General features: G+C 62.4%; 35 protein-coding genes and 3 tRNA genes. 22 read left to right on the forward strand and 16 right to left on the reverse strand.

Annotated features, from left to right (window positions below; all coding sequences use genetic code 11):
• Positions 1-155: 155 nt before the first annotated feature.
• Both QP305_RS07225 and QP305_RS07230 read right to left on the reverse strand, forming a co-directional pair.
• On the reverse strand, positions 156-2,075 hold the full coding sequence (locus QP305_RS07225; RefSeq protein ID WP_284904725.1) for a hypothetical protein: 1,920 nt from the start codon (positions 2,073-2,075) through the stop codon (positions 156-158).
• 4 nt (positions 2,076-2,079) lie between these two features.
• Positions 2,080-2,919: a Sir2 family NAD-dependent protein deacetylase gene (locus QP305_RS07230; RefSeq protein ID WP_284904726.1), complete on the reverse strand. Its 840-nt coding sequence runs from the start codon at positions 2,917-2,919 to the stop codon at positions 2,080-2,082.
• Between the two features lie 319 nt (positions 2,920-3,238).
• Here QP305_RS07230 and fbaA point away from each other — a divergent pair, with 319 nt between their 5' ends.
• The 9 genes from fbaA to QP305_RS07275 all read left to right on the forward strand — a co-directional run bounded on the left by fbaA (position 3,239) and on the right by QP305_RS07275 (position 18,072).
• Positions 3,239-4,267, forward strand: coding sequence for a class II fructose-bisphosphate aldolase (fbaA, locus tag QP305_RS07235; protein ID WP_257960156.1), 1,029 nt, complete (start codon positions 3,239-3,241; stop codon positions 4,265-4,267).
• 900 nt (positions 4,268-5,167) lie between these two features.
• Positions 5,168-9,691 carry an SdrD B-like domain-containing protein gene (locus QP305_RS07240; RefSeq protein WP_284904727.1) on the forward strand — a complete coding sequence of 1,508 codons (4,524 nt, stop codon included), beginning with the start codon at positions 5,168-5,170 and terminating at the stop codon, positions 9,689-9,691.
• Between the two features lie 329 nt (positions 9,692-10,020).
• The gene (locus QP305_RS07245) at positions 10,021-10,503 is read left to right on the forward strand and encodes a tetratricopeptide repeat protein (RefSeq protein WP_284904728.1); all 483 of its coding nucleotides are present in this window, start codon (positions 10,021-10,023) and stop codon (positions 10,501-10,503) included.
• 20 nt (positions 10,504-10,523) lie between these two features.
• A complete protein-coding gene (locus tag QP305_RS07250) occupies positions 10,524-11,717 on the forward strand; it encodes a hypothetical protein (RefSeq protein WP_284904729.1) in 1,194 nt (397 codons plus the stop codon).
• A gap of 83 nt (positions 11,718-11,800) precedes the next feature.
• Entirely contained in the window at positions 11,801-13,567 is a 1,767-nt protein-coding gene (locus QP305_RS07255) for a glycoside hydrolase family 13 protein (protein ID WP_284904730.1), read from the forward strand.
• 249 nt (positions 13,568-13,816) lie between these two features.
• Positions 13,817-15,166 (forward strand): ABC transporter substrate-binding protein, encoded by a 1,350-nt coding sequence (locus QP305_RS07260; protein WP_274736490.1) that lies wholly within the window; start codon positions 13,817-13,819, stop codon positions 15,164-15,166.
• A gap of 184 nt (positions 15,167-15,350) precedes the next feature.
• Entirely contained in the window at positions 15,351-16,193 is an 843-nt protein-coding gene (locus tag QP305_RS07265) for a carbohydrate ABC transporter permease (RefSeq protein ID WP_126135161.1), read from the forward strand.
• A 146-nt stretch (positions 16,194-16,339) separates the two neighbouring features.
• Complete coding sequence (locus QP305_RS07270) at positions 16,340-17,170, forward strand: carbohydrate ABC transporter permease (RefSeq protein WP_241227368.1); 831 nt, start codon at positions 16,340-16,342, stop codon at positions 17,168-17,170.
• Between the two features lie 245 nt (positions 17,171-17,415).
• Positions 17,416-18,072 carry a hypothetical protein gene (locus QP305_RS07275; RefSeq protein ID WP_274778575.1) on the forward strand — a complete coding sequence of 219 codons (657 nt, stop codon included), beginning with the start codon at positions 17,416-17,418 and terminating at the stop codon, positions 18,070-18,072.
• 855 nt (positions 18,073-18,927) lie between these two features.
• Here the strand turns inward: QP305_RS07275 and QP305_RS07280 are convergent.
• The gene (locus tag QP305_RS07280) at positions 18,928-21,291 is read right to left on the reverse strand and encodes a glycogen/starch/alpha-glucan phosphorylase (RefSeq protein ID WP_274734137.1); all 2,364 of its coding nucleotides are present in this window, start codon (positions 21,289-21,291) and stop codon (positions 18,928-18,930) included.
• A 233-nt stretch (positions 21,292-21,524) separates the two neighbouring features.
• Here QP305_RS07280 and QP305_RS07285 point away from each other — a divergent pair, with 233 nt between their 5' ends.
• From QP305_RS07285 to QP305_RS07300, 4 genes are all read left to right on the forward strand, one after another.
• Positions 21,525-22,808, forward strand: coding sequence for an adenylosuccinate synthase (locus tag QP305_RS07285; RefSeq protein ID WP_274734136.1), 1,284 nt, complete (start codon positions 21,525-21,527; stop codon positions 22,806-22,808).
• A 257-nt stretch (positions 22,809-23,065) separates the two neighbouring features.
• Positions 23,066-24,016, forward strand: coding sequence for a phosphoribosylaminoimidazolesuccinocarboxamide synthase (locus QP305_RS07290; protein ID WP_274734134.1), 951 nt, complete (start codon positions 23,066-23,068; stop codon positions 24,014-24,016).
• 207 nt (positions 24,017-24,223) lie between these two features.
• Positions 24,224-25,573: an NADP-specific glutamate dehydrogenase gene (gene gdhA, locus QP305_RS07295; protein WP_284904731.1), complete on the forward strand. Its 1,350-nt coding sequence runs from the start codon at positions 24,224-24,226 to the stop codon at positions 25,571-25,573.
• A 129-nt stretch (positions 25,574-25,702) separates the two neighbouring features.
• Positions 25,703-26,077 carry a sterol carrier family protein gene (locus tag QP305_RS07300; protein WP_284904732.1) on the forward strand — a complete coding sequence of 125 codons (375 nt, stop codon included), beginning with the start codon at positions 25,703-25,705 and terminating at the stop codon, positions 26,075-26,077.
• A gap of 1,159 nt (positions 26,078-27,236) precedes the next feature.
• Here QP305_RS07300 and QP305_RS07305 read toward each other — a convergent pair.
• The 5 genes from QP305_RS07305 to QP305_RS07325 all read right to left on the reverse strand — a co-directional run bounded on the left by QP305_RS07305 (position 27,237) and on the right by QP305_RS07325 (position 31,589).
• A complete protein-coding gene (locus QP305_RS07305; RefSeq protein WP_236624486.1) occupies positions 27,237-27,512 on the reverse strand; it encodes a DUF3073 domain-containing protein in 276 nt (91 codons plus the stop codon).
• A 172-nt stretch (positions 27,513-27,684) separates the two neighbouring features.
• Positions 27,685-28,539: a DUF3618 domain-containing protein gene (locus QP305_RS07310; protein WP_284904733.1), complete on the reverse strand. Its 855-nt coding sequence runs from the start codon at positions 28,537-28,539 to the stop codon at positions 27,685-27,687.
• Positions 28,536-29,036 (reverse strand): phage holin family protein, encoded by a 501-nt coding sequence (locus tag QP305_RS07315; protein ID WP_284897222.1) that lies wholly within the window; start codon positions 29,034-29,036, stop codon positions 28,536-28,538. Before QP305_RS07315 ends, QP305_RS07310 begins: the two co-directional genes overlap by 4 nt.
• Before the next feature lie 236 nt (positions 29,037-29,272).
• Positions 29,273-30,013 (reverse strand): CBS domain-containing protein, encoded by a 741-nt coding sequence (locus tag QP305_RS07320; RefSeq protein ID WP_284904734.1) that lies wholly within the window; start codon positions 30,011-30,013, stop codon positions 29,273-29,275.
• Between the two features lie 142 nt (positions 30,014-30,155).
• A complete protein-coding gene (locus QP305_RS07325) occupies positions 30,156-31,589 on the reverse strand; it encodes a sodium/glutamate symporter (protein ID WP_087069769.1) in 1,434 nt (477 codons plus the stop codon).
• A gap of 411 nt (positions 31,590-32,000) precedes the next feature.
• Between QP305_RS07325 and QP305_RS07330 the strand changes: the two genes are divergently transcribed.
• Positions 32,001-32,939 (forward strand): sugar kinase, encoded by a 939-nt coding sequence (locus QP305_RS07330; protein ID WP_284897221.1) that lies wholly within the window; start codon positions 32,001-32,003, stop codon positions 32,937-32,939.
• A gap of 52 nt (positions 32,940-32,991) precedes the next feature.
• The gene (locus QP305_RS07335; RefSeq protein WP_284904735.1) at positions 32,992-34,095 is read left to right on the forward strand and encodes an LppP/LprE family lipoprotein; all 1,104 of its coding nucleotides are present in this window, start codon (positions 32,992-32,994) and stop codon (positions 34,093-34,095) included.
• 132 nt (positions 34,096-34,227) lie between these two features.
• On the opposite strand, the gene QP305_RS07340 is transcribed toward QP305_RS07335, so the two are convergent.
• The 5 genes from QP305_RS07340 to QP305_RS07360 form a co-directional block, all read right to left on the reverse strand.
• Positions 34,228-36,486: a CAP domain-containing protein gene (locus QP305_RS07340; protein WP_284904736.1), complete on the reverse strand. Its 2,259-nt coding sequence runs from the start codon at positions 36,484-36,486 to the stop codon at positions 34,228-34,230.
• A 264-nt stretch (positions 36,487-36,750) separates the two neighbouring features.
• On the reverse strand, positions 36,751-37,941 hold the full coding sequence (locus QP305_RS07345; protein ID WP_026428718.1) for an NAD-dependent formate dehydrogenase: 1,191 nt from the start codon (positions 37,939-37,941) through the stop codon (positions 36,751-36,753).
• A 1,518-nt stretch (positions 37,942-39,459) separates the two neighbouring features.
• Positions 39,460-39,535, reverse strand: a tRNA-Phe gene (locus QP305_RS07350).
• 39 nt (positions 39,536-39,574) lie between these two features.
• Positions 39,575-39,648, reverse strand: a tRNA-Asp gene (locus tag QP305_RS07355).
• A gap of 25 nt (positions 39,649-39,673) precedes the next feature.
• A tRNA-Glu gene (locus tag QP305_RS07360) sits at positions 39,674-39,746 on the reverse strand.
• A 271-nt stretch (positions 39,747-40,017) separates the two neighbouring features.
• On the opposite strand from QP305_RS07360, the gene QP305_RS07365 reads away from it, so the two are divergent.
• The 4 genes from QP305_RS07365 (at position 40,018) to QP305_RS07380 (ending at position 44,275) form a co-directional block, all read left to right on the forward strand.
• Positions 40,018-42,009, forward strand: coding sequence for a mechanosensitive ion channel family protein (locus tag QP305_RS07365; protein ID WP_284904737.1), 1,992 nt, complete (start codon positions 40,018-40,020; stop codon positions 42,007-42,009).
• The gene (msrB, locus tag QP305_RS07370) at positions 41,981-42,397 is read left to right on the forward strand and encodes a peptide-methionine (R)-S-oxide reductase MsrB (RefSeq protein WP_284904738.1); all 417 of its coding nucleotides are present in this window, start codon (positions 41,981-41,983) and stop codon (positions 42,395-42,397) included. Before QP305_RS07365 ends, msrB begins: the two co-directional genes overlap by 29 nt.
• 88 nt (positions 42,398-42,485) lie before the next feature.
• Positions 42,486-43,283 (forward strand): endonuclease/exonuclease/phosphatase family protein, encoded by a 798-nt coding sequence (locus tag QP305_RS07375; RefSeq protein WP_284904739.1) that lies wholly within the window; start codon positions 42,486-42,488, stop codon positions 43,281-43,283.
• Between the two features lie 65 nt (positions 43,284-43,348).
• Positions 43,349-44,275, forward strand: a complete 927-nt coding sequence (locus tag QP305_RS07380; protein WP_284904740.1) for an AEC family transporter — start codon at positions 43,349-43,351, stop codon at positions 44,273-44,275.
• 168 nt (positions 44,276-44,443) lie between these two features.
• On the opposite strand, the gene QP305_RS07385 is transcribed toward QP305_RS07380, so the two are convergent.
• The 3 genes from QP305_RS07385 to QP305_RS07395 all read right to left on the reverse strand — a co-directional run bounded on the left by QP305_RS07385 (position 44,444) and on the right by QP305_RS07395 (position 48,365).
• Positions 44,444-45,955 (reverse strand): AI-2E family transporter, encoded by a 1,512-nt coding sequence (locus tag QP305_RS07385; protein ID WP_284904741.1) that lies wholly within the window; start codon positions 45,953-45,955, stop codon positions 44,444-44,446.
• Positions 45,956-46,222: 267 nt separating this feature from the next.
• Positions 46,223-46,864, reverse strand: a complete 642-nt coding sequence (locus QP305_RS07390; protein WP_284904742.1) for a hypothetical protein — start codon at positions 46,862-46,864, stop codon at positions 46,223-46,225.
• Positions 46,865-47,657: 793 nt separating this feature from the next.
• A complete protein-coding gene (locus QP305_RS07395) occupies positions 47,658-48,365 on the reverse strand; it encodes a hypothetical protein (protein ID WP_284904743.1) in 708 nt (235 codons plus the stop codon).
• Positions 48,366-48,471: 106 nt separating this feature from the next.
• Here QP305_RS07395 and QP305_RS07400 point away from each other — a divergent pair, with 106 nt between their 5' ends.
• From QP305_RS07400 to QP305_RS07410, 3 genes are read left to right on the forward strand one after another with little or no spacing between them, the layout of a single operon-like run.
• A complete protein-coding gene (locus tag QP305_RS07400) occupies positions 48,472-48,786 on the forward strand; it encodes a DMT family transporter (protein ID WP_284904744.1) in 315 nt (104 codons plus the stop codon).
• On the forward strand, positions 48,786-49,148 hold the full coding sequence (locus QP305_RS07405; RefSeq protein ID WP_284904745.1) for a DMT family transporter: 363 nt from the start codon (positions 48,786-48,788) through the stop codon (positions 49,146-49,148). Before QP305_RS07400 ends, QP305_RS07405 begins: the two co-directional genes overlap by 1 nt.
• Positions 49,149-49,196: 48 nt before the next feature.
• On the forward strand, positions 49,197-50,018 hold the full coding sequence (locus QP305_RS07410) for a hypothetical protein (RefSeq protein ID WP_284904746.1): 822 nt from the start codon (positions 49,197-49,199) through the stop codon (positions 50,016-50,018).
• Positions 50,019-50,126 lie beyond the last annotated feature (108 nt).

Below are 50,126 nucleotides of genomic sequence, written 5' to 3' on the forward strand. Positions count from 1 at the left end.
TCGCACCCCGCTGCCGGCGGATGTGGCCGTGCTTATCGAGTCACTGCCAAAGTCGCACTAAATGAGCCAAGTCAGGCTAAACTCTAGCAATGCTGCGGCAAAGGCTCAAGAGCGCGGCTGCTGCTCAAGAGCGCCAGATCCCAGAACCCTGGATGCTACTTCACCCGGAAAGCGTAGTAGGCCGGTTTGGGATCGGAGGTGGAATAGTCGGTGCCGACGAAGCCGTAGCCGGGCACGGCGTCGGTTATGGTGGCGGGCACTGACCAGACCGGGGCTTCGCCCTGGTTCCAGTCGAAAGCAAAGGTGGCATCACGGGAATCCTCACGGTAACCCGTCAGCACAATCCCGTTACCGAGCGCCGCAAAATCCAAGCTAGCGCTCGCGAGCGGAACCTCCCGCAGCTGACCCGCCGCCACTACCGTGGTGGTAGATCCGGTCAAGCTAGAAAGATACGCCACCCCGCCCGGCACGCAGGAGGATATTCCCACCTGATACCGCGCGGCAGAACCCGCCGGCTGCTGCCCGAGCAGCTTCTCCAGATTCTCCCGCAGCTGCGCGTTACTCGCTTGCGGAGCTGGGCAGCTAGCCTCCCGCACCGACACTTCTCCGGGCAACGGCGCCCCGGTGCTCGACTTCCCCTCCAACGTGATAGCCAGATTGGCCTCCGGGATGAACCAGCCATCCGTGGTTGGCATGACCGAGGAGCTTTCCACATCCTCGGCCTTCACTGAACCAGAACCACGCGTGCGGCCTCCGGAATCGAAAACAGTCCAGTTGACCGTGGTGCTCTCCCGATCAAAAAGCAGCAGCTCCCCGCTCGGCGCCACGTGAAAATTCCCGAGCGAGGCAGGGACGGTCACCTCCGCCAACACCGCGCCATCCGTGGGGGAAAGCCAGGAGAAACGTTCCTCGCGAATATCAGCCCGGGAGAGCAGCACCCCGGGCGCGAAGCCCTGCGCGTCCTCTCCGCTTTGCCAGATCGCGGCACCATCCACGGCCGCGCGCAAGGTGGCGGGTACGTCCGAAATATACGAGCTGGCGTAATGGTTCCCCCAGGAATTCGGCTTGCACCACATATTCGCGGTGTCGCCAGCGGGGGCACAGCTGAGCTCCCCGGGCAAGCTATAGCGCAGCTGCCCGGTTTCCGTGTCATAAAAGCTAGTGGAATCCGCCTTAGCGTTGTAGCCGCCGAAAACGTGCCCGGCGGGGATAACGAAAGGCCGATCCAGGAAGGCAGGAATGTGTGATTCCGTGCGAACCGCCTGCGTTTCGGCAAGATTCTGCGGAACGGGTGCGTAAGTAGCCAGCGGCTGCGCGCCGGCCTCGGGAACCGCGGCGTTCGCAGCGCCCCCGGCGCCGCCGGAATCTACGCCGCCGGAATCTTCAGCGTTCTGCGCGCTCCCCACCTCGGCCGGCGGATCGCTTACCTCATCTTCCATATCGGCAAGGAAAAACCCGGCCGGGAAGCACACAAAAACAATGATGAGCCACCAGAAGAGGCCGCGGTCCTTCTTTTTCTTCGGCGCCTCGGGCGGCGGCGCGGTATTGACCCGCGCGCCGGTGGTATGCGCCGCGCCGTAGGATCCGGTTGCGCCGGTGGTATGCGCCGCGCCGTAGGATCCGGTTGCGCCGGTGGTATGCGCCGCGCCGTAGGGTCCGGTTGCGCCGCCGGCCTGCTGCGCACCCGCGCTCGCGGGATAGGGGACCGGCGGAACGGTGGGCAGCAGTTGCGCGCTACTCGCATACGCCTGGCGCATCGCCCGCTCATCGCGCGGATGCGGTTTCGTGCGGGAGCTTTGGCGAGTGCGCGAGCGCTCTTTGCCCCGCGAACCCGCGTTAACTCGCCCACCCGCGCCACCCCGCGCGCCTTCCTTCGCCCGCGCCACCACCGGCCGGCGCTCGCCTTCCGGCTCCGAGAAAGCCGAGCCGGCACCGGCGCGCGGCGGGCTTTCCGAAAACGCCGAACGGTGCGCGCGGGTCTGCCATTCGGCCAGATCCTGGGCGCGTTTGCGTTGGCGGCGGCGTTTGAACCAGCCGCGTGCGCCGTCGTCGTCGCTAAAAGCTGAACCACGCATGGACTCACGCTCCTAAAAGATTCGCGGCGCCCGCGAGCACCGTCCCCACGTCCCCCTCCACGCGCAGATCGGCGTAATGATCCGCGGTGGTCGGGCCGATATTAATAATTGCGCACGCCGCGCCGTGCTGGAGCGCCTCGCCCAGCACCCACGAACCGGTCAGCACCGCGAGCGACGTGCCCACCACCAGCGCCACATCGGCCTCGCGCGCCCACGCAAAAGACTGCTCCATCGCATCGCGCGGCAACGCCTCGCCGAAAAACACCACCGCGGGTTTGAGCAGACCGCCGCAGCGCGGGCACGGCGCCACCCGGAACGTGGAGGCCTCCGCCCCGGCGCGGTCCGCGGAAGCCAAAATCGCCACGTGCGCCGGATCGGGATCCTCGGGCCAGCCCGGGTTGAGCGCGTCGAGCTGCGCCGCAATCTCCGCGCGCGGAAACTCCGCCCCGCACTCCACGCATACGACCCGCAAAAAATTCCCGTGCAGTTCCGCGAGCCTGGTGGAACCGGCCTTCTGGTGGAGATTATCGACATTTTGAGTAGCGACGCCATTAATAAGGCCCGCTTTTTCGAAACGCGCCAGTGCCGTGTGGGCGTTATTGGCGACGACGCCGCTCAGCGCGCGCCACGTTTCCTGATTACGTTGCCACACCCAGCGCTGCCATACCGGATCCGAAACGAAGGCGTCGTAATCAATGGAGGGGGCATCGGAGGAGCCGGTGCCGCGGTAATCGGGAATGCCGGATGCCGTGGAGACGCCCGCACCCGCGATAACTACGGTGGTGCGCCCGGCCATGAGCTCGGCTAGTTCGCGAGCGGCCTCGGTGGTGTCGCTGGTGATCATGGTGACTCCCTCGTGCTGGCGGTTGGCGGCGCGGCGGCCGGCGCGGATCGGTCCCATGCGGGCACGCGTGCGTGCACTGGGCCGGCATGCCGCTTCCTCGCTCATCGTATCCCGAATGCGCGGCGGGGTGAATCTTTCGCCTCAGGGCAAAGGTCCGGCCACGGCGGGGCCAAACGTGGGATAATAAAATCTGTTTGAGGAACCCTCAAAGAGTGCCGGTCGCGGCACTCGCACGGAGCCTTCGCCACATCGCGGTGGTTCGCGTGCTCACACAGAAAACCTCTCGGACAGATGGTTCGAGGAACGCCGAATAAAGGAGATCTCAGTGGCTGTTGCAACCCGCGAACAGTACGACGAAATGCTCAACCGCGCCAAGGCAAATAAGTTTGCCTACCCGGCCATCAATGTCACCTCGTCCCAGACGGCCACCGCTGCCCTGCGCGGTTTCGCGGAAGCCGAATCGGATGGCATCATCCAGGTGTCCGTGGGCGGCGCCGAATACCTCTCCGGCTCCACCGTCAAGGACCGCGTGGCCGGTTCCATCGCCCTGGTGGAGTACGTGCGCGCCGTCGCCAAGAACTACGATGTGACCATCGCCCTGCACACCGATCACTGCGCCAAGCAGAACATCGATTCCTGGATCCGCCCGCTTATGGAGCTCGAAGCTGAGCAGCATAAGGCCGGCAAGCAGACCTACTTCAACTCCCACATGTGGGACGGCTCGGCCGTGCCGCTGGATGAGAACCTGGAAATCGCCAAGGAGCTGCTGGCGCTCTCCCAGAAGGCCAATACCATTCTCGAAATTGAGATCGGTGTTGTGGGCGGCGAAGAAGATGGCGTCGTCGGCGAAATCAACGAGAAGCTGTACACCACCGCTGAGGACGGCCTCAAGACGGTTGAAGCGCTTGGCCTGGGTGAAAACGGCCGCTACATCACCGCGCTGACCTTCGGGAACGTGCACGGCGTGTACAAGCCCGGCCACGTCAAGCTGCGCCCCGAAATCCTCGGTGAGATCCAGAAGGAAGTCGGTGCCAAGGTTGGCAAGGAATCGCCCTTCGACCTGGTCATGCACGGTGGCTCCGGTTCCACCGCCGAAGAAATCCGCACCGCGGTGGAAAACGGCGTCATCAAGATGAACGTGGACACGGACACCCAGTACGCCTACACCCGCCCGGTGGCCGACTGGATGCTGACCAACTACTCCGGCGTTCTCAAGATCGACGGCGAAGTGGGCAACAAGAAGCAGTACGACCCGCGCTCGTGGGGCAAGGCCGCCGAAGCTGGCATGGCCGCCCGCGTTGTCGAAGCGTGCGAGCGCCTCGGCTCCACCGGCACCCGCATGAAGTAAGGGTGGTGCCCGCGGAGCGGGCATGTTGGTGCGCCGTTCGCGGCTCCGTGTATGAACCGTAACAGCGGTAACAAGGGCCGGTAGCTCATTTTGGGCTGCCGGCCCTTTGTGCTGCACTTCGTGCGTCTTTTCCGATGCTTTCTTTGCTCGCTTGCCCTCTTTCGCGTTGGAAAGCTTCAGCTTGCGGAGCTGATGGCGATGCGGGTTGCCCGTCATCATGTCGGATCGCAAAGTGGTACTGGAACTACAGCCAACCCCCGATTTTCTGTCGTGCAGTACCACTTTGCTGGGCAGTAATAGGTGGATAGTGGCTAGTTCCGGTTGCCCCCTATTGCCCGAAAACAAAGTGCGCGGGAGAGCACTGTTTCAGAGCGAATTCATGTTCCTTACGCGCACTTGACGGGCACCACGGTTCGAAATGCGCACTTCGCGGGGGCCAATGTCCAGAACGCGCACTTGGCAGCCTTGAAGCTGAAAATGACCCACTCCACCTACCCCGCCCGGCGGGAGGCGGGTGTGTTTTTCCGAGATGTACTTCGCATGTACAACATCTGCACTACAGCTCGGAAAACACCTACCACCCCCGCAGAGGCTCGTGTGACTATTGAAATCCGTGAGACTTGTGTGAGTTGTGGGATTCCCGCCGTCAACGCCCCCAGCACCGCCACCACCAGCGCATATGGTCATACTCTGAGACAGTTACCTCGGAAGATAAGATTTACCACATAGTTATTTAAGTCGTGCTTGAACACCTTCCAAACGATTTATAATCGCGGGGCGCCAGGAGTGCCTCGAGTCATCAAGGTGTTTCCGCAGCTGAGCCACGTGTTTGGGGGCGTCTCACCGCGCCGCCGGGGCGTGGAATCCGGTAAAAACGGGTAACTAATAAGGGATCTAAGAATGCAAAAATTAAGAACGGGAGCGGCGCGTTCGCGAGTCGCGGCGCACCGGTTGATCACGGGTGCGGTGGCGGCGCTTATTGCCGCCGTCGTCGCGGTGGGCGGGGCGATCCCGCTGACCGCGCCGGCCATGGCCGCGAACGTGCGAGTCACAACGAGTGGTGATAACGCCGCAAACACCACCGGCGACAACACCAACGCCACCGGCGACAACACTGAAAACTCCGAAAACGCCGAGCGTGCCGCGGAAGCGGCCTCGGCCCGCCTGGAAGTCGCGGTGGCCGAACCTGCCGACCAGAAAACCAACGGCGTGAAATCCGGTGCCCTGGCCAGCTATGACGTGCAGTGGTCCTGCGCCGGCGTGCAAGGTCAATGCGAGAACACCACTCTCAGCGTGACCATCCCCGGCCTGGTCGATTCCATTTCCAGTGCCGATCAGCTCCCCCTCACCCACGTGAGCGCCACCAATTCTTCCCATGACCAATCCGCAGTCCCGGTGCGCGAAGGCGATACCTACACCTGGAACCTGGGCACCGTGCCGGTGGGAACCACCGGCGCCATGCGCGTGCAGGTACGCCCGGAGAACCTGCGCTGGCCCGAAGGTGAAGCGATCCACCCGAAGGTGGCCGGCGAAACGAACGGCCTGGTAGCCGACCCGGTGGAACTGGCCACCCCGGTCCACGCCACCCCCACCATCGCGGTCCGTAAATTCGCTCCCGAATCCCAGCCGGCCATCGGCGGCCAGTACACCTACACCATTACCGCCGGTTACGAAGGCGCCTTCAATACCAACGAAAACAAATTCCAGGACCCGGGCACCGGCACCCCCGGCCTCATGGGCCTCACCGAGATCCGCCTGGTCGATACCCTGCCCGAAGGTGCGGAATTCGTACGTGCTACCAATGGCGGCACTTACGATCCGGCCACCCGCACCGTCACCTGGGTGGTTCCCGGCTCACCCGTCGTGCGCGCCATCGCAGATTACCGCGTCACGGTAGCCTTCCCCGCCGGTACTTTCGCTGAAGGTGCCAGCGCCACCAACAATGTGCAAGCCACCGGCACCCCGCTCGATCCCAAGCACGCGGCCGTCACCGCCACCGATTCCGTGACCCGCCAGCTGCAAAACCTGCGTGCCGAAGGCAATTTCCGCAAAACCGCCAATAAGGCCGTGACCCAGCGCGACGGGGAAGCCAGCTGGGATATTTCCTGGTCGAATACCGGAAATGTGCCGCTGCGTATGCACGTGGCCGATAACCTGCCCTGCCGCTACGTCTCCCCGGAAACTCCCGGCGCCTGCGCCACCCCGGCCCTGCGCAATGTCAAGGCCGGCTTGGTCCGCCCGCTCCGTAAGAATGTCCCGGCAACAGTCACCTACACCACCACGAGTGGGAAGCAGCTGAGCGTCGTCGTCGATCCAACTACCACACGCGATTTCCCGCTCACCGTTCCCGCGGGAGAAGAGATCACCTCCATCGCCCTGGACGTGGACGTGGTCAACGGTGAACGTAGTGATATCACGCTGGAAATCCGCGGAACCGTGGTGGCGGATTTCCCGGCCGATGTGCACAACGGCACCACCGCGCCCGACGGCGCCACCTACAGCTACGCCCCGCGCTACGAGGTCCCCACGCTGGAGAATCGCGCCGTCGTAACCGCGCAATCCCTCGATTTCGAAGGCAACCCGACCCCGGACCTGCCCGCGAAGATCACCACGCGGGAATCCGCGGCGCAGGTCGCGATTGTGGACGGCTACCCCACCTACGGGGTGTCGAAAACCTCGCACCTGGACGGCCAGATGGTCGGCAACCTCGATACCAAGCCCGGTGAGCTCTTCCAAACCGGCCAGACCTACACCTTCGGGCTGGGCTTCTACACCGGCAAGGGCGCCAAGCTCTACCCGGTGATTATGGATCTGCTCGCCCCCGGCATGGAATACGATCCCAAGCAGCAGATCACCACCTCCGCGAACTGGCCGGCCACCCTCCCGCTCGACAAAATGCGGGTGGAAACCGAAATGAAAACCGTGGACGGCAAGCAGCGCCAACTGGTGCGCTTTACCTGGCCGGAGGATGGTACGGGTGATTACTTCGCCCCGCCCAGCACCGGCGATCAAAGCCGCTCCAACTCCTCGGAAATGGTGCTCTACTTCGGTGCGAAAATCACCGCGGCCACCGAGCCCGGCGAAAACACCAACGACATGATCCTCGCGGACGCCAAGCGCCCCAACCTGGGCACCGCCGTCGCTCCGAACCAGTGCATCCGCAATTGGTGGGCGCGCACGGACAGCCGCAAACTTGCCGATAACCTCGACGGCCTCAACCGCCCCGAAGCGCGCGGCTGCACCACCTCCACGAAGTTCAACGTGGCGGGCTTGCCGGCGCTCGCGGGTAAGAATTACGTGAAGGGCGACGTCGATACCGAGTTCCAGGCCAACCCGAATTACGGGACCGTTTCGCCGGCCTCCAATGCCGAACTCAAGCTGGACCTGGTCAATAAAGGTAATGCGGGGGTCTCCGGGGTGGTGGCCTACGATGTGCTGCCCTACCCGGGTGACCACGGCGTGAGCGGGGCCAATACCCCGGAAAACGAGCGCGGCTCCACGTGGCGCCCGCGCCTCAACGGCCCGCTGACCTTCGGGGAAGGCACCCCGCAGCCCACCTCGGTGCTCTACTCCACGTCGATCAACCCGTGCCGCGGCGAAGTTATGGAGCTGGGCGCCGCCCAGGATTCCAGCCCGCAGAATTGCGAGCCGGGCACCTGGAAGACCGCCGAGGAACTGGGCGGGGACTTCTCCCAGGTGCGTGCTTTCCGGGTGGAGTTCCCGCAGGATGCCAAGCTCACCCGCGCCGATACCTGGACGATCAACGCCAATGTGACGGCTCCGGCCGCCGCCCGCGGTATCGCCTGGAATAGCTACGCGGTGACCGGTAAGAACGCTGAAACTGGCGCGCCGGTCATGCCGACCGAGCCGGCCAAGGTGGGGCTGACCATGCCCTTCGACCTGGACCTCACCAAGGAAAATATTCACGCGAAATCCGCTGATCTCGGCGTGCTGAGCGAGAAGGTGACCGCTGATCCCGCGCACGCCGGCCTGGCCGAGGGCGTGCAGCTCGCCGATATCGAGAAGCAAAACGAAACCGAGCGGTGGGCCACCGGCTCCGTGGTGGAGTACGTGGTGCGCGCCAAGAACGCCGGCCCCGGCTTCGCCACCGGCGTGGAAATCACCGATATGCTCCCCAAGGGCGTCACCTACGTGGGCTACTGGAGCACCAACGGCGGATACGATGCCGCCACCGGCACCTGGCGCATCAATGACACGGTGACCGAAGTGGTGGATCCCCACACCGGCGACCCGGTGGAGGGCGCGGACCCGAATGCCACCGATGATGCCTACCTGCGCTTCACCCACGAACGCGGGATCGTCCCGGGCAGCGAAGAGGTGCTGCACCTGTACGCGGTGGTTGATGAAACCGCGCGCTCCCAGCAGGTGTGCAACGAGGCCCTCACTCCGGCCAAGGATCGCCTCGATTCGAAGGGCCAGAAGTTCGCGGGCACGAAGGCGAATGCTTGCCTGACCGTGGGCGTGAACCTGGGCGACCGCATTTTTGAGGATACGAATAACAACGGCACGGAGGATCCGGGCGAGCCGGGCCTGGCGGGCGTCACCGTGAAGGTGTTCCGCCCCGGCGATACGGAACCATTTATTACGACGACGACGGACGCCAGCGGCAAGTACCTTGTGCGGGGCCTGGAACCTGGCACGTACTCGGTTGTGGTTGATCGCGCTACCCTCCCGAAGCGCGAGGGGACCTGGGAAACAACCCATGTCCGGGAAGGCTCGGGCGATAAGGAAAAGGCCAGCTCCGGGGAGATCACCCTGAGCACCGCCGATGTGCTGGATGCCGATTTCGGCTTCCACTACGCGCCGCCGGTCCCGCCCGTCCCGCCGCAGCCCCCGGTCCCGCCGGAGCCTCCGGTTCCGCCGGCGCCCGAGCCGACAACTCCGGAACCGACCACGCCCGCGCCGGCTCCTTCGCCGACGACCACGGCACCCGCGTCGCAGCCGACGACGGATCGCGCGCAGCCCGATCCGGAGCCCACGCCGAGCGCAACGACGACGGAGCCGGCCCCGCCCGCGCCCGAGCCGCAGCCCACCACGCCGGAACCTGTGCCAACAACCACGGCGCCGGCACCCGGGCCGCAACCGACAACGCCCGAGCCGAGCGCTCCGGAACCCACGGTGCCCGCTCCGAGCTCGCCGGAGCCGAGCGCTCCGGAACCGACAACCCCGGCTCCGAGCACCCCGGTGCCCACGGCGAGCACCACGGCGCCCGCGCCGCAGGGGAGCCCGAGCACGGACGGGCCGGCGGCGTCGTCGACCCCGAGCGCGAACCCAACTCCGCCCGCGCAGGCCGGCTCCGGCCCGCGCCTGCCGCACACCGGTGCGGGAGTGCTGGGAGCCGCAGGAGCGGTCCTTGCGCTGCTGGCCGGCGGGGTGCTGGTGCTGCGCCGTCGTGGAGAATAGTGGTGGCGTGGCGGATAGTTCCGCAGGTGAATAACCGCGGCGGTACATCCGCAGCCGCGTAGCGATCAGGCGGGAGAGTCGAGCGTGAAAGCGCCCGGCCTCCCGCCTTTCGCGTGCCTGCCCGAGCGTTGGCGCGGCACGGTGCGCGGCACGGTGCGCGGTGCGCGGCGCGCGGGAACCGCGGCGACGCTTCGCGTGCCCACGTCAGGCACACCTTCCCCGAGTTTGTGTTTCCGCTCACAAGTTATAGAATGGTGAGTGGTCCAGGCCACGGCCTCGCGCCGGCGGCCGCTCTCACGTAACCGAACAAGTCAGAAAGAAGCCCGCACATGACGCAAACACCAGTCACTCCCGCGCATCCGGAGCCTGCCTCCCGCGATCCGCACGAGGGCAAGCGTGCGGGCCTTGCCTATTTCAACGATGCCCAGCAGGCTTTCAGCGCCGGCAATATTAAGGACGCCATCGAGCTTTACCGCGCCGCCGCGGATGCTTTCGAGCGCGACCCGGAGCTCTACCTCGAGCGCGCCGTCACCAACGGCCAGCTGGGGATTTCCCTCAAAGCCGTGGGGGAGATGGATGAGGCTGCGGATCGGCTCGGCCGCGCGATCTCGCTTTTCCAGCAATTCCCGGAAAACGGGGATGCCGCCGTGAGTATGGGTAATTGCTTCTGGCATATCGGCGAGATCAACGAGGAAGCCGGCGATTTCGACGCCGCCCGCATCTCCTACAACCAGGCGTATTCGGCCTACCGCACCGCGCCGAATACCCAGGAGCTCCAGATCGAAGTCCTCCAAAAACTGCGGTCTATCTAGGCCGGCTCATCCGTCTCGACATGTCTATGCACGCCACCGTTACCGAGCTGCTGCGCGCCGGGCTCGCCGCCCTCGAGCGCCATAATGAAGATGAGGCCCGCGCCCGTTTCGTGGAGGCGCGGGAAACCGAGCGCCGCGCCGCGGGTGGCCGGAGCGCCGGCGGCATTCTCGCGGGCGGCACCCTTCCCGGCACGGACCTTCCCGGCGGTTCCGCGCCGGAGCTTTTTGCCCAGGTGAGCGACCCGGACGCGCTGTATTTCGCGGCGCTCGCCACCGGGCAGCTGGGGGAGAACCCCCTCGGCCTCGCGCGCCGTGCCGTGGAGGCGTATCGCGTGGCGCCGCCGTCTTTACGGGCCGCGCGCGCCTGGGAAACGTACGGATATTTTTTGCACGACGCCGCACACGACGCCGCAGCCGCTCAGGCCATGCGGGAGGCAGCCGGCGTGTACGCAGCCCTGGGTGGGCACGAAGCCCAGCAGGCCAATGCGCTGTATAACGCCGGAATCTCCTACGCAGAAGCTGGCGACTTAGCTGCTGCTATCGCGGCTTTGGAAGCGGCGCTGCTGCCCGCGGGTGCGCTGCCAGAGGTGGATCTGGGGCGGGTGGCTATTCGGGCCACCCTTGCCGCGGCGCGCTTGGATGCCGGGCAGTTCGCGGCGGCCGCGCGCGATTACCGGGCGGCGGAGGCGGCTTTCGCGGCGCTGCCCGGCCAGGAATTTAATGCGATTGATTGTGCTTTCGGGCGAGCCCGCGCGGTGCTCGGAAGTGGGGACTACCCAGCCGCGGCGGCGCAGTTTGCGGAGGTAGCGGCGCGCGCCACGGAGCTGGCCGGCGGGGAGCCGGAAGCCACCGCCACCGAAGCTGAGCGGGCCGCCTGGGAAGTAGCCGCCATGTCCTGGCATCACGTTGCGGTGGCCCAGGCCAAAAACGGTGCGCCCGCGCAGGGCGTTCCCGCCATGCGCACAGCCGCCGCGATCTACGCGGGGTTGGGCGAGGAGCTGTCCGCTGCCCACTGCCGCGGGCTGCTCGGCGATTTGCACGCTGAAGCTCGGGATATGACCGCGGCGCGCGAGGCTTGGCAGGCCGCCATCACCACGCTCGACGTTGCCGCTGCACAGGCCGCGGTACACGGTCGGGAATTGCCGGCCGGCCCGGCCCGGGATCTGGAAGAATTCCGCCGCAAACTCAGCGCCGCCGGGGGAGCGCTCGCCTAGCTGCCTGCGCCGTCGTACCTTTCACGTAAGCTTGGAAGTGCGGTGCCAACAGGCACCGGTTCCCGGCAACGAAGAGGTTGATCGTGACAGCACAACACCCCGGCACTGTTATCCACCCGCCCCAGCAGCGCGACCAGTGGTGGCGCGATGCCGTTATTTACCAGATTTATCCGCGGTCCTATGCGTCGAGCGGCGGGCCGCTCGGCACCCTGCCCGGCATCACCGAAAAATTCGATTATTTGGAGAAGCTCGGGGTGGATGCGGTGTGGCTTTCGCCTTTCTATGTGTCCCCGCAATTCGATGCCGGGTACGACGTGGCCGATTATCGCGACGTCGACCCGCGCTTCGGCACCCTCGCCGATGCCGAGCGGCTCATCGAGGCCGCCCACGCGCACGGCATGAAAGTCATTGTGGACATCGTCCCGAACCACACCTCCTGGGATCACAAGCTCTTCCGGGAAGCGGTGCTGGCCGGTGCGGGTGCCCCGCAGCGCGATAATTTCTGGTTCCGGCCCGGGCGCGGGGAAGGTGGAAGCGAGCCGCCCACGGATTGGCTGTCCTCCTTCGGCGGGCCGGCCTGGTCGCAGGTCAAGGACATTCCCTGGGTGAAAGGCACCCCGCAGGAGCACGAAGAAACCTGGTACCTGCACCTGTTTGACCGTTCGCAGCCAGATGTCAACTGGGAAAGCCCGGCTATTCATGATGAATTCGCTCACACCATTCGTTTCTGGATGGAACGCGGCGTGGACGGCCTGCGGGTGGACGTGGCCCACGGCCTGGCCAAAGACCCGGCCCTCCCGGACTGGCCCTACAAGGTGGAGGAGGTGCGCTACAACCCGGATGCGAACGTGCCGCCCGCCCCCATGGCCAACCAGCCCGCCGTCCACGATATTTACCGCGAATGGCGCGCGATCCTGGATGAATACGGGCGCGACCGCATGATGGTGGCCGAAGCCTGGGTGGATACCGAGGAAGACCTGGCCCGATACGTGCGCAGCGATGAAATGCAACAGGCTTTCAACTTCGAATACCTTTCCGCGCCCTGGCGTGCGGACCGCATTAATGCGCTGATCGAATCCTCGCTGCGTGCCACCGATGCCGTGGGTGCCCCCACTACCTGGGTGCTCTCCAATCACGACACCCTGCGCGCCACCTCGCGCCTGGGGTTGGCGGGCGTGACCACCGGCTGGTGTGGGAACGGCCCGAGCGGCATCGGCCCCGATGACCCGCAGCCCGATGCGGCGGTGGGGGCGCGCCGGGCCCGCGCCTGGCACACCCTCACGGCGGCGCTGCCCGGGTCCTACTACCTCTACCAGGGCGAAGAGCTCGAACTGCCCGAAGCCACCCAGCTGCCGCCCGAATCCCGCGAAGATCCCACTTTCGCGCGCACCGGCGGCGCGGAGCTGGGGCGCGACGGCTGCCGGGTGCCCATCCCGTGGCGCGCGGACGCCCCGGCCTTCGGATTCTCACCCGAGGGGCAAAGCTGGCTGCCCCAACCCGCGGACTGGCGCCGTTTCGCGGTGGACGCGCAGGAAGCCGATCCGGAATCCGCGCTCGCCTACTACACGGAGCTGCTGCACCTGCGCGCCCGCTACGACCTGGGCCTGGGCGGATTGCGCCGCGCTCCCGAGTACGCCGGCAGCGGCGTCGCGTTCATCAATTTTGCGGGCGACGACGCCGCCACCTCCCGCGGGGACCTCTTGATTATGACGGCCTTTGCCGAGCCCCTCCCTCTGCCCGAAGGCTGGGCGGTGCTCCTCAGCTCCGCGCCGTTGGAAGAAGGGGTGCTCCCGCCGGATACCACGGTCTACCTGGTGCCTTTCGGCACGGATACCGAGGAAGGGTGCTGATGGCGCGGCTGGCGGCGTCGTCGCCCCAATGGCGTGCCCGCAACAACGGGCACGCCCGCCGCGGGGTGTGCCCGCCGCAACCATCGGACGCACACGCGAAGATGACATTAAATTAGAACTGTAGAACGCAAGATAAGTCACACTGTGGTGTAAACTAGTATCACCACACAGGCAAGGGAGCCGGGGCGCTACGGTGCTGTCGCGGTTACGGCTTTCTTGCTGGCATTGACGATCATAGGAGACGTAACGATGCATTCAGTGAAGAAAATCGCTGCTCTCGCCGCAGCTGGGTTGGTGGCCATCGCGGGATTGGGTGGCTGTGTATCCAATTCCGATAGTGGCGGTAGTGACGGTGGGGCCGGCAAGGTCTACTACCTCAACTACAAGCCCGAATCTGACCAGGCCTTCCAAGAATTGGCCAAGAAATACCATGAGCAAACCGGGGTGGATATCAAGATCGTATCCGCGACCGGTGGCTCGTATGAACCCACCCTCGCCAATGAGCTCGGCCGCGCGGATGGCCCCACCATTTTCCGCGTGGATGGCCCCATCGGCCTGGCCAAATGGAAGCAGTACGCCAGCGATATTTCCGATGCTCCCTTCATTGAAGCCATGACGGATAAGGACATGGCCCTCAAGGGTGAAGACGGCAAGATTTACGGCGTCCCCCACGCGGTGGAAGGCTTCGGCATCATCTACAACGATGCTATTTTGCAGAAGTACTTTGCGCTGCCGGGTGCCAAGGCTAAGTCCGTGGATGAGATCAAGAACTTTGACAAGCTCAAGGAAGTCGCGGACGATATGCAGGCCAAGAAGGATGAACTTGGCATCAAGGGCGCCTTCGCGGTCACCTCGCTATCCCCGAATGAGGACTGGCGCTGGCAGACCCACCTTATGAACTGGCCGCTCTTCTACGAGCTGCGGGATAAGGGCGTGCAGGACACCGGGAGCATCGAAGGTGCCTACCTGGATAATATGAAGAAGATCTTCGATCTTTACCTCACTGATTCCACGGTGGAACCGTCGCAAACCACCGCGAAGGCGGTTACCGATTCCATGGCGGAGTTCGCGCTGGGCCAGGTGGCTTTCGTGCAGAACGGTAACTGGGCCTGGTCCCAGATTGATGGCGTGGATGGCAATACCGTCAAGTCGGAAGATATTCACTTCCTGCCTATTTACATGGGCGTTAAGGGTGAAGAAAAGGCCGGCATCTCGGTGGGGACCGAAGCCTACCTGACCATCAATAACAAGGCCTCGGATGCCGATAAGAAGGCCTCGATGGACTTCCTCAACTGGATGCTCAACGATCCGACCGGCGCCAAGCTCTGCGCGGAGGACCTCGGCTTCATTGCCCCCTTCAAGGAATACGCGAGCCTCTCGCCCACCGACCCGCTCGGTAAGGAAGTCATCAAGTACATGAAGGATACCGAACACTACAACGTGGCATGGGACTTCCAGGTGGCTCCTTCCATGGACTTCAAGAACGGGCTGGGGCAGCACCTCAGCCAGTATGCAGTCGGTAAGGAAAGTTGGGATCAGGTGAAGGACTACTTCGTCACCCAGTGGAATACTGAGAAGGCAGCTGCCGGGGTGAAGTAGCTAGGCCGCCGCGGGCGCTTATTAGCTGTGCTGCGCGTGCCACGCAGCGCGTGCCGCGCAGCGCCACGCAGCGCCACGCAGCGCCACGCAGCGCCCGCGCCTACTGCTACCACACCTGCCTTGCCTGAGGTGAGGCGCGGGGCTCACCATCGCGGTGGGCCCCGCGTGTCACAGGGGGTTTCTCATGAGAACATTGAAAAAACACGGGCTTGCCTTCGTGGGGCCCACGTACGTGGCGTTCGGGATAGCTTTCCTCGCCCCGTTCTTTATTGGTATTTATCTTTCGTTTACGAATTTCACCACGCTTGATGATGCCACCTGGGTGGGCGTGCAAAATTACGTCAATGCCTTCACAGAGCAACAAAACTACGTCGGGGCTTTGATCTTCACCGCCTCGGTGGCGATTGTGTCTATTATCAGCGTTAATATCATCGCGTTCTTCTTGGCGTATCTGCTCACGCAGAAGCTACCCGCCACGAATTTCTACCGCACGATCTTCTTCATGCCGAATCTCATCGGCGGGATCGTACTGGGCTACACCTGGCAGTCCCTCCTCAACGCGGTCCTCTCCAATTACGGAACCACGCTGGTCAACGACGCGAAATACGGATTCATCGGCCTCATCTTGCTGGTCAACTGGCAGATGATCGGCTACATGATGATCATCTATATCGCCGGATTCCAGAATGTGCCCGCCGAGCTTAACGAAGCCGCGCAGATCGACGGCGCCGGGCGGTGGCGCACCCTCCGCTCGGTCACCATCCCCATGATGATGCCCTCGATTACGATCTGCCTTTTCTTGACTCTGGCGAATACCTTCAAGATTTACGACCAAAACTTGGCGCTCACGAACGGCGCCCCCATGCGGGAAACCGAAATGGCGGCGCTCAATATCGTCAAGAGCATGTATGAGCAGGTCGGGCAGCAAGGAGTATCGCAGGCCAAAGCCGTGATTTTCTTCCTCATTGTGTCCTCGATTGCGCTTATCCAGCTGCGCGCCACCCGCACGAAGGAGGTGGACCTGTGAGTACCGAAACTGGCAAGCGCGCCGTCGCCGCTGAGTCCAAGCGCGCCGTCGTTCCCGCGGATACGCGCACGGAAACACGCACGGACGTACGCGGCGCCGATCCCGTGGCGAAACCGAAGCTCAAGGCCCCGCGCCACCGGGTGCGCATGACGCCCGGGCGCTGGGCGGCGGTGGGATTCCTCGGGATTCTTTCCCTTATTTACGTGGTGCCGCTGCTCTTCATCCTCGTCAATTCTTTCAAGGGGCGTTTCTTCATCTCGGACGACCCCTTTAGCCTCCCGGCCGGTGAAACCTTCGCCGGGATAGATAATTACCAGACCGCGCTGAACCTTTCGGGCTTTATGCGGGCCCTGGGCTGGTCCTTCTTCGTGACGGTGGCCTCGGTGCTCGTTATTGTGTTCTTCTGCGCGATGACGGCCTACTACCTGGCGCGGGTGCGGAGCTGGTGGACGTCGCTGCTGTACTACCTGCTGGTGTTCTCCATGGTGGCGCCATTCCAGATGGTCATGTTCCCGACCGTGAAAATCGCGGACAAGCTAGGGCTATCCTCGCCGTGGGGCCTGATCGTGCTGTACCTCGGTTTTGGGGCGGGGCTCTCGGTATTTATTTTCGCGGGCTTCGTGCGGTCGATTCCCGGCGAAATTGAAGAGGCGGCGTCCATTGACGGCGCCGGGCCGTTCAAGACCTACTTCCAGGTGGTTATGCCCATGCTCAAGCCCACGGCGGTCACGGTCGCGATCCTCAACACCATGTGGATCTGGAACGACTTCCTGCTGCCGAACCTCGTGATCGGGCGCGAGGAGGCCTACCGGACCGTCCCGGTGGTGATCCAATTCCTGGTGGGCTCGAACGGAAATAAGGATTTGGGGGCCCAGATGGCGGTGCTGGTGCTCGCCATTATCCCCATTATTATTTTCTACCTCTTTGCGCAGCGCTATATTGTGGAAGGCGTTGCGGCAGGTTCCGTCAAGGGGTAGGTGCCCGCCGTTCGTGCGGGGCACCATGAAGCACGACGACGACGCGGCGCCGCGCACCCGATACCGGGAGCGCGGCGCCGTAAATCGGCCACGTGGTGCTTTGGGCACGGAGTGCCGGGTGTGGGCTCCACGCGCTTCGCGCCGGGCGCCGAGTGCGTATTCCACGCACGTTGCACCGATCCGCCTTGGCCGATTCGCCCGGCACTCTTTATGCCAGCTGATGTGCCACCAACCGAAGGAGATGCATGCGCCGGATATTCGATCCTGATTCGCCCTTCCAGCGCGGACTTTCCGATGCCGTCATCCTGGTGGAGCTTAATATCATGACGCTGCTCGGGTTGCTCCCGGTGGTGAGCGGGGGAGCCAGCCTGGTGGCCTCCGCGCGAGTGAGCGCCCAGCTGCTCCGCGGCGAGGCACCCCGCCCGTGGCGCCTCTGGTGGCAGCACGTGCGCGCGGCTTTCCTGCCGTCGCTGGCCTGGTGGCTGCCCACGCTCGGCCTGCTCGGATTGGCTTGGTGGGAAAACCGCGGGCTCTCTGGCCTGGCCGGCCCGACTCTCGCCGCGGATCCGCGCTTGGCCGGCATCCTCTCCGGCCTCATTATCGTGGCGCTGCTGCTCGTGCTTGCCGTGCTGGTCTGGCTGGTGACGCTCCAGGCATTCTTCTCCAACGCCTTCCTGGAGCACCTAGGTAACGCGGTGCTCCTCGCCATCACCCGGCCGCTACGCACGGCCGCGTGCGTAGCGGCCGCGGTGGCGCTCCCGCTGGCCTGGCTTTATGCGCCGGTTTCGCGCCTGGCCATCTTCTGGGCATTGGCGCTGGCCGGGCTGAGTGTGCCGCTCTACCTCACGGCCTGGCTGCAACGCCCTGTACTCGATGATCTCCTCACCGAAGCCGAAGGCTAATCCAAACGAAAGCCTCAGGCCGCCGCCCATCATCACGCCGGGCCAGCTCACAAAGTGGTACTGGAGCTACAATCAATACCCGGTTTCCTGTTGTGTGGTACCACTTTGCGCAGCCTGGTGTTCTCCAGTACCACTTTACGCAGCCTGGTGTTCTCCAGTACCACTTTACGCAGCCTGGTGTTCTCCAGTACCACTTTGTGTGGGCCGGGGTTCCCCGATACCACTCTGCGCAGTTCATACACGTGAACGCCGCTCGCAGCTCTCCGGTACCACTCCGATGCCCACCTGCTGAGCCTTACTCGCAGCTCCGGTGGGGAGGGGCAGGGGGTAGGGGGTAGAGGGTACTTTTTCTGGGGTGTACTTCGCATGTATGACAGATGCAGTACAGCTCTGAAAACACATACTGCCCCGGCGGGGGCTCGTGTGAATGTCGAGTTTCATGCGGCTATTGAAATTTGTGAGGTCCGTGAGGTCTGGGGAGCCTCGCGAGCCGGCAGCGTGCCACCCATCATCACGTAGTGCAAGTTGAGGCACGGTTGCGGCGGTTTTTCTGTTCTGGGCTTGCACTATGCACCCTAGGGGCGGGAAAGAGGCACGGCGTCGTCGTTCTTAAACATAAGAAGTCTCCCGCGTATGAACATTGATAGCGGGCATCCTGATGTGCCCGAAGTAGATAAGTACCTACATAGGTGCGTATACACATGCGGGCGGCGGGTGTGCCAGAATCAGCACACCCGCCGCCCGTATGGGTTGCGTAGCCATTCGCGGTTCGCGCAGCGCTTGCGTACAGTCCACGCAGCCGTGCGATTCACGTGCAGCTCACGTAACCGCGCCGCAGCTCACGCAGCGCCCGCGCTACTTAATCGGCGTCGCCTCCACGTCCCAGATATCGCGGCCGTAATCCGCGATGGTGCGGTCGGAGGAGAAGCGGCCCGAGCGGCAGATATTGATCCACGCCTTGCGGCCCCACTCTTCCTGGTTGGCGTAATCCGCGGCCATCCGATCACGCGTGGCTCGGTAATCAGCGAAATCGCCAAGGACGTAGTACACGTCCGGAGTCTCCCACGAAGAACCGTCCAGCAAAGACCCGAGGAGGTCGTGGAATTCGCCGGTCCCGCCGTCGCTCACGGTGCCGTCCACCAGGGCGTCAAGCACCCGCTTGAGGCCGGGCACGGTTTCGTACTGTTCACGCGGGTTGTAGCGCGCCCGCAATTCCGGCAGCTCCTCTTCGCGAGCCCCGAAAATATAGGCGTTTTCTTCACCCACGGCGTCCACAATTTCCACCGTGGCTCCGTCCATGGTGCCCAGCGTCAGCGCGCCGTTCATCATGAACTTCATATTGCCGGTACCCGAAGCTTCCTTCCCGGCCAGGGAAATCTGCTCGGAAATATCGGTGGCCGGAATAATATGCTCGGCCGGCGAAACATTGTAGTTCTCCACGAAGAGCACGGTGATCTTCCCGCGCGTATCGGCGTCGTTATTCACGAGCTTCGCCACTTCGTTGATGAACTTGATAATCGCCTTGGCGCGCTTGTACCCCGGCGCGGCCTTCGCCCCGAAAATGAAGACCCGCGGCGGGACTTCCATGCTGGGATTGTCCTTAATCCGGAAGTACAGATCGAGGATGTACAGCGCGTTCATAAGCTGGCGCTTGTATTCGTGCAGGCGCTTAATAATCGTGTCGTAAATGGCGTCGGTGGGAATGTCGATGCCGTCGCGGCGCTTAATCCAACGCGCGAAATCACGCTTATTTTCCGCCTTGATCTCCATGAGACGGCGGTAAATATCAGCATTCCCGCGTTCCTCAATGGTGGCCAGCTTATCCAGATCCGTCACCCAGGAATCATCCCCGAGCACTTCGGTGAGCAGCGCGGCCAGGCGCGGATTGCAATTATGCAGCCAGCGGCGCGGAGTCACCCCATTCGTCTTGTTATTGAAACGTTCGGGCCAGATGTCGTACCAGTCGTGGAGAGTATCGCGCTTGAGGATCTCACTGTGGATCGCGGCCACCCCGTTAATAGAGAACGACGCGTAGCACGCGATCCAGGCCATATGAACCAGTCCGCCGGAAAGCGGAGCCATGTACTCGATCTTGCCCGGGTGGAAACCGGCCTCCGCCAGCTCCGCGCGGAAACGGCGATCCATTTCCGCCACGATGTCGTAAATACGCGGGAAAAGCTTGGTGAAAATCGAGGTTTCCCACGTCTCCAGCGCTTCGGCCAGCACCGTGTGGTTGGTGTAGGCAAACGTCTGGGAAACAATCTTCCAGGCATCCTCCCAGCCCAGGCCTTCCTCATCCATGAGCAGACGCATGAGCTCCGGAATGGCGAGCACCGGGTGGGTGTCATTGAGCTGGATAGAGTTGTATTCCCCGAAGGACCGGATATCCCCGTGGGCTTCCTTATGCTCCGCGATCAGGCACTGGAGGGAAGCCGAGCAGAAGAAGTACTGCTGGCGCACCCGCAGCACCTTGCCTTCGTAGGTGGTGTCATTCGGGTAGAGCACCCGGCACAGGTCATTCACGCGCTCGCGTTCCACAATCGCATCGGTGAAACGCTGGGAGTTGAAGGCATCGTAATCGAATTCTTCGAGGGGCTCCGCCTTCCACAGGCGCAGGGTATTGACATTCTCGGTGCCGTAGCCGGTGATCGGCATATCGTAAGGAACCGCGCGCACATCCATATCCGCGAACTTCACGTGCTTGGCTTCCGCCTCCCGGCGCACCACGAACGGAGAACCGTTTTCCATCCACGGATCCGGCTCTTCTTTCTGGAAACCATCCACGAAGCTCTGCTTGAACAGGCCGTAGCGGTAGAGAATCCCGTAGCCGACCACGGGGAAATTGAGGGTAGCGCACGAATCCATGAAACAGGCGGCCAAGCGCCCCAGCCCACCGTTACCGAGCGCGGCATCGGGTTCTTCATCGAGCACATCGGTGAGGTTGAGACCGTAATCTTCCAGGGCCTTACGGGCATCTTCCACCAGGCCAAGATTGACGAGATTATTGAGAAGTGCGCGCCCCATGAGGAATTCCGCGGAGAAGTAGCTGGCGCGCTGACCCTCCCGGTATTTCTTGGTGGTGGCTTCCCAGTTATCGGCCAGCCGGCTCATGGTGAGCTCGGACAGCCCCTCCCAGTAATCGCGTAGGGAGGATCCGGAGGTCGAGACACCGGATACCGAACGGGTAAAAGCCCCGAGTGGTTGAGTCAGTTCAGACATTTTGCTCCTCGAAATATTCGGGCACGTGCCTTCTCTACCTTAGCCGAGAAACCTTGCGAAAATGTGAACAGATGCCCAGGTTGGGCTGTGGCGGTTATTATTGTGTAGTAAAGCGGGACGTTCGCCCGAGGGTCTGGGGCCTGGGTGCCAACGGTGGCGGCACGGTAGCCGCACGATGGCACGGGTGGCGGAGCTCTTTACACCTGTTTGATATAACGAGGAGATTAGATACTATGCCCGCGGTCATTATTCTCGGCGTCCAGTGGGGCGACGAAGGAAAAGGCAAGGCAACTGACCAGCTCGGCCAGCGTGCCGATTATGTTGTGAAATTTAACGGGGGTAATAATGCCGGCCACACGGTCAGCGTGGATGGCCAGAAATTCGCTCTCCACCTCCTCCCGTCCGGCATTCTCAATTCGAATTGCATCTCGGTGATTGGCAACGGCGTCGTCGTTGATCCCGAAGCTCTTTTCGCGGAAATGGCGGAGCTGGAATCGCGCGGCGTCTCCACGAAAAACCTCCGCATCGCCGGAAATGCGCACGTCATCACCTCGTACACGAAAATGTTTGACCGCCTCAACGAGGAAGTCCTCGGCGACGGCAAAATCGGCACCACCGGGCGCGGTATCGGCCCCACCTACGCGGATAAGGCGAACCGGGTGGGGATTCGCATCGTGGACCTCGTGCACCCGCGGCGTTTGCGCGGGCAGGTAGAGACCGCGGTGGCGCAGAAAAACTTGGTGTTGCGGGCCCTGGGGCGTGAGGAGATTAATGTCGACGACGTGCTCACCGAGCTCCTCGCCTACGGGGAACGCCTCGCGCCCATGATGATTAGCGCCTCGCGTGAACTCAACCAGGCCCTTGATGACGGCAAGACGGTCGTTTTTGAAGGTGGGCAATCCACCCTCCTGGATATTGACCACGGCAACTATCCTTACGTGACCTCCTCGAATGCTACGGCCGGCGGGGCGGTCACCGGCAGCGGGGTGGGCCCGACTCGCATTGACCGGGTGGTGGGCATCGTCAAGGCCTATGCCACCCGCGTGGGCGAAGGGCCGTTCCCCACCGAGCTGCACGGAGATACCGGCGATTGGCTGCGCGAAGCGGGCGGCGAATACGGCGTGACTACCGGGCGCCCGCGCCGCTGCGGCTGGTATGACGCCCCGGTAACCCGCTACGCGGTGCGGGTCAATGGCCTGACGGATCTGGTTCTCACCAAGCTGGATGTGCTCACCGGGGTGGAACAGATCCCGGTGTGCGTGGGTTATGAGATTGACGGCCAGCGCGTCCACGAATTCCCCATCGACACCTGGGATTTCGCTAACGCTAAGCCTGTTTACGAGTACCACCCCGGCTGGACCGAGGACATCTCCACGGTGCGCGAATTCGCGGACCTGCCCGCCAATGCGCAAAGCTACGTGCGCTGGCTGGAGGAGATGGCCGGCTGCCGCTTCTCGCTCATCGGAGTGGGGCCGGATCGCGAACAGACGATCGTGCTCCACGATCTGCTTGGCTGAGCTTCGTTGAGCTTGGCTGAGCTTGGCTGAGCTTAGCGCCGTCGTACTTTACCCGGTTTGACCTGCGTAAATGTGCTATAGGTGACTTAGCTCCCAGGACAGGTGGTAAAGATTCCTTTACTATAAGGAAAGAACGTTGTGTGGGGAGGATCACCGTCGGGCTGCGATGTGCTACGCGGAGCCCGCGGTGGCCTCTCATACAGCACCGGAGCGGGAACGCGAAGGAGCCTCCCGCGTGAAGAGATTGAGGGGCGGGAATGTCTACATACACCACAGGTAGCCTTGTCCCCATTCGGGGATGGCAACGCACCTATTCCGGGAAGGTGCACGATTTATACCGGCCCGTGCCCGGGGGTGCGATGGCCGGGATGGATACCTATCTCATTGTGGCCTCGGATCGTATCGCTGCTTTCGACCACGTTGTTCCCACATTCATTCCAGACAAGGGCGAAATCCTCACCCGGATTGCCCGCTGGTGGTTCGACCGCACCGGGGACATCGCAGAAAGCCACTACCTACCCGGCGGCGTCCCGCGGGATATCGCCGCGCGCGGGATCCTGGTGCGGGCCCTGCGCATGCTCCCCTACGAAGTGATGGTGCGCGGCTATTTGACCGCGGGCGCGGTGCGCTCGCTCGGGACCCTCGGCACGCTCGATGCCATGCCGTACGACGGCGCCATCGAAGTGGGCGCCAAACTGGAACTACCGTGGGTCGGAATTGCGGAAAAGCGCCGGCCGGGCTGCCCGGATATCCCCATTCCGTGGGAGGAATTTATGCGGCGCGTGGGGGAGGGCACCGCGGAGCGGGTGCGCGTTCTGGCTCTCAACCTTTACCGACACGCCCACGCCATCGCGCTGGCCCGCGGGCTGGTGCTTGCCGATGCCAAGCTGGAATTCGGTACGGATATGGATGCCGGCTCCAGTCGGCTCATCCTGGCCGACGAAGCCTTCACGCCGGATACCGCCCACTACTGGCTGTCCACCGAATACCGCGCGGTGAAATCCGGGGAGGTACTGCCCACCCCGGAAGCGCTGCGTTCCTTCGATAAGGACGCGGCCCAGGTCTGGCTCATGTCTCCGCAATCCGGGTGGAATGCGGAGCAGGGCACCCAGCCGCCGGCTCTCCCCGCCGGCGTTGTGGCTGATATCCGCGACCGCTACCTGCGTGTTTGTGAAATGCTCACCGGGGAGCGCTGGCCCGGGCGCTAGGTGCGGCGGCGCAGTGGCGGGCGCGCGCCGTGCCGGCTTCGAGTGCCGCACTCACTTTACGCGCCGGGGTGGCGGCTGCCCGGTGGCGCCGTCGTCGTTCTGCACGAACCCCGCGCGCACCGCACCTCAATGTGACGTGCACCGCGGAGTCGTGTTCGCGGTGCGAAATCATACCGCGAAAGCACCCGGACGTTTTACCATTTTGATATGCATTACGCGAATAAAGTTTACGATCAGGTCGTCGCCGCCAATCCGGGCGAACCCGAATTCCATCAGGCCGTGCGCGAAGTTTTCGACTCCATCGCCCCGGTCCTCGCGGCTCACCCCGAGTACGCCGACCAAGCCATCCTGGAACGGCTGGTCGAACCCGAACGCATCATCGCCTTCCGCGTGCCGTGGGTTGATGACGCCGGCAAAATTCGCGTCAATAAAGGCTACCGGGTGCAATTCAACTCGGCGCTCGGGCCCTATAAAGGCGGCCTGCGCTTCCATCCCACCGTTTACCTGGGCATGCTCAAATTCCTCGGCTTCGAGCAAATCTTCAAGAACGCGCTGACCCGCCAGCACATCGGCGGCGCCAAAGGCGGCGCGAACTTCGACCCCAAAGGCAAAAGCGATAACGAAGTGATGCGCTTCTGCCAGTCCTTCATGACCGAATTGCAACGCCACATCGGCCCCGATATTGACGTTCCCGCCGGCGACATCGGCGTGGGCGGGCGTGAAATCGGCTACCTGTTCGGCCAGTACCGCCGCATCCGCGATACTTTCGACGCCGGCGTGCTCACCGGCAAGGGCCTCGGCTTCGGCGGCTCGCTCGCCCGCACCGAAGCCACCGGTTACGGCGCGGTCTACTTCGCGGACGCCATGCTCGCCGCGCGCGGGGAAAGCTTGGACGGGCGCACCGCCGTGGTGTCCGGTTCCGGGAACGTCGCGCTGTACGCGATCGCGAAGGCGCAGCAGATGGGCGCGCGCGTGGTCACGGCCTCGGATTCTTCCGGGATGGTTTACGACGACGCCGGCATCGACGTCGAGTTGCTTCGCCATATTAAGGAAGATCTGCGCGGGCGGGTCTCCGATTACGCGGCGCAGCGCCCCGGTGCGCGTTACCAGGCCGGAGCGAAGGTGTGGGACCTGGCTGAGCTGGGGATTCGCGCGGATATTGCTTTCCCGTGCGCCACCCAGAACGAACTCAACGAGGTCGATGCGCGCCAGCTTCTCGATGGGGGAGTGCGCGCCGTGGTGGAAGGGGCGAATATGCCCACCACCCTGGAAGCCACCCACCTGCTCCAGGAAAACGGGGTGCTTTTCGCCCCCGGCAAGGCCGCGAACGCCGGCGGGGTGGCCACCTCCGCGCTGGAAATGCAGCAGAATTCCGCGCGGCAAAGCTGGAGTTTCGAGAAGGTGGATGCCAAACTGCACGACATCATGCGCGATATCCACGACACTTCCCTGGATGCCGCCGCCCGCTACGGCCACGAAGGTAACTACGTGGTGGGCGCCAATGCCGCGGGCTTCGAGATGGTTGCGGAGGCGATGATCGCCCAGGGTGTGATCTAAGGGCGCGTGCGCCCGGCGGATTGCCTACTTCGCCGGGCGGGCGCGCTCGCGGTCTCTCCCCGGCGCGCTCGCGGCGGCGCCGTCGTACCTTAGGTGCCGTTGTTAGCCAAGGCGTCGTAGAGTGGATCCGTGACACGAAAAATCGATAGCGCGGACGCGCTGCCCCTCCTCGCCCGCTTTCGCGCAGGTGAGGAGCTCAGCGCGGGTGAGTCGCGCACGGCGGTGCGCTTCCTTCTCGAGGAGCTCGCGGCGCGGCATCCCGGACACGCGGTGGAAATCCGAGTTCCGTATGTTGGCGCGGTGCAGGCGGTTGCCGGGGTGCGCCACCGGCGCGGTACCCCGCCGAATGTGGTCGAATGCGATGCAGGCACGTTCCTGGGATTGTGCGTGGGGACTCTGAACTGGGATGATGCCGTGGCTTCCGGGCGGGTGGACGCCTCCGGAACCCGCGCGAACCTCTCCGAGTTTCTCCCCCTGGTGCATGTGGCCGGCGCGGAGCGCTGAGCTGAGGGTGTGGAGTGCCGAGTTGGGGACGGGGAGTGCTGCGCCGCGGGTGCGTAGGGTAATTCCCCGGGCCGTGGGGCCGTCAAGTGTAAATCCTGGACTGTGCCGGCCTTGTAGTGCAACCTGGTGACAGAAAAATCGCCAAAACCGTGCGCCAATTTGCACTACGTTTTTCGGGCCGGCGCGGGAGCTGACCTCGGTAATCCCATAAGTCACACAAGTCTCTGGAGCCTCAATAGTCACACACGTCCTGGCGGGGGTGGTAGGTGTTTTCCGAGCTGTAGTGCAGATGTTGTACACGCGAAGTACGCCTCGGAAAAACACACCCATCTCCCGTCGGCGCGGGGTCGGCGGAATGGGCCATTTTCAAGATTCGGGGCTGCAAAACGTGCATTTCGGACTGTTAGGGGCGCAGAGTGTACGCCACGGACATTAAATCGCGGAAAAAACTGTCACCCATGTACATTCTGTGAGTCGGCCTGGTATCTCGCCCCTTCGAAGTGGGCATTCTAGACAACGCATCCCGTGTAGTGGGCGTATGAGACACGAAATCGCTCCGAAACGGTGCTCTTACGCCTTTCCGGGCTATAGGACAAAATGTGTTGGTTACGATACCGTAGGTATCCCTAGATTTAGCCCGCCGAGCAGGCCTTCACCCGAGCTCGATCCCGTGTTTACGCAGTTTCCGGCACCCCGCCCCGTTCGTGCATACCGTGGATTGGCCCTCGCCAGGGTCCACCGTCAAGCGTGCGAATCCATTGCTTTGCGGGGTAAACGGCGGCGGACGCCCCTCCCGCGTACCCTGCCGCATGCGGCGGGTGTGGAGGGCCGCCAAACGCTTGTATACGCGGACGACGGCGCGCTTTGCGTACGTGCAGGGCTTGGGCGGGCGCTGAGCGGGAAAATGGGCGGAAAGCGGGTCTTCAATCCGGGCTTTTCCGCGCCAGAATGCGGGAAAGTCGGGGTTAAACCAACACGTTTTGTCCATCCAAAAACTCGAGTCAAACCGAGTTTGAACCCGACTTTAGCCTGCTAGCAAGCCGAAAAGTCCGGATAAAACCAACACCAAGTGTCCTATAGGCCTCGTTCGGGGCTGGCTCAGAAACAATTGTGCCGGCAGCCCTGGGGCCGCCGGCACGTTCGTTACAGGAATGAGTACCTATTTGGTGGCTGGTGGAATATTGTTCGGATCGTAGTCATCCGCCCAGTCATCGTCATTGTCATCTGACTCGTCGTAATCTGCGTAGTCGGCGTAACGAGCATACGGATCATCCGAGGAATCGTAGTGGGATTCCTGGCGCTCATCACGATTAATACCCAGCTCACGCTCGAGAGCGGCGTAATCAGTATCCGGTGTAAAGTACTTGAGATTCCGGGCTACCTTACGCTGCTTAGCCTTCTGACGGCCGCGCCCCATGAGCTCGACCCCCTTCATCTCATCTGGGCTCATCTGGCCCGGTTTACTATTTCGTGACCTATATTAGCCGCTATGGCCTATATATGGCTATGTGACATACGCGGAAAGAGTACGGCGCTCCTCACCTTTCCCAGGTAGATGGCCCGTAAAGCGGCCACGAACCCCGCGACAGGTGTCACGCGCCACGTGGTTACTTGCGCCGGCGCCCGCGCCCGAAGATGGCACTGCCCAGCAGCGTGACTGCACCCAGGGCGGCAACGCCAAGGCCAGCCACCACGGCGAGCCCGGTTTGTTCCCCGCGCCGAGCATCGTCAATAACGTCCTGGGCTACCTGCGCGGCCGAGGGAATCCCTGCAGAGGAATGACCGGCAAAGGCATGACCTGCGGAACAATGGCCCGAGCGCCCGTGGCCGGTGGCGGCGTCGTCGTAATGATGCGCGCCACCGCACGCACCGCCACCGCACGCGCCACCGCACTCACAGGCGTGGTCGCCGAAATCGTGGTCGCCGCAACCGTGCTCACCGCCGCCACAACCGCAACCGCCGCCGCACACGGCGCCTTCAGCAACCGCCTCAACGTCGGCATCCGCGCAACCGCAGCCGCACGGGCCGCCGAAATCGGCACCGTCAGCGCCAGCACCGTCAGCGCCGTACGCACCAGCCCCATCGGCACCGCCGCCCAGGCCCGCGCCCGCGAGGTGTTCCTTCGCGGAATCGGCCAGATCGTTCACCTTCGCCTTCGCGGTATGCGCGAAATCCGAGGCTTTAGCAGAGGCCTTGGCAGAGGCATCCGCCGCGGTGCTCTTCGCGCTATCCGCGAAAGCCGCAGCCTTATCTTTCGCCGCCTCGGCAAAAGCGGAGGCCTTGTCCTTGAGGGTGGCCGTGGTGGTGGCCACCTTGTCCTTCGCGGCGTCGGTCGCGTTCTTGATATTCGTGCGCGGATCCAGGCGATCTACCAGCTCATTGACGGTGGCGGTCAGCTCCGCGCGGGTGCGCTCGATATCGCGCTGGATGTCCTCAGGTTTACGGTTATCGGAAGCGCTCACTTCGACAGGCCTTTCTTCACGGCGTCGACGTCCTTGCTCAGGCCGCCAACAAGATTAGTTGGATACTTTCCGGATTTCTTGAGTTTGCGCAGCCCCAGCAGCGCGAGCACCGCAATAATAAGGAGCAGAATCCCGGCAACCGTCAGGTAGCCGGCCCACCAGCGCCCGCCGAACACAACCGTAAAGAAGGCCGCCGCCGCGTGCAGCAGAAAACCGAGCATGAACAGCGCCAGCACCCCGGCCACCGCGAGGAGCACCCCGCCCATCCCGAGGTTGAGGACCTTGTGCTTGAGACTGGCCTGGGTGTACTGAATTTCGTCGCGGACCAGGGTGGAGAATTGCGCCGTGGCGGAGGAAAACAATTCGCCCACGGTCCGGCGGTTCGGTTCGCGCGCCGCGGCTGCCCGCGCTTCTTCGGAGGAGGACGCCACGTAGCCGGAGCCCGGAAGCGGCCCGGTGGTGCTTGCCCGTGCGTTCTCAACATCTTCTTGCGCCATCACATCCCCTTTGCGTCAGCCAATAACGTGGCGATAGATACATTCTAGTGTGCCGCAGAAAGCTTTAAATAGATAACGGGAAGGCGAAAATTTCTTCCTGAGCGAGGGCGCAGCGCTTACGCGTGCGCGCCGCCGCGCGCGGGCAGCGTTTCGTGCGTGCGCAGGTCCCCGCATCGCTCGCGCGCCGCCGCACCACAGAATAGTACGACGACGCCGCAGCCTCCCGCCCCGCCCGCTTACCTTGCGATGGCGATATCCCTGAAAATCCGCCCCACATCCGCGCGGGCCACCAGCCCGATAAGCACCCCGGTGGCATCCCCGGTGCGAGTGATGAGCACTGCGGGATGGCCGCGGTCGGTCAGGGCTATGCATACTGCCATGGCCCTATCGGAAGGTTTGGCGTAGAGGGGAGCGTCGTGCGTGCCGCTGTGGGCGAGGATATCCCCGGCCGGCACGTCGGCCAGCTGGGATTCTTTCCCGGCAGTCACCATTCCGGACACCCAGCGGGCCACCATATTGGTGGTGAGCAGCCCGATAATCGTGGAGCCATCCACCACCGGAAGCTGGGCGTAGCCGTGCGCGTCGAGAATAGCGGCGACGGTAGCGAAAGTATCCACGGGAGAGACGGTCGCGACGTCGTGAATCATGAAGTTTTGGATTTGCGGTTCGTTGCGCACCTGGAAAAGTAGCCGCTCGGCGGCTTCGACCAGGTCCGCGCGCGGGGTGGCAATGGGTTGGCCGTTCTTGTAGTTGTTATGCGCGATGGTATTGCGCAGATTGCGCAGTACCTCGCCCAGGTTGTTATTGCGAACGACGGCGGGAACCCGCTTTTCGTACGCCTTCGCCCAGGCATCCCCGAAACCACGTGAATCCAGGCCGGTGGCATGATCGAGCTCAGCCCGGAGGTCTTCCACCGCGGAGAGGAAACGCTGGGTGAGAGAGTTCGCGGTCGGGGAGGTGGCAGCGTCGTCGTTCATGCCACCATGGTAGCGAAGCGGGCCGCGTTGCACGGACTGGAGTGGGTGGGTGAACCGTGCAACCGCGCACCCGTGCACTCGCGTGCAACCGCACGCGAACCCCAGGCGAACCCCAGGCGAGCCGCACGCGAGCCGAAACGCGCTACCCGGTAAACCCGGTACCCAGGGTGCCCACCGGGCCGGGCTCGCCGTGGGTATTCGCGTGCCCGGAGCGCACCACCCACCAGCCGCCTAGCAGCCCGAGCACCGCGATGGCACCCCAGACGCCCACCACGGCCCAGCCCATCCCGGCCAGCGCCATAACCGGCACGAAGGACACCGCGGAAATCTCCACCGGAACCACCGGCAGGTAGGCATAACCGAATTGCTCAATGGTGCCCGATTCCAGCTTGGGATCCACGATGCGCAGCAGCGCCAGGCCGGTGGAAACAGAGCCGGTAGCCCACCCCCAGGTGAAGAGCTGGCGTTCGAACCAGCCCTCGCCCATGAGCCGCGGGGCCACCACCAGGCCCAAAACCGTGCACAGAATAAGACCGAAGAGGAACAGCAAGCCGAGGGCCAGCAGGTGGTCGGAAACGAATTCCGGCTGAATCGAAGCAATACCGCACACAATTAGAATGTCCGTGCACAGCCCGGAAACCGAGCGCAGCGTGCCCGCGTCGAGCAGGTGGGAAGCCCCCACCCCGTTCATAACAATCCGCACCACGATCCCCACCAGGAAGGCGATGGCGAAAAGCGGGAAGGAAATACCGGGGAACAGGTGCTTGAGGAGCTGACCAATCCCGTAGCCGGCCACCGCCACCAGACTCACAATCCCGACCTCGAAGGAGAGCGTCTCAATCGAACCGCCGGAGAAGGTGTGGTAGCCCAGGGCCGGGCGGCGCTTATTGGCATCGAGCACCCCGGTGAGGAGCTCATCGGGCAGGGAATCCATGCCGCGGAAAGCCTTGGCCTGCCCGCGCCGCGCCCCGAATTTCGCGAGGATAATCCCGCCGACCACCCCGACCAGCAGCCCCACCGTAGCCGAGGTAAAAGCCAGCGACGCCACTTCCGGCTGCCCATTTTCCGCGTAAATATTGCCCACGGCCGCCGCGGTACCGAAACCGCCCGCCCAGCCGGTGAACAGCATAATGCCCAGCACGTCCGGCGAACCGAGCACCGGAGTGAGGAACAGCAGCGCGAAAGCCATACCGAGCGCCACCTGCGCCCCGTACATAAGCACCCCGTAGGAAGCAAAACCACCCACCGCTTTATTGACTTTGCGAATATCAAAATCATCGGTGAGAGCCATGCAGGCAAACACAATAACAATAAGAATCGAGGCATACGTGCCCATATGCTCGGAGAACGGAATCCCGGTCACCTGCCACGACCCAATATGCCAGCCGCGGCTTTCCGCTACCGCCCCCAGCACATTCGGGCCGAGCACCAGCCCCAGCGCACCGGCAATCACCGAGGCGGGAACCAGCATATTCTGCAGCCACTTCACCCGGGCGCGCAGAAACACCCCAATGGCGAGCAGCAGGCCAATCATTCCGGCGTCGACCAGCATGGTCCACGGCGTATATGCGTTCATCGTCCCCTCCTACGATTGCGATAGTTACGTTCAGCGCGATGCGCGGGCGCTCGCGGTGTGCGATCTGCCCGGGCCCGCGCGATTCACGCGAAGCTTGCGGGAGGGGTGCGTGGAACCCACTCCCATTAGTAAAGATACAGTAAAACTATGGCGATTTTTTAGTTAGGTATGGTGCTGGGGGCTGCGATGTGCCGAGATTCACGCGCGCGCTCGCGGCCCGTTCGCGCCGTCGTGCGTCCCCGCACGGTTCGGTTGCCGCGCTTTTCCTTTTATTAACGACGACGCCGGGCCTCTCCGCCCGTGCGGACTCCCCCTCGATATGATGGCTATGGTGACCGCCACGCGCGCGACCCCGGCACACCAGGCCGGGGCGGCGGGGCGCGGGCGGCGTCGTCATCAAGGAGGAAAAATATGACGGATCTGGTGACTTTCGGCGAATCGATGGGGGCTCTGACCTTTACGGAATCTCCGCAGATCGGGGCGCGGCCGCGCGCGTCCTTCGGCGGTGCGGAAACGAATGTGGCCATCGGGATGGCGCGGCTGGGGCATTCCACCGCGTGGGTCGGGAGCGTCGGCAAGGACCTATTTGGGTACATGATTATGCGGACCCTGCGCGGCGAGGGCGTGCGCTGGGATCACGCCCGCCAGATCACCACCGCGCCCACCGGGGTGCTGGTCTCGCGCCACGCCGGGCTGGGGACCTTCGCGGTGGATTACCACCGTAAGTTTTCCGCGGGGCGCCTCATTACCCCTGATCAGATCCGCGCCATGTTTGAGCTGGAGCCAAAAATCGTGCATCTGACGGGCATTACCCCGGCGCTCGGGGAGGAAGCACGTGCCGCCACGATGCTCGCCGTGGAGCTGGCCGGGGAGCGCGGGGTGCCGGTGTCTTTCGATGTCAATTTCCGCTCGCGCTTGTGGGATGCTCAGGACGCGGCGCCGGTGCTCGCGCAGATCGCGCGCGGGGCGCATGTGGTCTTCGGCGGCACGGAGGAACTGGAGCTGCTCACCGGCGAATCCGAGGTGGCCGCGGCAACTCAGCGCCTGCTGGACTGGGGCGTTTCGGAAGTGGTGTGGAAAGATTCGACGACGGCGCGCGTGACCACCCCCACCGAGTCGGTGGAACGACCCGGGCGGCGGGTGACCGTTGTGGATACCATCGGGGCTGGTGACGCCTTCGTGGCCGGTTATCTTTCCGGGTGGCTGGAGGGACTTTCCTTCGCGGAGCGCCTGGACCGCGGGCACCTCCTGGGGGCCTTCGCGGTGGGCACCATCGGCGATTGGGAAGGCGGGCCCACCCGCGAAGAACTCACCATCGCGGAGATCTCCGGCGGCGAAGTGGCGCGCTAGCGCGCCGGCATTATCAACCTAAAGCTTTCCGAATGACTAAAAAGGGGCCATTATGAAGAAGAGCGTTGGTGTTTTAACTGGACTGGTCGTGTTACTACTAGGCGGTTGTTCGCAAAAACAACCAGACTCCTCCGCCGTGGACCCGTCAGGGGCTTCCGGCACAGTTCTCGACACTGTGACCTCCTCTCCGGAACCATCTTCTCGGTCTGCTACCACATGCGGCATGGGTGCGGAAGAGGCTTTTGCCGATGGTATTGCGCGAGCGCCGCATTTGCCCGATCTTCCTTGGATACAAGACATTCAGTATGCCGATCTCGATGGCTACGATCCGTGTGCTCCCCTTTCTGTCATTTCTGTTGCGGCAAGCCAATCCTCGGGGATACCCATGAGTGTCCAGATCCTTTATAGCCACGGTGAGTATCTGTATCCGGCTACAGGTAGTGACGTTTTCGGTATGCCGGCTAGCGTCGTACGAATATCGCCAAATGAAATTCAGATCAACTATCTTTATGCTAAAGCTGATGAAGATTCGGCGTCGGCAAGTGGCATAGCGTCGTCGATTTTTACCATGAACGAAGCGGAAACGGAGATTGTCCGCGTGGGCCAACTCCCGCGGAGGGCAGAACAGCTTACAACAACCAGTTCGGACCACTTTGATAAACCACGCTATGTCGACAAAGGCCATCGGCCGGGCGTTCCTGCTGGCGCATACATTGGGGCTGGCGGTCCGGTACCTGAAGGCGCGATTGAGATCCCGATCAGCGGTTATGATCCACAAAGCCAGCGGGACGTCCGAACCATTACTGATAAAGACGCTAATGTGACATGTCAGTTTTATGACCCGCCAAATGGCAGTGCTACCTGCGGGGTGAAGTCATATAAGGAGCGTAACCTCTATCCATCACACCCGGGTAACAGTGGTAGTTTGCCCCGTTGGTCCTTCTCGCTATGGCGAGATGAAGTTCCGGAAGCGCACGAAACTCAGGATATTCAACCGTATATGGTCAAAAACTTTGGTCACATGGTTGTGAAACCTAGAGAGGTTGTCTATTCGGGCCCGTATGTCTGTGTGGCAAGTAATTACGCCATGAGCTGTTGGAATACGGAAACAGGTCACGGGGTGTACATGGCGCGCAGTGGTTACCAGAGTTGGTAATGAGTTCTTTCTATACGCATTTAGGTGCAGCGAAAACAAGCTCTGCACTCACCTTGGTGCGGTAGGTGAGTGCAGAGCTGCACATACGCGAGGATGGCGCTACAGGATGGTGCTATTTCCTGGGTCGGCGCCTTAGCGGCGGACGGCGGGGGTGTCGGTGCCGTTGCCGTCCCAATCGCCCACGAAGAGCTGGTCGGAGGTGCGCCCGTAAGCGAGGACCTGGTCGGCTTCGCCAGCGGCTAGCGAATTCTTCACGTAAACGGTATTGCCCCGGCGCACCGCCAGCGTATCTACGCCGTCGCCGTTAAAATCGCCCAAAATTGTGGCGTCACCGGCACGGCCGTAAGAAAAAACGGTATCCGCCGCGCCGCCCGCGATGGCGTTTTTGACGTAGTACAGGTTGCCGCGGCGCACCGCGAACGTGTCCTTGCCGTCCCCGTCGAAATCGCCGGTGAGGACGGTGTCGCCCGCGCGCCCGTAGTGGACCACCCGGTCGGCCTCCCCGCCGTGCAGGGAATTGAGGACGTAGAAGGTATTGCCCCGCCGCACGGCGAAGGTATCCTTGCCGTCGCCATCGAAATCGCCTACTAGGATTTCATCGCCGGCGCGGCCGTAGGCGAATTCCACATCGGCAGCTCCGCCATCCACGCTGTTCTTGACGTAGATCTTGTTGCCGCGGCGCACCGCGAAGGTATCCTTACCATCGCCGTCCCAATCGCCGACGAGCACTTCATCGCCGGCCCGCCCGTAGGAAAATACGCTGGCGGCCTCGCGTGAGGTCCAATCATTGGAAACGTAGAAGACGTTGCCGGTGGCGGGGTTGTTGGGAGCGGGCGCGTTCGTGCCGGGAGTGCCGGGTGTAGGCGCGGGATTCGGCGCCGGCGCGGGTGAAAGGCGATCTACATCGGCCTGGGCGCGCGCCACATCGGCCTCCGCGGTGGCGAGCCGCTCGCCGAATTCCCCGAGCTGCGCGGCGCGAGCGGCGGCACGCTCCCGCTCGCCCTGAGCGGCGGTGAGCTGCTCGGCGAGTTTCTGGACAGCTTGCTTCGCGGCCTTCGCGCTCTCATAAGCTGCGGTCGCGGCCGTGAGTTTGGCCTGCGCGGTATCGAGCGCGGCCTTGGCCTCGTCGTATTCTCGGGCAGCGGTCTCAAGTTGCGTTTTCGCGATCTGGGCTTCCAAGGATTCAGGATCGCCCTTGGTAGCTGCTTCGAGTTCGGCCGTCGCATCTGCCAGAGCCGTACGAGCCACGGAAGATCCCTGGGCCATCTCATCCTTGAGGCCATTCATATAACTCTGCAGCGCGGCGGAGTAGTCCGCAACCGTTTGCGGCTGCGAGGTGTCACCGTAAAGAGGCGTGTGATCGAAAGTATTTGCCTGGATATTAGGGGCGAAAGCTATCCCGGTTACGGTGTAATCGCGGTTCACAATATTAAGGTAATGCCCGACTTTCGCGAAGTCCGTGACGCCCTGGTCGTGGAGTGCCTTTTCGTTGTGATACCAGAGCTTGAGGGAGAGCTCATCGCCGGGATAGTTCGCGGAGGCAAGGTTTTCTGCCACGTTGAACGCGTTAATATGCGTCATTTTATTGGTGCGAGATTGTGCATTGACCTGGAGCTGGGCGACGGCCATGAGGTAGTCCGTGACCTTGAGCGGCTCAAGCTGGTGTGCGGCGCGCAGCTCGTTGATCTTCGTAATGAGGCTCAGGGTTGTCGCCATGGAATCCAGGTTCGTGGCATCATCGGCTGCGCCCGGATGAGTATAGGACGCTAGTGGCTTACCCTGGTACTCCGTATTGGTGCTGAAAACATCGAGGGCTTTCTGGGCGCTGCGGGCTTCGTAAAACCCGAGGGTTCCCCGATCCCATTGCGCTTTCGCTGCGGTCTTGGATTCTTCAAGCTTGGCCCGAGCGGCATCCACTTGTTCCTGGGCGGCTTTGGCAGCCTCAGGATTGGGCGCAATCGCCTTATCGTAGGCGGCCTGCGCGGCATCGCGGCGGGCCCGCGCGGACTCGGCATTCTTGGCGAGTTGGGGCATGACAGAAGCTGCGTCGTCGTACCCCTTCTTTGCGGAATCGAAACTGGAAGCTTTCGCGACCGCGGCATCATACGCCTGTTGCGCGGCCTCCACCTGCGCGTTTGCCCGCGCGTAGGCCTGCGCGGCGCTCTGAATATCCGCGAGGCTCGCGCCGCTCGCTTTTATTTCCGCGAGGATGGCGTCCCGGGCGTTAATCGCGGCGGTGAGTCGGGCACGGGCCTCGGCGAGCTGGGTTGCGGAGCTATTACCGGGCGTGATGTCGCTGGCGGCGGCGGGAGCGGGGCTGAGAACCGGCAGGGCCTGGGCGGCGAGCGGGACCAGCAGAGCCCCCGTCATGAGGAGTGCCGATGTGCGCATAAGAGTCTCTTTCTGTTTCGACCGTGAAAGTGAAAGGGATAATTCCCGGAGCGCAGGTTAGTGGCCGTTCCTGGGCGTACGCCGGACGCATAGTGGGAAGAAGCTGGCCCGCGCCGCGCACGTCACCGCCGCGAAACCCCCACACACGACACCGGCGCCGCGGAGCGAATCGGATTCCCGAGGGAGATCGCGGTTCGCCACGCGGCGCCAATGGAGAGTTCAGGACTTGCGAGAGCTAGAAATAGAGCGAGAACGCTCTACCTTTTACTTACCGGTGGATCCGGGGCTGGCCTTACCGTCGGTGGTGTAGGACTTCGCGCCGGTTCCGGCGAGCGCCCCACCCTGGACGATAATGTAGGAATCGCGCAGCTGGCGACCAGCGAAGAAATCTTCGAGGATTTCGCGGGTGCCGGCAGCGTAGCGAGTCTGTGCGGACAGCGAGGAACCGGAGGTGTGAGGGGTCATCGCGTTGCGCGGCATGGTGCGCCACGGGTGATCCTCGGCCGGGGGCTGCGGGTACCACACGTCCCCGCCGTAGCCGCCGAGCTGGCCGGATTCGAGGGCCTTGACAATGTCGTCGCGCACCACGATCTCCGCGCGGGCGGTGTTCACGATGTAGGAACCGCGGCGCATCGAGTTGATCATCTTCTCGTCCACCATATGGTAGGTATCCGAGGTGAGCGGGGAGTGGATGGATACCACGTCCACGCTACGCATGAGGTCCTCAACGGTCTCGTGGTAGGTGGCGCCGAGTTCCTTCTCCGTCTTCGGATCGAGGCGGTACAGATCGTAGTAGTGCAGGTTCACATCGAAGGGCTTCATGCGCTTGAGCAGGGCGCGGCCGATGCGGCCGGCGGCGATGACGCCCACGTCCATGCCTTCCAGGTCATAGGACCACTTGACGGCATCTGCGATGTTCCAGCCCTTTTCGTCGGTGACGATACGGTGGGCGGGAACGAAGTTACGCACCAGGTTGAGGATGGTCATGGCCGCGTGCTCGGCCACCGAAATCGAGTTCGAGTAGGTGACCTCAGCAACCGTGATATTGCGCTTCATCGCTTCGGTGAGGTCCACGTGATCGGAGCCCACGCCGGCGGTGATGGCCAGCTTGAGGTTCTTGGCCTTCTCCAGGCGATCCTTGCCCAGGTAGGCGGGCCAGAACGGCTGGGAGATAACCACGTCCGCATCGGGAAGATGCTTCTCGAATTCCGAATTCTCGCCTTCCTTATCGGAGGTGACGATGAGTTCGTGACCGTTATCCGCGGCCCACTTCTTCAGGCCCAGGGCGCCGGAGACGCACGCCACCATCTCGCCCGGGGTGAAATCGATGCCCGACGGCGTAGGAGTGCTGGAGCCGCCCGGGTAGCAATCAATCGTGGGAATGGAATCGCGAATGTACTTGGGCGGGAAGCCGTCCACGGGATCCGGGTACAGCACCATCAGAATTTTCGCCATTAAAAATCACCTCTTTTAGTAGTGAGTCGCCGGCCACTTCGCCGGCTCGGTTAGTACTTTAGTCCCAGGCCGGTAAGGTGTGTCAAGACCCATTTTTAGAGTGTCGCTAAGTTGGTGCAAGGCGGGTGTGGAACGGCGGAAAATGGCGGTTTGCGGTTGTAATTTGTGATCGGAATTGTCTTATTTTTTATCGAAAATAACGGATGTGGTGCGGGCGGGTACGTGCCGTTAGTCCTAGCTTGCGGGTGCGAGGTGGTTCTTGTGTGTGGGAGCGTGTTGTTGGGGTACGTTTGCGAGTGGTGGCGTGAAAGAAGGGTGGCCGGTGAGTGAACACCGGTCACCCTTCTTTGCGTAGGTAATGGAGTGTATGTGGTTGCGGCCCGCTAGGCACGCTTCTTTCTGGCGACGACGCCGCTGCCCGCCACGAGCAATCCGCCAGCAAGAAGTGCCGCGGCCCCGGTGGGAGCTCCCGAGTCCGCCAGGCGTTTTGCCGGCTGGGCGGCCGTGGGCGTGGCTGAGGGCTCTGCCGCGGGTGATTCAGTGGGGGCGGGTGTTGCCGTTGGTGTTGCGGTCGGTGTCGGCGTTTCCGAAGCGGTCGGTGTTGCCGTTGGTGTTGCGGTCGGCGTCGGGGTTGCCGACGGGCTAGCCGTCGGCGTTGTTGTTGCTGATGGAGTTTCCGTTGGTTCGGGTGTAGGAATAGGGGTTTCCGACGGGGTAGCCGTAGGCGTTGGCGTGCTCGACTCGCTGGGTGTGGGTGATGGCGTCGTAGACGGTGACGCAGTGGGCGAAGGTGCCGTCGGCGTTGTCGTTGGTGATGGCACTGGAACGGGAGGGTTCTCCTCGACTGGGGTGGCTGTAGGCGTCGGTTTCGGTGCTGGAGGCGGAGGTGGTAGGGGTGGGACCGGCTTAAACGTTGGCCGGCGAGGTGGCACTGGAACCGGGGGCAGTTCTACGATGGGCGTAGACGTGGGCATCGGCTTCGGTACGGGAGGCAGAGGTATAAGTGGATCGGGATGGTCGATTATTTCCCTAATAATCGTAGGTGCCGCTTCATCTGGATTCGCCGTTGGTTGAGGGCTGTCTTGAGTGGCGCTGACTGCCGCTGTTGGCGTGAGGAAGGGCAAGGCGGTGATGACGCCAAGTCCGATGATACGTTTCACGGTAGGAATCATGATCTCCCCCTTTTATAGCAAATACGTCATTTATACGAATGATTAACCCCGCGGGGGGGGGGTGCTCAATTGCCATAATAGTGTGGTAATGGCCGTAACTTTATAAAAACTACCTAAAAAAGATTGTGATACTGAATACCATTCTGTGTTTGCGGTATTTATATAAAACACGTTGATCGTGCGCCTATTCGTTGGTGCGGTGGAGGCTATCTTAGCGAGCGTTCGTATCGTCCCTGCGCAAAGAGTTGGGGATGTGTTTGGGCGTTTTCTCGAACAGGGTCACCAAAACATGGATAAGGAGGTGGCGTGAATGCGAGAAAGTCTTGTTATAGCAAGGGGTGGGAGGTGGTGGCTCCGACCGGCGTCGATCCGGTGACCTTTCGATTTTCAGTCGAACGCTCTACCAACTGAGCTACAGAGCCGAAAGAGAAACACCCGGTTTCCCGGGCGTTCTTCCTTCGCGACCCCGACGGGACTTGAACCCGCGACCTCCGCCGTGACAGGGCGGCGCGCTAACCAACTGCGCTACGGGGCCATTTGCTAGGCAAATAACCATCGCGTACCCCCAACGGGATTCGAACCCGTGTTACCGGAGTGAAAGTCCGGCGTCCTAGGCCTCTAGACGATGGGGGCTCAAGAACGTTGTTCTCAAAGCGTCCCCGCTGAGGGAACGGGTATAAGCTTACGTAGGATTCCAGGTCTTAGCAAATTGAACGAGGGTGTTCTCGATCACCAAGCGAGTTTTCCGCGGTAATCCGCGCCTTTCAGGGAGGTGACCACGCTGCGCGAGGGCGGCGTCGTACCAGATAGGAGCCTTGTGGGCGCTTCCCGGCGGTCTCACGCCGGAGGCGAAAGGAGTTCGACGCCGCTTTTTCTGTCGTAGGCACCTACTAGGCTTTCAGACATGAACGCATCGGTACTCGCGGTGGCCCCGTCCGCCTGGAAAACGCTCTCGCTCGCGCCTTGGCTGCGGGCGGAAAGTGAGGCGCCCACGCCGGAACCCACCCCCACCTCGGATCTGCATGAAGTTGCCGAACAGGCCGTGGCTGCCACGGTTGATATCGCGCAGCTGCTCGGGGTGTGCCTGCTGGGTGCCCTCATCGGCTGGGTGATCGCCGTGGTTATCGTGGCGGTGGTCAAGGCCGGTTTCCGGCGCCATACCGGGCTTATCGATGTGGTGCGCGGCGTTCAGGTGCCCGCGCAATTCACGCTCGCGGTGGTGGGCGCGCGCTTCGGGCTGTTCTCCTATATGGAGAATTTCCCGGAACAGGATCGGCCTAATTGGTCACCCGTGCTCAAACACCTGCTGCTTCTCCTCATTATCGCGGGTCTGACCTGGCTGCTTGTCGGCGTGGTGAACGGGGCAGCGCGTTCCTACCTCAAATTCGTGGAGCGGGTAGCGGAAACGCGCTATCGGCGGGTGCAAACCCAGCTCCAGATTCTGCGGCGCCTGGCGGTAGCCCTCATTGTCGTTATCGGCCTGGCCGCCATGCTCATGACCTACCCGGGCGCAAAAGCCGCCGGCGCCTCACTTTTCGCCTCCGCGGGCGTGATCTCCCTGGTCGTTGGTATTGCTGCGCAATCCACCCTGGGTACGCTCTTCGCGGGGTTACAGCTGGCCTTCTCGGATTCCATCCGCGTCAATGACATCGTCATTTGGGATGGGAATATGTGCACGGTTGAGGAAATCACACTCTCCTATGTGGTCCTCAAAGTCTGGGACGGCCGGCGCCTCATCGTGCCCTCCAATAAACTCACCTCCACCACCTTCGAAAACTGGAGCCGGCGCGATCTAGACATTATGGGATCGGTGGTCCTCCAACTGGACTGGAGCGCCCCCATCGCGGAACTACGTGCCGAACTTGACCGCATCCTCGCCAACACTGACCTTTGGGATGGTGATACCGGCATCCTCGTGGTGGGGGATGCTTCCACCGCGAACGGCCTACAAGTCTCCGCGATTGTCTCCGCATCCTCACCCGGCGAACTCACCGACCTGCGTAACCACGTGCGTGAAAAGCTCATCGTGTGGTTGCAGAACAACGCCCCGGATGCCTTCCCACACACCCGTTTTTATAACGACGACGCAGCCTCGTCCGCCCCCGGTACCCTTGCCGCGGAAAGCGACTCGGATCAGCAGGGAACTGACGCCGAGCAGGCAGGAAGCGATGCGGCTGGCGAATCAAGCGAAGCTGAGGGGGAGCCTGAGGAAGCGGCGGCTGGGAACTCTGGTGACCGTGCCGAATCTGAGGAGCTCGCGCAGTCCGAGGCACACGCGAAATCTGAGAAGCGCACGAAATCTGAAAAGCCGGCCAAGCCCGCGGCTCGCCCAGTCACCCGCACCTCCATCGGTGCTCAAGAACAAACCGAACCGGATACCACTTTCGACCCGCAGGACTACCAAGAAACCCGCATTCTCTCTGCATCTGATATTGAAGCGGCGGTGCGCCCGGAGCGGGTACCGGTAGCCAGCCGGCCCGAAAGCCCTGCCGGTGGGGAAGGCCCGGCCACCCGCATCCGGGAAGGCCACGAAGCCTCGCTGTTCACCGGATCCATCCAGGCTGAAAAACGCGGCCAAGAATTCTCCGGCCCGGGTGCCGACGTCCTGGCAGAACGCGAACATAATGCCGCGCGCCGCACCGGCCAGCAAGAACCCGTCCACGAAGCTGGCAAAGTCCCCTCAGAATCATCGGCGCCTCCAACCGCCGTCTTCCCGGCCGTATCCGGAGAAGCAAGCGAACCCGACGCCGCCAAGCAAGCTGGTACCGCCAAGCAAGCTGGCGCACCTAAGCAAAGCGAGACCGCGAAGCAGCCTGAAGCCGCTAAACAAAGTAGCGACAATGAGGAAACTGAAGAAAGGAAAAGTCATGGCACGGATGCTCCCGCAAAGCGATGAAGAATGGGCCCGGGTCCTCACCCCGGCAGAATTTACGGTCCTGCGTCAAGCTGGAACCGAAGCGCCCTTCACCGGCGAACTCCTGAATGAAAACCGCGAAGGAATCTACCGGTGCCGGGCCTGCGGGGCAGAACTCTTCCGCTCCACCACCAAATTCGATGCCGGATGCGGCTGGCCCAGCTTCTATGACCCCTCCCGCACCGATGCCGTGCGCACAGACGTCGATTACAAACTCGGCTACCCCCGCACCGAAGTCCGGTGCGCCACCTGCGATTCCCACCTTGGGCACGTCTTCCCTGACGCACCCCACACACCCACCGGCCAGCGCTACTGCATGAACTCCGTCGCGCTCACCTTCGAACCCGCAAACACGTCTACAACCGCATAGATTCGGTAGAATCACCCGTGTTGCACACCGCCACCAAGGGAACTCCCCGGGCCGGCGGTGTCCACCGGGTCGCGACAAAGGAGAAACCATGCCGAGCCTTCATGTCATGTCCGCCAACCTTCAACAAGGTAAGCCCTCACGGCGCCCGCGGCCGGGCACGGACAAAGTGACATGGCAGCGCGAATCCATCAGCAAAGCCATCCGGCTCATTACCGCCGCAGGCCCGGAACTTCTCGCCCTCCAAGAAGTCAAAGTCACCACCGCCGGCGGAGACCTCTACGCACCCCTCCTCGCCGCCGGCAACTACCACGAAGCCATCTTCGCGCCCACCAAAAATGAGCGCGGCCGCCTCCGCGCCACCAAAAAGGGGGAAGCCCGCGGGGTCGGCACCGCACTCCTCTCCGTCTACCCCATCGGCGCTCGCGAGGTCATCAACCTCCCCGTCCACCAGCAAGAAACATGGCTGAAAACCCTGCGGACAAATATCGGGATTGGCGAAATCCCCCGGGTTGCGATCCTCGCCGAAATCAAGGTGGCGCCCGGGCACTCCGTCGTCGTTGCTGCAACGCACCTCACGTACACGTACCGCCTCAACGTCACGCAACTACGCACCGTAACCGGAGCCCTCACCGGATTCGCCCAGCGCTACGGGCTAGAGAACGCCCCGCGGCTCATCATCGGCGACCTCAATATCCGCGGCTGCGAAGTGCCACTCGCGGCAACCGGATTCGAAGCCGCCGCCGAAGCCCTCACCTACCCCTCCGATGAGCCAGAAAGTCAAATCGACCATATCCTCGGAACCGGGGTTGAGGTGCGGGCCGCGGAAAACCTCTTCCTGCCGCTCTCCGACCATCGCGCCCTACGCGCTACTGCAGTCTGGAAATAGGGCCACACCTCCACGCTCGAGACGCACCCTCACTCCGGAAGAACTCTGTCTACACTAGTGCTGTTATGGCCTCAGTACTGCTCAACTTTTGGGTGATTATCGCGATTATGCTCGTCGGCTACCTCGTCGCGCGCTGCAAAATCGTACCCCCGGGAAGCGACCGCACCCTCACCCAGCTGGTCTTCTACACCACGCTGCCAGCCCTCATGTTCACCACCCTCGCCAACTCCAACCCGGCATCCTTCTTCGGGGTGAACGGGCTCGCCAATATCATCTCCTCGGTAGGAACCGGACTCATCTACACAGCCCTGGCCGCCACCGTACTCAAAAGCCGCGGCACCGAACTCACCGTGGGCGCGCTCGTTGCCTGCTATACCAATATCGGCAACCTGGGCGTGGCCTTCCTCGTGGCCATCACCGGCGACCCCACCCCCGCCGCACCCATCCTGCTCTTCCAAATCCTCGTGATGGTGCCGGTCTTCTTCTCCATCCTCGATAACCAAACCGGCAAGAAAACCGAAGGCCTGTGGCGCACCATCCTCTCCCGCCTCAAAAACCCGCTGCTTATCGCGGTCTTCGCCGGACTCATGGTTGCCCTCCTCAAGATCCCCATCCCGGAACTCATCTCCGCGCCTCTCGAAAAAATGGCAGGCGCGAACGTGCCCATTATTCTGCTGGCGATGGGAATGTCCTTGCGCGGGGCGCGCCTACCCCGCTTCGGGCGTGAAAGCGCACCCCTCATGCTCGGCATCTTCTGCCGCCTCATCCTCGGGCCGCTTATTGCCTTCGGAGCCGGCTACCTCCTGGGCGCACGCGGCGAAGCCCTCATGGCCATCGCCATCATCGGAGCGTTCCCCACCGCCAACAATGTGTTCGTTTACGCGCACCGCTACCGCTCCGGCGTGACCATGGCACGCGACGCCGTCATCATCACCACGGTCGGCTCACTCCTCGTCATCCTCCTCATCACCGTCATCGCCCAAACGGTATAAGAGCGGCTTCGGTATGAGGGCCCGCGTAGGTAGGCCGCCCGTGCGAGGAGCGCGTCGAACGGTAGACGTGCTTTCGGTATGAAGGACCGCTCTTCCGAGCCGTGAGGCCGCCCCGGCGGAATAATATGCCGCGGAGCTACTGAGCTATTGGGATCCTCTACTGAGCTACTACCCCTTGACTGGGTTGTAATCCGGGCCGGGTTCCTCCCCGTCCACCTCGAAATTCGGCTGGTCGAAAGCATAATCCGGGTCCGGAGTGGCGGGCGTGGGGGAATTAATATCCGCGTTATCGACCACGCGTTCCTCCCCACCCAAGGTGTGCGACGCCGCCCTCGCCGTGACCGGCGAGGGAGATTCCTCAGCGCGAATATTGAGCTCCTTCGCGTTGTATTCGAGCAGCTGCTTGGCCACCGCAGTCCCCGCCAAATCGCGCAGATCCAATTCGGGAAGTTCCGTGAGCGGCTTATCCGGGGTGCGGCGCAGCACCTTAAACACTTCCCACACAATCGAAATCAGCGGAATCACAATAATCGCACCCAGCAGCCCGGCCACAAACGTACCGGCCGTCACGCCCACCGCAATCACCACCGGGTGGAGCGAGACCTGATGCCCCATAATGAGCGGCTGGAGCACATGCCCCTCGAACTGGCCGATCAGCGCCACGCCCACCAGCACCACCAGGGAAATAACCACGCCCTTCGTGGCCAGAGCCACCAGCGCCGCAATAATCATGGCCGCCGGCGCACCGAACAGCGGAATAAAGGCACCGATGACCACGAGCGTCGCCAGGGGAGCGGCCAGCGGCACCCCGCACGCCACCAGCAGAATCGCGGCCATCACGCCATCGCATAGCGCAATAAGGATGGTGCCGCGCGCGTAACCGGAGAAGCTGTACCACCCGGCAGTGGCCGCCGCGTGAGTACGCCGCCGCGCCCGATCCGGGAGCACATTAATAAACCACAGCCACATATTTTTCCCGGCTGCCAGGAAGAAAATCGAGCAGAAAAGCGCCAGCGCGATCAACGTGAAAGCCAAAGCCACCGTGCCGGCCTGCGAAAGCGCCGTCGACGCAATATTTCCCGCGTTATTCTGCAAGTACGTAGCCGCACGTTCGATACCCTCGTTCAGGCCCTCGCGCAACTCATCGACCGTAATATTAATCGGAATCGGCCCGTTCGCAATCCAATTAAAAATGCCATCCAGACCGCGCTGCATCTGCTCGGACAGGCTCGACCACTGATTCGCCACCGAATCAATAATCCAATAAATAATCCCGCCCAGCGCCGCGAACAGGCCCAGCAATGCCAGCGCCGTCGCCAACGCCCGCGGCATAATCCGATCCAAAAGATTGACAATCGGATGCAGCAGCGAGGTCATCACCAGGCCGAGGAACACCGCCACCAGCACCCACTGCACCGAAGCCGCCATGTGGAAAATACCCCAAATGGCAATAACCACGCCGATGAGGAGCCAGGCGCTCACACCCCACGTCACCAGCACCGGCTGCACCCCGGCCGGATGAATCTCCACAACGGTGCGCTGCGAACGCCCGCCGCTATCGGCCGGGTCCTTCGCGTAACGCTCCACGGCCTCTTCGGCCACGCGCTCAATCTGTTCGCGCCGCGACACCGCCGAGCGAATCCGATCCATCAGGGAGGGTGACTTCTTTGATTCCTTCACAAGCTTTAGCTTACTGAAGAACGGCCCGCGCCGGGCGCCGAACTCTAAGGCCGAGTGCAACATCTTTTGCGATTGGGAGTGTGGCCAAATTTCATCGGGAACATTAAGTCGGATAAAACTAACGCCAAATGTCCTACAGGTAGATGGGATCGGCTGCGGCAACAGTCCCAGTGCGGGTTCGGTTTATGATTCTCGTGGCTTGTTGGTGGTATAGGTTGTGGCTGCACCCATGAGAGTGCAGCCACAACCATTTGCTATGAAGCTACTTTATTTTGCTTCAAAATCGAGTTCGTCGGACGTCCAGACACGATTGGACGGTCCTTGTCGAGAGGGAAGGAAGTTGTGAGCGTACCGATAGCGTTCCTGCTTTGTAAATGGCTCTACGATGAAGCAGCGGCCACCTGACTGGCTGAATACGTTTGGTACCCAGCTATGTACACGCCCGCCATCGAGGATGAACCCTGCGTAAGAGGCAACAATGATTCCGTTACTTTCGGCAAGGAAGTCAGCATTGTCGTCACTAACTCGCCAATGTCCACTAACCTTTAGTTCTCCGGAGAGAACTTTCTTCCAGATATTGGGAGCGACATTAGCCTCAACCTCACTCAGATCTTGCTGCCTCTGTCCCCACGTGTCGTCAAAGAACAGGGTTGGTGAAGCTTCTTGAGATTCGACTCCCATCGAGCAAACCAAAGCTTTCTCCCCGTAGGGGATAAGCAGGGGCCGATTGCGTGCAGAGGCTAAGTATCCGATATCCCAACCTGAGTACTGCTGGTTTCGTTGACTAGCGGAATCATCGAGGATGGAGATTAGGCCAAGATCGACGAGTTTGGCCATTGCGTTTGATCCGATACCAAGAATCTGCTTGGCGGTTTCGAAGCCGTAAGTGGTTTCTTCGAATGAAAACATTGATGTATCCTTCCAGTTCTGCTCCGGGGTAAACCGGAACGTGACTATTGATCGGCGTGGATTCCGCGAAGCGGCAAGCTTGCCACTTCGCGGCTCCGTGGTTATTAGTGTATTGAAACCCTCCGACGGTGTCAAGTGGATTAGGTGGATCTGCCTAGTCCACGCAATGGGGGTGTGTGACGTTCTCTAACTGGATGTCTGATGTGCCATCTCGGGCCAAGAGTCAACACTATCCCTCAACCGCAGTTCCTTGTTCGAGCGACGTCTTCTGGCAAACTCGAGGAAGATAGTTCTGCGATATGAATTACCGCACTCTATAGCCACGTTCTGATCTTGGCTAAAGTTGTCGGCGGGATACTACTGCGCCTGTGCCGTCAGCATGAGGATGGTGGCAGGGAAGACGGCACCGACCGTGGCTTGATTAGCTTCTGCACGATGAGCCGAATCCGGAGATGGCATCCTTTGTGTGCTGTGGAACGGTGATAACGCACCGCTGTTGCGGGGGAGGTGTTCGCTCGGATCGTGTGTGACGGTCTGGGTGAGGCGAATCGGGCTGTACCTGTTGCGATCAAATCGATGGGCGTGGACGTGACCTGGACGCTGGAACTGGTATTACGAATATCGGAACTCCTGGGGTGGGCCGGTAGGTGAACATAAAGGGAGTCGGTTCACACCAGCCTGCATACTTCACATTCCAGGGCTTGGCTTTAATGCGTAGGTCGGTTACTCGCCGATTTATGACGGGGAAGAACGTTTCCCTTTACCTGGCTATTCGCGCCGCCTCCCCGCCGCGCTACTCATTTGGCCGCAGCAGGTCAATTTCGCTTTCCAGCCACTCGGCGAGCTCACCGGCGGCAATATGCGCATCGATCTCCACCTGCTCATCGGGCTCCTCAATGCCGACGAGGAAGGCTTCCCCGCATTCCCCGAACGGCACCGCGATGACCTCGCCATCCTCGCTGCCCGCCCACCAAAACTCGGGGCTGTAGCCGGCGGCGGCCAGAGTCTCCCACACCACCCGGGCGCGCTCCTCATATTCGGGAGTGAAACGCCCCACCGGCGTGCTCCACGCATCGGGCAAACCGTCCGGAATACGCGGGAACACCGCCGCCGGATCGCGCCCCTCAAGCATCTCGGCAGGCACAATACGCGGAGTATCCCGTTCGCTCACCCGCCCGGGAGCCACCGGAGTGAGCTCCAGCTGGCCGTTGGTAAGATCACCGGCCCGGAAGCGGGCGGTCCCTACAGCCACCAGCTGCCCGGCCAGCGCGGCCACATCAGCCTCGCCCTCGCCCGGCTCGGAAAGAAGCGCCGTGACCCCGGTGGTGGAAGCATCCACAGGCGTGGCGGACAGCACGAGGGCGGCGTCGTCGGAAAGAATCTGGCGCTGCTCCGAGCCGTTCGCGTGCGTGATCGCAACAAGGCAAAAACCCTGCTCGGAAGGGGTGATATCGAGCGCGGCAATGGGCTGGCCGGAAACGGTGAGCGAGGTGATGTTCATGCTTCGAGGATACTCCCCGGCGCCCGTGCTAACCTGGGCCCGGGCGCACCAACCGCCGCGGACGAGGGAGCCGTACCCGCCCAGCGCAAAGACGGCCACAATTTTTATGGCGTGGATTATTTTGCTCCTTTCCGGAGCGCTCGAAACCGTATGGGCAGCAGCCCTCGAAAAATCCGAACATTTTTCCAGGCGCGGGCCGGTCGCGGTCTTTCTCCTGGCACAAACACTCTCCCTGCTCGGCCTGGCCTGGGCCATGCGCGAAATCCCCACCGGCACGGCCTACGCGGTGTGGGTGGGCGTGGGCGCGAGCCTCACGCTGGTCTACGGCTGGCTGAGCGGCCAAGAAAGCACCTCGCGCGCTCGCGTGCTGCTGCTTATTGTGCTCGTCGCTTCGGTGGTGGGACTCAAGGTGGTGAGCTAATGGCCTGGGCGATTCTGGTGGGTTCCGGTATTTTCGAGGCAATATGGGCGACGGCGCTCGGCGATTCGCGCGGGCTCAGCCGCCCGCTGCCGGCGCTTGTGTTCGGCGTGGCGCTCATTGTATCCATGTGGGGGCTTTCCCGGGCGCTGCGCGAGATTCCGCTCGGCACAGCTTACGCGGTGTGGACGGGGACCGGCGCGGTGCTCACCGTAGTAATCGCGGCCGCGCGGGGAGTGGAGGAACTCAGCGTGCTGAAAGTGGTGTTCCTGTGCGGGGTCGTCGGCGCGGTGATCGGGCTGCGGGTGGTGGAGCGGCGGGAAGAGTTGGGCAAGAATGAAACGCGGGCGAAGCCAGAAAACTAGGTGTCAGGTCCGTACCGTGACAGGTGCATATTGTGAGATCATGAACACATGATTTCTCGTGATTTACACTCGCTGGGTTTTGACTTCCCCGAGTGGGAAGATCTTGTTCGAGCGGTTATTGATACACATTTCCCTACGATCATTCGCGAGGGTTCTTTTGCGGCCGTAGGTCTCTACCAGGATACTGAGGGTGCGGGGGTGCTCGTCACGCGCTATTACGACGGCGCCACTTACACTTTCCCGGCTCTGCGGGGTACTCCGGGGCATGACGTGGCCGCGGTGCTGGTAGATGACACCACAGCACTCTTCGAGCTTTACTCGCCCGACTATCCGGATATTCCGGCCCGCACCCTCATCGCATATGTGGATGATCCCTTCATGTATGACAAGTGGGAAAATGGTGAAGACGAAGAATATACCGGGTATGAGGACTATCGGTTGAGTGCCGTTGCTAAAAAAATGGCGGTGTATTCCTCCTGGGAGGAGTGGAACGGCGGTCGCGAAGTTAACGATAACGGCGTCATGCGGCCGGTGGCGAAGGACGATCCTCTTGTGGGTGAGCAACTGATTCTCAGTGTGAGTCTTGCGATACATGGTGAGGAACTCGAGGCTGGCGAGGTAGATAACCTCACTCCGGATATTATCCTGCGCGGAACGGTCCGTACCGCGGAGCTGGTCACTAATGCCTTAACCGGTCAAAAATGGTGGCGCTGCGAAGTGGATTGTGGATTCCTAATCACGCTCGCCCTGCCGGAGGATATCGATCCGGCACCGGCGCCTGGCAAACTCGTCGATGGTCAGGCGATCCTGCTAGGGTCCACGGGCTTTTGGGAGGATAAAGAGCCTGGCATCTACCAGCGGCGCGGCTAGGGTGAACTGTGAAGTGGTGTCCCTCGACGAGCGAAGAAAATGGTAGGCCCCGTGGGATTCGAACCCACAACCCTTGGATTAAAAGTCCAGTGCTCTGACCGTTGGAGC

Source organism: Actinotignum timonense (assembly GCF_030216305.1).
Lineage (GTDB): Bacteria > Actinomycetota > Actinomycetes > Actinomycetales > Actinomycetaceae > Actinotignum > Actinotignum timonense_A.

Coding starts and splice junctions, on each gene's coding strand:
- QP305_RS07345 (WP_026428718.1), bottom strand. CDS start 37,941: ATGGCGAAAATTCTGATGGTGCTGTACCCGGATCCCGTGGACGGCTTC.
- gdhA (WP_284904731.1), top strand. CDS start 24,224: ATGCATTACGCGAATAAAGTTTACGATCAGGTCGTCGCCGCCAATCCG.
- QP305_RS07410 (WP_284904746.1), top strand. CDS start 49,197: ATGATTTCTCGTGATTTACACTCGCTGGGTTTTGACTTCCCCGAGTGG.
- msrB (WP_284904738.1), top strand. CDS start 41,981: ATGGCACGGATGCTCCCGCAAAGCGATGAAGAATGGGCCCGGGTCCTC.
- QP305_RS07405 (WP_284904745.1), top strand. CDS start 48,786: ATGGCCTGGGCGATTCTGGTGGGTTCCGGTATTTTCGAGGCAATATGG.
- QP305_RS07260 (WP_274736490.1), top strand. CDS start 13,817: ATGCATTCAGTGAAGAAAATCGCTGCTCTCGCCGCAGCTGGGTTGGTG.
- QP305_RS07365 (WP_284904737.1), top strand. CDS start 40,018: ATGAACGCATCGGTACTCGCGGTGGCCCCGTCCGCCTGGAAAACGCTC.
- QP305_RS07305 (WP_236624486.1), bottom strand. CDS start 27,512: ATGAAGGGGGTCGAGCTCATGGGGCGCGGCCGTCAGAAGGCTAAGCAG.
- QP305_RS07315 (WP_284897222.1), bottom strand. CDS start 29,036: ATGGCGCAAGAAGATGTTGAGAACGCACGGGCAAGCACCACCGGGCCG.
- QP305_RS07275 (WP_274778575.1), top strand. CDS start 17,416: ATGCGCCGGATATTCGATCCTGATTCGCCCTTCCAGCGCGGACTTTCC.
- QP305_RS07285 (WP_274734136.1), top strand. CDS start 21,525: ATGCCCGCGGTCATTATTCTCGGCGTCCAGTGGGGCGACGAAGGAAAA.
- QP305_RS07245 (WP_284904728.1), top strand. CDS start 10,021: ATGACGCAAACACCAGTCACTCCCGCGCATCCGGAGCCTGCCTCCCGC.
- QP305_RS07225 (WP_284904725.1), bottom strand. CDS start 2,075: ATGCGTGGTTCAGCTTTTAGCGACGACGACGGCGCACGCGGCTGGTTC.
- QP305_RS07250 (WP_284904729.1), top strand. CDS start 10,524: ATGTCTATGCACGCCACCGTTACCGAGCTGCTGCGCGCCGGGCTCGCC.
- QP305_RS07395 (WP_284904743.1), bottom strand. CDS start 48,365: ATGAACATCACCTCGCTCACCGTTTCCGGCCAGCCCATTGCCGCGCTC.
- QP305_RS07335 (WP_284904735.1), top strand. CDS start 32,992: ATGAAGAAGAGCGTTGGTGTTTTAACTGGACTGGTCGTGTTACTACTA.
- QP305_RS07375 (WP_284904739.1), top strand. CDS start 42,486: ATGCCGAGCCTTCATGTCATGTCCGCCAACCTTCAACAAGGTAAGCCC.
- QP305_RS07230 (WP_284904726.1), bottom strand. CDS start 2,919: ATGATCACCAGCGACACCACCGAGGCCGCTCGCGAACTAGCCGAGCTC.
- QP305_RS07380 (WP_284904740.1), top strand. CDS start 43,349: ATGGCCTCAGTACTGCTCAACTTTTGGGTGATTATCGCGATTATGCTC.
- QP305_RS07340 (WP_284904736.1), bottom strand. CDS start 36,486: ATGCGCACATCGGCACTCCTCATGACGGGGGCTCTGCTGGTCCCGCTC.
- QP305_RS07320 (WP_284904734.1), bottom strand. CDS start 30,013: ATGAACGACGACGCTGCCACCTCCCCGACCGCGAACTCTCTCACCCAG.
- QP305_RS07400 (WP_284904744.1), top strand. CDS start 48,472: ATGGCGTGGATTATTTTGCTCCTTTCCGGAGCGCTCGAAACCGTATGG.
- QP305_RS07280 (WP_274734137.1), bottom strand. CDS start 21,291: ATGTCTGAACTGACTCAACCACTCGGGGCTTTTACCCGTTCGGTATCC.
- QP305_RS07330 (WP_284897221.1), top strand. CDS start 32,001: ATGACGGATCTGGTGACTTTCGGCGAATCGATGGGGGCTCTGACCTTT.
- QP305_RS07240 (WP_284904727.1), top strand. CDS start 5,168: ATGCAAAAATTAAGAACGGGAGCGGCGCGTTCGCGAGTCGCGGCGCAC.
- QP305_RS07265 (WP_126135161.1), top strand. CDS start 15,351: ATGAGAACATTGAAAAAACACGGGCTTGCCTTCGTGGGGCCCACGTAC.
- QP305_RS07325 (WP_087069769.1), bottom strand. CDS start 31,589: ATGAACGCATATACGCCGTGGACCATGCTGGTCGACGCCGGAATGATT.
- QP305_RS07390 (WP_284904742.1), bottom strand. CDS start 46,864: ATGTTTTCATTCGAAGAAACCACTTACGGCTTCGAAACCGCCAAGCAG.
- QP305_RS07270 (WP_241227368.1), top strand. CDS start 16,340: ATGACGCCCGGGCGCTGGGCGGCGGTGGGATTCCTCGGGATTCTTTCC.
- QP305_RS07290 (WP_274734134.1), top strand. CDS start 23,066: ATGTCTACATACACCACAGGTAGCCTTGTCCCCATTCGGGGATGGCAA.